The 57,671-nt window shown below is 65.1% G+C and carries 45 protein-coding genes and 1 tRNA gene (2 of these 46 running past the window's edge); 13 read left to right on the plus strand and 33 right to left on the minus strand.

What is annotated here, in order from left to right; translation table 11 throughout:
• Both IEW81_RS03025 and IEW81_RS03030 read right to left on the minus strand, forming a co-directional pair.
• A protein-coding gene (locus tag IEW81_RS03025; protein WP_097060561.1) for a metal-dependent transcriptional regulator crosses the window boundary here: on the minus strand, nt 1-561 show its 5' portion. It extends 51 nt beyond the left edge of the window; 561 of the gene's 612 nt are visible here — the first part of the coding sequence; the start codon lies at nt 559-561; its stop codon lies off the left edge, out of view.
• The gene (locus IEW81_RS03030; protein WP_373285365.1) at nt 561-1,820 is read right to left on the minus strand and encodes an Nramp family divalent metal transporter; all 1,260 of its coding nucleotides are present in this window, start codon (nt 1,818-1,820) and stop codon (nt 561-563) included. The genes IEW81_RS03025 and IEW81_RS03030 overlap by 1 nt, the downstream gene beginning before the upstream one ends.
• Before the next feature lie 67 nt (nt 1,821-1,887).
• Between IEW81_RS03030 and IEW81_RS03035 the strand changes: the two genes are divergently transcribed.
• Nucleotides 1,888-2,841 (plus strand): L-lactate dehydrogenase, encoded by a 954-nt coding sequence (locus IEW81_RS03035; protein ID WP_097060560.1) that lies wholly within the window; start codon nt 1,888-1,890, stop codon nt 2,839-2,841.
• 18 nt (nt 2,842-2,859) lie between these two features.
• Here IEW81_RS03035 and rdgB read toward each other — a convergent pair whose 3' ends face one another.
• The 4 genes from rdgB to IEW81_RS03055 are packed head-to-tail and all read right to left on the minus strand — an operon-like array spanning nt 2,860 to nt 6,523.
• Nucleotides 2,860-3,489: an RdgB/HAM1 family non-canonical purine NTP pyrophosphatase gene (gene rdgB, locus IEW81_RS03040; protein WP_097060559.1), complete on the minus strand. Its 630-nt coding sequence runs from the start codon at nt 3,487-3,489 to the stop codon at nt 2,860-2,862.
• Nucleotides 3,486-4,211 (minus strand): ribonuclease PH, encoded by a 726-nt coding sequence (rph, locus tag IEW81_RS03045; protein ID WP_097060558.1) that lies wholly within the window; start codon nt 4,209-4,211, stop codon nt 3,486-3,488. The genes rdgB and rph overlap by 4 nt, the downstream gene beginning before the upstream one ends.
• Nucleotides 4,208-5,050: a glutamate racemase gene (gene murI, locus IEW81_RS03050; protein ID WP_097060557.1), complete on the minus strand. Its 843-nt coding sequence runs from the start codon at nt 5,048-5,050 to the stop codon at nt 4,208-4,210. Before murI ends, rph begins: the two co-directional genes overlap by 4 nt.
• A 9-nt stretch (nt 5,051-5,059) precedes the next feature.
• Complete coding sequence (locus IEW81_RS03055) at nt 5,060-6,523, minus strand: cryptochrome/photolyase family protein (protein WP_097060556.1); 1,464 nt, start codon at nt 6,521-6,523, stop codon at nt 5,060-5,062.
• 22 nt (nt 6,524-6,545) lie between these two features.
• Between IEW81_RS03055 and IEW81_RS03060 the strand changes: the two genes are divergently transcribed.
• Entirely contained in the window at nt 6,546-7,850 is a 1,305-nt protein-coding gene (locus IEW81_RS03060) for a nicotinate phosphoribosyltransferase (protein ID WP_229671211.1), read from the plus strand.
• Here IEW81_RS03060 and IEW81_RS03065 read toward each other — a convergent pair.
• Genes IEW81_RS03065 through IEW81_RS14670 form a run of 3 tightly spaced genes read right to left on the minus strand, consistent with a single transcriptional unit; the run spans nt 7,843 to nt 10,984 of the window.
• Nucleotides 7,843-8,124 (minus strand): DUF3039 domain-containing protein, encoded by a 282-nt coding sequence (locus IEW81_RS03065; protein WP_229671212.1) that lies wholly within the window; start codon nt 8,122-8,124, stop codon nt 7,843-7,845. The genes IEW81_RS03060 and IEW81_RS03065 overlap by 8 nt on opposite strands.
• A gap of 44 nt (nt 8,125-8,168) precedes the next feature.
• Nucleotides 8,169-9,743: a hypothetical protein gene (locus tag IEW81_RS03070; protein WP_229671213.1), complete on the minus strand. Its 1,575-nt coding sequence runs from the start codon at nt 9,741-9,743 to the stop codon at nt 8,169-8,171.
• Nucleotides 9,719-10,984 (minus strand): ABC transporter ATP-binding protein, encoded by a 1,266-nt coding sequence (locus IEW81_RS14670; RefSeq protein WP_097060555.1) that lies wholly within the window; start codon nt 10,982-10,984, stop codon nt 9,719-9,721. Before IEW81_RS14670 ends, IEW81_RS03070 begins: the two co-directional genes overlap by 25 nt.
• Here IEW81_RS14670 and IEW81_RS03080 point away from each other — a divergent pair.
• From IEW81_RS03080 to IEW81_RS03100, 5 genes are all read left to right on the plus strand, one after another.
• A complete protein-coding gene (locus IEW81_RS03080; protein WP_097060554.1) occupies nt 10,974-11,546 on the plus strand; it encodes a hypothetical protein in 573 nt (190 codons plus the stop codon). The genes IEW81_RS14670 and IEW81_RS03080 overlap by 11 nt on opposite strands.
• A gap of 487 nt (nt 11,547-12,033) precedes the next feature.
• On the plus strand, nt 12,034-12,726 hold the full coding sequence (locus IEW81_RS03085; RefSeq protein WP_097060553.1) for a phosphocholine cytidylyltransferase family protein: 693 nt from the start codon (nt 12,034-12,036) through the stop codon (nt 12,724-12,726).
• A 129-nt stretch (nt 12,727-12,855) separates the two neighbouring features.
• A complete protein-coding gene (locus tag IEW81_RS03090; protein WP_097060552.1) occupies nt 12,856-13,656 on the plus strand; it encodes an ABC transporter permease in 801 nt (266 codons plus the stop codon).
• Nucleotides 13,656-14,402, plus strand: coding sequence for an ABC transporter ATP-binding protein (locus tag IEW81_RS03095; protein ID WP_097060551.1), 747 nt, complete (start codon nt 13,656-13,658; stop codon nt 14,400-14,402). Before IEW81_RS03090 ends, IEW81_RS03095 begins: the two co-directional genes overlap by 1 nt.
• A gap of 40 nt (nt 14,403-14,442) precedes the next feature.
• Nucleotides 14,443-15,342 (plus strand): hypothetical protein, encoded by a 900-nt coding sequence (locus IEW81_RS03100; protein ID WP_218840007.1) that lies wholly within the window; start codon nt 14,443-14,445, stop codon nt 15,340-15,342.
• 34 nt (nt 15,343-15,376) lie between these two features.
• Here IEW81_RS03100 and IEW81_RS03105 read toward each other — a convergent pair whose 3' ends face one another.
• The 7 genes from IEW81_RS03105 to IEW81_RS03135 form a co-directional block, all read right to left on the minus strand.
• Nucleotides 15,377-16,663: a CDP-glycerol glycerophosphotransferase family protein gene (locus tag IEW81_RS03105; RefSeq protein WP_097060550.1), complete on the minus strand. Its 1,287-nt coding sequence runs from the start codon at nt 16,661-16,663 to the stop codon at nt 15,377-15,379.
• 26 nt (nt 16,664-16,689) lie between these two features.
• On the minus strand, nt 16,690-17,523 hold the full coding sequence (locus tag IEW81_RS03110) for a glycosyltransferase family 2 protein (protein ID WP_097060549.1): 834 nt from the start codon (nt 17,521-17,523) through the stop codon (nt 16,690-16,692).
• A 56-nt stretch (nt 17,524-17,579) separates the two neighbouring features.
• Nucleotides 17,580-18,374, minus strand: a complete 795-nt coding sequence (locus IEW81_RS03115) for a CDP-alcohol phosphatidyltransferase family protein (protein ID WP_097060548.1) — start codon at nt 18,372-18,374, stop codon at nt 17,580-17,582.
• A gap of 2 nt (nt 18,375-18,376) precedes the next feature.
• Complete coding sequence (locus IEW81_RS03120; protein WP_097060547.1) at nt 18,377-19,399, minus strand: glycosyltransferase family 2 protein; 1,023 nt, start codon at nt 19,397-19,399, stop codon at nt 18,377-18,379.
• Nucleotides 19,400-19,503: 104 nt separating this feature from the next.
• Nucleotides 19,504-21,060 (minus strand): S1C family serine protease, encoded by a 1,557-nt coding sequence (locus IEW81_RS03125; RefSeq protein ID WP_097060546.1) that lies wholly within the window; start codon nt 21,058-21,060, stop codon nt 19,504-19,506.
• Between the two features lie 94 nt (nt 21,061-21,154).
• On the minus strand, nt 21,155-21,583 hold the full coding sequence (locus IEW81_RS03130; RefSeq protein ID WP_188732658.1) for a PKD domain-containing protein: 429 nt from the start codon (nt 21,581-21,583) through the stop codon (nt 21,155-21,157).
• A gap of 401 nt (nt 21,584-21,984) precedes the next feature.
• The gene (locus IEW81_RS03135; protein WP_143544658.1) at nt 21,985-22,536 is read right to left on the minus strand and encodes a hypothetical protein; all 552 of its coding nucleotides are present in this window, start codon (nt 22,534-22,536) and stop codon (nt 21,985-21,987) included.
• A 289-nt stretch (nt 22,537-22,825) separates the two neighbouring features.
• Here IEW81_RS03135 and IEW81_RS03140 point away from each other — a divergent pair, with 289 nt between their 5' ends.
• Complete coding sequence (locus tag IEW81_RS03140) at nt 22,826-24,025, plus strand: aminotransferase class I/II-fold pyridoxal phosphate-dependent enzyme (RefSeq protein WP_097060543.1); 1,200 nt, start codon at nt 22,826-22,828, stop codon at nt 24,023-24,025.
• A 74-nt stretch (nt 24,026-24,099) separates the two neighbouring features.
• Here the strand turns inward: IEW81_RS03140 and IEW81_RS03145 are convergent, their stop codons facing one another.
• The gene (locus tag IEW81_RS03145) at nt 24,100-24,894 is read right to left on the minus strand and encodes a carbon-nitrogen hydrolase family protein (RefSeq protein ID WP_097060924.1); all 795 of its coding nucleotides are present in this window, start codon (nt 24,892-24,894) and stop codon (nt 24,100-24,102) included.
• Nucleotides 24,891-25,718 (minus strand): NAD(+) synthase, encoded by an 828-nt coding sequence (gene nadE, locus IEW81_RS03150; RefSeq protein ID WP_097060542.1) that lies wholly within the window; start codon nt 25,716-25,718, stop codon nt 24,891-24,893. The genes IEW81_RS03145 and nadE overlap by 4 nt, the downstream gene beginning before the upstream one ends.
• 83 nt (nt 25,719-25,801) lie before the next feature.
• Here nadE and IEW81_RS03155 point away from each other — a divergent pair, with 83 nt between their 5' ends.
• Nucleotides 25,802-26,386, plus strand: a complete 585-nt coding sequence (locus IEW81_RS03155) for a 4'-phosphopantetheinyl transferase family protein (protein ID WP_097060541.1) — start codon at nt 25,802-25,804, stop codon at nt 26,384-26,386.
• Between the two features lie 40 nt (nt 26,387-26,426).
• Here the strand turns inward: IEW81_RS03155 and IEW81_RS03160 are convergent, their stop codons facing one another.
• Entirely contained in the window at nt 26,427-27,749 is a 1,323-nt protein-coding gene (locus tag IEW81_RS03160) for a M1 family metallopeptidase (RefSeq protein ID WP_097060540.1), read from the minus strand.
• Nucleotides 27,746-31,690, minus strand: a complete 3,945-nt coding sequence (locus IEW81_RS03165) for a Pls/PosA family non-ribosomal peptide synthetase (protein WP_097060539.1) — start codon at nt 31,688-31,690, stop codon at nt 27,746-27,748. The genes IEW81_RS03160 and IEW81_RS03165 overlap by 4 nt, the downstream gene beginning before the upstream one ends.
• Before the next feature lie 179 nt (nt 31,691-31,869).
• On the opposite strand from IEW81_RS03165, the gene IEW81_RS03170 reads away from it, so the two are divergent.
• On the plus strand, nt 31,870-32,367 hold the full coding sequence (locus IEW81_RS03170; protein WP_097060538.1) for a histone: 498 nt from the start codon (nt 31,870-31,872) through the stop codon (nt 32,365-32,367).
• Between the two features lies 1 nt (nt 32,368).
• Here the strand turns inward: IEW81_RS03170 and IEW81_RS03175 are convergent, their stop codons facing one another.
• The 8 genes from IEW81_RS03175 to IEW81_RS03210 all read right to left on the minus strand — a co-directional run bounded on the left by IEW81_RS03175 (nt 32,369) and on the right by IEW81_RS03210 (nt 44,117).
• Complete coding sequence (locus IEW81_RS03175) at nt 32,369-33,361, minus strand: LLM class F420-dependent oxidoreductase (RefSeq protein ID WP_097060537.1); 993 nt, start codon at nt 33,359-33,361, stop codon at nt 32,369-32,371.
• Between the two features lie 272 nt (nt 33,362-33,633).
• On the minus strand, nt 33,634-35,352 hold the full coding sequence (locus IEW81_RS03180; protein ID WP_179691828.1) for a family 14 glycosylhydrolase: 1,719 nt from the start codon (nt 35,350-35,352) through the stop codon (nt 33,634-33,636).
• Nucleotides 35,353-36,367: 1,015 nt separating this feature from the next.
• On the minus strand, nt 36,368-37,954 hold the full coding sequence (locus IEW81_RS03185; RefSeq protein WP_143544657.1) for a choice-of-anchor I family protein: 1,587 nt from the start codon (nt 37,952-37,954) through the stop codon (nt 36,368-36,370).
• 357 nt (nt 37,955-38,311) lie between these two features.
• Entirely contained in the window at nt 38,312-39,148 is an 837-nt protein-coding gene (locus tag IEW81_RS03190) for a HEPN domain-containing protein (RefSeq protein ID WP_097060533.1), read from the minus strand.
• An 18-nt stretch (nt 39,149-39,166) separates the two neighbouring features.
• The gene (locus IEW81_RS03195; protein WP_097060532.1) at nt 39,167-39,805 is read right to left on the minus strand and encodes an ApeA N-terminal domain 1-containing protein; all 639 of its coding nucleotides are present in this window, start codon (nt 39,803-39,805) and stop codon (nt 39,167-39,169) included.
• A 105-nt stretch (nt 39,806-39,910) separates the two neighbouring features.
• Nucleotides 39,911-39,984 (minus strand) — tRNA-Met (locus IEW81_RS03200).
• 56 nt (nt 39,985-40,040) lie between these two features.
• A complete protein-coding gene (locus IEW81_RS03205) occupies nt 40,041-42,926 on the minus strand; it encodes a UPF0182 family membrane protein (protein ID WP_179691827.1) in 2,886 nt (961 codons plus the stop codon).
• A gap of 81 nt (nt 42,927-43,007) precedes the next feature.
• Complete coding sequence (locus tag IEW81_RS03210; RefSeq protein WP_097060531.1) at nt 43,008-44,117, minus strand: YlbL family protein; 1,110 nt, start codon at nt 44,115-44,117, stop codon at nt 43,008-43,010.
• 117 nt (nt 44,118-44,234) lie between these two features.
• On the opposite strand from IEW81_RS03210, the gene IEW81_RS03215 reads away from it, so the two are divergent.
• Together IEW81_RS03215 and IEW81_RS03220 are read left to right on the plus strand one after the other, a co-directional pair.
• Nucleotides 44,235-45,590, plus strand: a complete 1,356-nt coding sequence (locus IEW81_RS03215) for a zinc-dependent metalloprotease (protein ID WP_097060530.1) — start codon at nt 44,235-44,237, stop codon at nt 45,588-45,590.
• Nucleotides 45,591-45,639: 49 nt separating this feature from the next.
• On the plus strand, nt 45,640-46,536 hold the full coding sequence (locus IEW81_RS03220) for a hypothetical protein (RefSeq protein ID WP_179691826.1): 897 nt from the start codon (nt 45,640-45,642) through the stop codon (nt 46,534-46,536).
• On the opposite strand, the gene IEW81_RS03225 is transcribed toward IEW81_RS03220, so the two are convergent.
• The gene (locus tag IEW81_RS03225) at nt 46,460-48,136 is read right to left on the minus strand and encodes an ATP-dependent helicase (protein WP_097060921.1); all 1,677 of its coding nucleotides are present in this window, start codon (nt 48,134-48,136) and stop codon (nt 46,460-46,462) included. The two genes, IEW81_RS03220 and IEW81_RS03225, sit on opposite strands and share 77 nt — an antisense overlap.
• Nucleotides 48,137-48,174: 38 nt before the next feature.
• Nucleotides 48,175-49,116: an NAD(+) diphosphatase gene (nudC, locus tag IEW81_RS03230; RefSeq protein WP_097060529.1), complete on the minus strand. Its 942-nt coding sequence runs from the start codon at nt 49,114-49,116 to the stop codon at nt 48,175-48,177.
• Nucleotides 49,117-49,189: 73 nt separating this feature from the next.
• Here nudC and IEW81_RS03235 point away from each other — a divergent pair, with 73 nt between their 5' ends.
• Nucleotides 49,190-50,185 carry a phosphotransferase gene (locus IEW81_RS03235; RefSeq protein WP_097060528.1) on the plus strand — a complete coding sequence of 332 codons (996 nt, stop codon included), beginning with the start codon at nt 49,190-49,192 and terminating at the stop codon, nt 50,183-50,185.
• Nucleotides 50,186-50,222: 37 nt separating this feature from the next.
• Here IEW81_RS03235 and IEW81_RS03240 read toward each other — a convergent pair whose 3' ends face one another.
• From IEW81_RS03240 to IEW81_RS03250, 3 genes are all read right to left on the minus strand, one after another.
• Nucleotides 50,223-51,560, minus strand: a complete 1,338-nt coding sequence (locus IEW81_RS03240) for an MFS transporter (protein ID WP_097060527.1) — start codon at nt 51,558-51,560, stop codon at nt 50,223-50,225.
• Between the two features lie 333 nt (nt 51,561-51,893).
• The gene (locus tag IEW81_RS03245; RefSeq protein WP_097060526.1) at nt 51,894-55,112 is read right to left on the minus strand and encodes an ATP-dependent helicase; all 3,219 of its coding nucleotides are present in this window, start codon (nt 55,110-55,112) and stop codon (nt 51,894-51,896) included.
• On the minus strand, nt 55,109-57,671 hold the 3' portion of the coding sequence (locus IEW81_RS03250; protein WP_097060525.1) for an ATP-dependent helicase. 590 nt of this gene lie beyond the right edge of the window; 2,563 of the gene's 3,153 nt are visible here — the last part of the coding sequence; its start codon lies beyond the right edge, outside the window; it ends in the stop codon at nt 55,109-55,111. Before IEW81_RS03250 ends, IEW81_RS03245 begins: the two co-directional genes overlap by 4 nt.

Consider the following 57,671-nt stretch of genomic DNA (forward strand, 5'->3'; position numbering starts at 1 on the left):
CCGTTGCCGCCCGTCGATCACGGCGCCGACCATGATGCCGTCGGATTCCAGCCTTCGTAGAAGCCCAGGGTCGCGGTCGCAGATGCGCACCACCCGGCCGCCGGCCGCAGCGTCGGCGAGCAGCAGCCCGGCAGGAACCGTGACGGTCCCGTCCGCAGCCGGGATCGGATCGCCATGCGGGTCGCTTGACGGAAACCCGAGCTGGGCATCCAGCGCCTCCAGCAGCCTGTCACTCACCGCATGCTCGAGCACCTCGGCCTCCTCATGCACCTCGTCCCAGCCATAGCCGACGTGCTGCACCAGCCACGTTTCGATGAGCCGATGACGCCTCAGCATCCGCAGGGCCAGAGCCGTGCCATCCGGTGTCAGTTCGATCGCGCCGTACGGTTCGTGCACAGCCAGCCCCTGCACCACCAGCTTCTTGACCATCTCGGTGACGGATGACGCCGCCAGCCCCAGGCGGTGCGCGAGCATCCCCGTGGTGATGAGCTCCGTCTGCCACTCGGTGTGGGCGTAGATGACCTTCACGTAGTCCTCGACAGCGGTCGGGTGTGCGACCATCACACACCCACTACGACGAGCACGACCAGCAGCACGTTCAGCAGGATGATGGCGGCGGCCGAGATCCAGCCGCTCCAGCGCAGCCACGGTCGGTTCACGAACTCCCCCATGACCTTCTTCGAACTCGCCAGCCAGACCAGTGGAATCAGGGCGAACGGGATGCCGAAACTCAACACCACCTGGCTGAGAACCAGCGCACGGGTGGGGTCGAATCCGACGGCGAGAACCACCAGCGCTGGCATCAGGGTGATGGCCCTGCGCAGCATCAGCGGAACTTTCACCTTCAGCAGCCCGCCCATAATCGCGGAACCCGCGTAGGTGCCAACACTTGTCGAGGCGAGGCCACTGGCCAACAGGCCGACCGCGAAGATGACGCCGATCGCGGGCCCGAGAGTCGCGACCACGGCGGCGTGCGCGCCCTCGATCGTGTCCGTGCCCTCGATACCCCTGAGCGCGGATGCGGCCAGCAGCAGCATCGAGATGTTCACGGTACCGGCCACGAACAGCGCGCCACCGACGTCCCAGCGAGTGGCCGTGAGCAGGCTCCGGATGCGTATCGGATCGTTCGTCACCCCGTGCCGGTCACGCGCCAGCGCGGAGTGCAGGTAGATGACGTGGGGCATGACTGTGGCACCCAGCATGGACGTTGCCAGCAGCACCGAGTCTGTGCCCTCGAAGCGAGGGACTATGCCTCCGATGGCCTCGGCGGGGTTCATCCCGCTGAAAAATAGACCGCTCACAAAGCCGACGACGATGACACCGAGGAGGGTGATGATCACCGCTTCGAAAGAACGCTGCCCGCGCTGCGATTGCAGCAGCAGCAGCCCCATCGATGCGATGCCGACAATCAGCCCACCGAGCAGTAGCGGAACGCCGAACAGCAGGTTCAGCGCGATCGCGCCACCCAGTACCTCCGCAACGTCGGTTGCACCCGCCACAAGTTCTGCCTGGATCCAGTACACCCGTCGTGGGCCGGTGCGGAGTCGCTCCCCGAGGATCTCGGGCAGGCTTCTGCCCGTAACGATCCCTACCTTCGCCGACTGGTACTGCACGAGCACCGCGATGGCGTTGGCCAGCACGAGAACCCACAGCAGCAGGTAACCGTAGCGGGCGCCGGCCGTGAGGTTCGCCGCGACGTTGCCGGGGTCGACGTACGCGATGGCCGCGACGAACGCCGGGCCCAGTGCCAGCAGTGTCGCGCGCGCCTTGCCGCGTGTTGCCATGGCCGGCGGCCCGATGTGCGGTGCAGGTTTCGGCATACCGAAACCATATACCTGAGCCTTTAGTCCCTAGCGCTGGTAGCGGCCCATCGGTCACGCTTGTTCCATGGCTGAGATAGAAAATTCCAAGCTGGCAATCATCGGCGCAGGAGCGGTCGGCACATCCATCGCCTACGCCGCCATCATCCGGGGCTCGGCGCGTGAGGTGGTGATCTCCGACGTGGATGCGGCCCGAGTCGAGGCAGAGATGCTCGACCTTGCCCACGGCACGCTTTTCACCGGATCTACCTCCATCACAGGCGGGGACGACCTCGATATCGTGATCGGCGCCCATGTCATCGTGATCACGGCGGGAGCGAAACAGCACGCCGGGCAGTCCCGCCTCGATCTGGCCAGCACCAACGTCGACATCCTGCGGGACCTGATGCCGAAGCTTGTGGCTCGCGCTCCCGACGCCGTGTACCTGCTCGTCACCAACCCCTGCGATGTGATGGTTGTGGCCGCACACGAGATCAGCGGGCTTCCGTCCGGACGCGTGTTCGGCTCCGGGACCGTGCTCGATACCTCGCGCCTGCGATGGCTGCTGGCCGAGCGAGTAGGCGTGTCAGCTTCGAGCGTTCACGCCATGATCGTGGGCGAGCACGGCGACTCGGAGTTCCCGCTCTGGTCCCAGGCCAGCGTCGGCCCTGTGCCGATTCTCGAGTGGCGCACGGAGGATGTCCCACCCCTCGATCTCGACGAGCTGGACCGTATCGCCAACGACGTCAGGAACGCCGCGTACCGAGTGATCGCGGGCAAAGGCGCCACCAACTACGCCATCGGATTATCGGTCGCGCGCATCGCTGAAGCCGTGCTGCGCGATGAGGGCGCGGTGCTGCCGCTCAGTTCGATGCTCACCGACTATCGCGGCATCTCCGGGGTCGCACTCTCCATACCGAGCGTCGTAGACGCGCGCGGAATCTCGCACGTCATCGATGCGCCCTTTTCGCCAAGTGAACTCGAGTTGCTCACGATCTCCGCCGAGGCGGTGAGAAAAACGCTGCGTCCACTCGGCTTCTAGCGCGACCGCAGCCAGCGCCTATTCCCCGAGTAATTGCGCGCGCACCGTGGGCATGATTGCCGTGAAGGCGAGAGCACGGTGGCTGACCGCGTTCTTCTCTTCGCTGCGCAGTACGGCCGAACTCACCGACATCCCCGCCGGTTTAAAGATGGGGTCATACCCGAATCCGTTCCGACCGGCCGGCTCGTGCAGTACCGAACCACGCCAGATGCCGACCTCGACGAACTCTAGGGCCCCGGCCTCGTCCGCAGGACCGTCCGGACCGATGGCTCCGACAGCAGGCGGCACCACGAGGGCAGCCGCACAGGTGAAGTGGGCGGCACGGTTCGCTTCGTCTCCGAGGTTGGCGAGCACCAGCTCGACGTTGGCGGCATCATCCCGACCACCCGCGTATCTTGCAGAGTGGATGCCCGGCGACCCGCCGAGCGCGTCGACCGAGATTCCGGAGTCGTCGGCGATCGCCGGCAACCCGGTGAACGCGGATGCAGCTCGCGCCTTGATCAGTGCATTCGCCTCGAAGCTTTCGCCGTCCTCGACCGGCTCAGGGCCGTCGTACCCGACCAGCTCGATGCCGTCGAGAGCATCCCCGAGGATGCGACGCAGTTCTTCGACCTTGTGCGGATTGTGGGTGGCAAGCACGAGTTTCATGGTGCGAGAGTAGCGACCTGGAGCGCGGTCAGGTCAACTGCTCCACCGAGCGCGAGGTCGAGCAGCGCATCCAGTTCCCGGCGATCGAACGGCGCGCCCTCGGCAGTGCCCTGCACTTCGACGAACAAGCCCCGCCCTGTCACGACGACGTTCATGTCGGTTTCAGCGCGGACATCCTCGGTGTACGCCAGGTCGAGCAACGGCTCGCCATCGATGATCCCGACGCTGACGGCGGCGACGGAGTCGATGATGGGTTTGGCGTTCTTGCCGATGAATCCCTTCGAACGACCCCACTCGATGGCGTCGGCGAGGGCGACATACGCGCCGGTGATTGCCGCGGTGCGGGTGCCGCCGTCGGCCTGCAGCACGTCACAGTCGATCACGATCGTGTTCTCGCCGAGAGCCTTGGTGTCGATGACCGCACGAAGCGAGCGACCGATGAGCCTCGAGATCTCGTGGGTGCGCCCACCGATCTTGCCCTTGACCGACTCGCGATCCATACGGTCGTTGGTGCTGCGCGGGAGCATCGAGTATTCGGCCGTCACCCAGCCCTTGCCCTTACCGTTCAGCCAGCGCGGCACACCATTGGTGAACGATGCGGTGCACAACACCTTCGTGCGGCCGAACGAGATGAGAGCGGACCCTTCGGCCTGGTCACTCCATCCGCGTTCGATGGTGACGTTTCGCAGTTCATTCGCGGCGCGGCCGTCGATCCTGGTCATGAGTATTCCGTTCTCGGTATGTGGATAGCCCCGGTGTCGTAGGTGTTCACCCTGGCGACCTCGGGGCCGAGGAAGCGTGAGGCCAGGGCGAGAAATGCAGCCTTGTCCGGCCCTGTTGCCTCGAAGGCGTAGGTCGGAGCTTCGGCAGAGTGCCGTTCCAGGTCGTGCGCGACCAGGGTGCGATACACGTCGTACGCGGTCTCCTCAGCGCTCGAGACGAGTGCCACAGAATCGCCCATGACGTACTGGATCGCGGCCGACATCAGCGGGTAGTGGGTGCACCCGAGCACGAGGGTATCGATGCCAGCAGCCTTGAGCGGTGCGAGGTACTCCTCGGCGACAGCGAACAATTCGTTGCCGCTGGTGACGCCGGCTTCAACGAATTCGACGAACCTCGGGCAGGCCTGTGTGAAAAGTTCGAGACCGGATGCCGCGGCAAAGGCATCCTCGTAGGCCTGTGACTTGACCGTCCCGACGGTGCCGATCACGCCGACACGATTGTTGCGCGTCTGGCGCACGGCTGCTCGCACCGCGGGCTGGATCACCTCCACCACCGGAATGCCGTAGCCACCGGTGAAGCGCTCCCGGGCATCCCGCAGCATGGCGGCAGACGCGGTATTGCAGGCGATGACAAGCAGTTTCACTCCGTCGGCCACGAGATCGTCCATCACCTCCAACGCATAGCCTCGCACGGCGGCGATGGGCTTCGGGCCGTAGGGCGAATGCTCCGTGTCACCGACGTAGAGGACGGATTCGCGGGGCAGTTGGTCGATGATCGCGCGTGCCACCGTGAGACCGCCGACACCGCTGTCGAAGACTCCGATCGGGGCGTTGTTCACACGCCAAACTTACAGGCCATCGCGCAGCGCCTCCTGGTGCACGACCTGCTCCCGGTCTGACAGGCGCTTCAGCCCAGCCAGCGGTTGGGCCATCCGATGGTTGCCGGCGAGCTTCGGCGCCGCGCGGTCGAGGAACGCCCAGTAGCCAGCGGTGAACGGGCAGGCCTTCGGCCCGAGCCGCACCTTCGGGTCGAAGCGACAACCGCCACAGTGGTCGCTCATCTTGTTGATATAGGCGCCTCCGGAGGTGTACGGCTTGGTCGCCACGATCCCACCATCCGCGTGCTGCGACATGCCGATGACGTTGGCGGGCATCACCCACGGGGTGCCGTCGACGAACATGTCGGTAAACCAGCGGTCGAGCTGGACAGGATCGTAGCCACGCTGCAGTGCCCAGTTTCCGATGATCATCAGCCGCTGGATGTGGTGGGCCCAGCCGTGCCGGTCCACCCCGTCGATGGCATGGTGGAGGCAGTTCGCCTCGATGGATGCCGCGTCGAGCTCGACGAATTCCCGCGGCAGGTCGACAGTCGCCCCGAGAAAGTTGTTCGAGTGGCGGTAGCCCTCACCGAGGTGCCAGTAGAGGTGCCACACGTAATCACGCCAGCCCATCACCTGCCGCACGAAACCCTCGACGCTGGCCAACGGCGCCCGACCCGCGCTGTATTCGGCGGCCACGGTGTCGACGACATGACGAGGATCCAGCACGCCGAGGTTCATCGGAACGCTGAGCAGCGAGTGGGCCATGGTCCAGTCACCCGTGAGCGTGGCATCCTCGAACGGGCCGAAATCATTGAGCCTGCTCGCCACGAAGTCGTCGAGGGCGAGCTGTGCCTCGGCACCGGTGACGGCGAACCTGCGGGGTTCATCCTGCCCAACGAGATCGACGAGACCCTCGGCCTGCCAGCGGTCGAGGTCGACCCTGACCTCGGCATCGATCTCGTCCTCGACGGGCCACCACGGCTCAGGCAGCCCGAGGGTGACGGCACCCTTCGGAGGGGACTTGCGGTTGTCGTGGTCGTAATTCCACTGCCCGCCTGCCGGTGCATCGCCCTCCATGAGCAGGCCCGTGCGAACCCTCGTGTTCCGATAGAAGTCCTCCATCAACAGCCGACCCTTACGGCCACCGGCCCACACGGCGAATTCGGCCTCGGTCGTGATGAAACCACGTGACGGCAGGATCTCGATAGGCCGGGACCTGACGAAGCTGCGCGCCTCATACGAGGTCGGGTCGATGACCTCGAGATCGGTACGTCCGTCGATGACCTCGGCGTAGGTGTCCACCTGGTGGAACTCCACCCTCGAGCCGAGCTCAGCGGCCCTGTGGCGAATAGCGGAAAGCATGACGTGGGCTTTGGCCCGGTGCATCCTGTGACGCCCGAACACCGAGCGGGCTTCGACCAGAAGCATCGGCCCGCCGTCGTCAAAGATGTCGCCAAGCTGGCCGGCGAAGATAAGGCGCGTTCGATCCATTCCACGAATATATGCTCAATTCATGGGTACAGCACTCCTGACCGACCGCTACGAGCTGACGATGCTGGATGCCGCGATCGGCAGTGGCACGCACGACCGTGAATGCGTGTTCGAGGTGTTCACGAGGCGGCTACCGAGTTCGCGTCGATACGGCGTCGTCGCTGGCACCGGACGCCTGCTCTCGCTTATCGAGGAGTTCCGTTTCGGGGATGCCGAGCTGGGCTGGCTGCGCGATAACGCCGTGGTGCGACCCGAGACCGTCGATTGGCTGGCCGACTACAGCTTCACCGGCTCCATCAGTGGATATCGCGAAGGGGAACTGTTCTTCGCGGGCTCCCCCATCCTGGTCATCGATGGATCGTTCGCCGAGGCCGTGCTGCTCGAAACCCTCACCCTCAGCGTGCTCAACTACGACTCTGCGGTGGCCTCCGCCGCGGCGAGGATGGTATCCGCCGCATCCGGAAGGCCGCTGGTCGAGATGGGATCACGCCGCACTGGCGAGCGTTCGGCGGTCGCCGCGGCGAGAGCGGCATTCATCGCCGGCTTCATCGCCACCAGCAACCTCGAGGCGGGCAGGAGCTGGGGTATTCCCACCATGGGAACCGCCGCGCACTCATTCACACTGCTGCACGACAGCGAGGAGGCTGCCTTCCAGGCGCAGGTTGACGCGCTCGGGCCTGCGACCACACTGCTTGTCGACACGAACGACATAGCGTCGGGAGTGGAACTCGCGGTCAGGGTCGCCGGCACCGCTCTCGGTGCCGTGCGCATTGACTCAGGCGACCTGCCCGTGCAGGTCGCCGCCGTACGGGCACAGCTCGACTCACTCGGGGCGACAGGCACACGCATCACCGTCACCAACGACCTCGACGAGTACACGATCGCGTCCCTCAGGGCGGCCCCGGTCGACTCGTACGGAGTCGGAACCTCACTGGTCACGGGATCCGGTCATCCCGCATCGGGCATGGTCTACAAGCTCGTCTCACACCGCGATTCGGCGGGAAACTGGGTCAACGTCGAGAAGAAGTCGGCGGGGAAGGCCACCGTGGGCGGGCGCAAGTTCCCGGTCAGGTCGCTAAGCAACGGGGTGGCGGTCGCCGAGACCATTTATGTGGATTCCGCTCCCGACGCCAACTCCAGCGAACGCACACTGCTTGCCGACCTCGTCACCGCGGGAACCGCCGACCAGCGGTACATTGGGGCCGCGGGTACCGCGCTTGCGCGCATCCATCACGCGTCGGCCATCAACGAACTGCCCGACGACGCCTTCAGGCTCAGCCGCGGCGAACCCGTCATCCCGACGGACTACCGCCGGGGCATTACTTGAGGGTTTCGTAGATCTCTTTGCAGGTCGGGCAGACGGGGAACTTTTGCGGATCGCGACCGGGCACCCAGAGCTTGCCGCACAGCGCGAGCACCGGCTTGCCCGACAGCGCGGATTCCATGATCTTGTTCTTGGGCGCGTAGTGCGAGAAACGTTCGTGATCGCCCTCTTCGACCTGCTCCTGCTGGATCAGCTCCTCGAGCTCGCGATCGAGAGTGTCGGTGCCACCGCCTGCGCCGCCCACTCCAGGATCTGACATGCGAAAAGAATCAACCATGTTCCGATTCTAGTTGCGCCACCCCGATCCCGGAGGGGAGAGGACTAGTTGCGCAGGGTGAACGCGAGCAGCTCAGGTCCACGCCTGCTCACGATATAGCCGCCCAGGAAAATTCCCACGACGAGCACAACCAGGCCGATGGCGACGCCGGAACCCAGGGCCCACAGCTGCCACTCGTTGCCGGGCTCGATGGTCGACAACACCATCAGCCACACGACGGGAGCCGCCAGCAGGATGGTCATGACGAACGACAGTGACTGGACGATAGAGCCGGCCGCACCGACGGCCTGCGGCTGCGCGAACGGGCTGTCACCCGGGTGCACTGCAGGGTACGGGAACGCTGCGGAAACGAGGCTGGAGATTCCGAGGCCCGAGAGCAGCAGGCAGGCGCTCAGTCCGATGAGTCCCGGCAGGGTGCCTTGGTCACCGGAGATGACAACGGTGACGACGCTGCCAATGACCACGAGCGGGATTCCAAGCAACAGCGCGGGGACGATGCGACCCCCACGGTCATCCACACCCCGAGTATTGGATGCGACGTGCACCCAGAATGCCGAGCTGTCGTGAGCGACGTCGTTGTGCAGGGTCCACCCGAGAAACAGGCACATCACCGGAACCGGAACCCACACGATGTATTCACCGGGCACCCCACCGACAAGCAGGGCAGCAACCAGGACGAACGGGATGATCGGAATCACGGCGAGCGAGACCCCGTAACGGGAGTCGCGCCCCCAGTAGGTGAGGCTTCTGGCAGCGATTGCTCCGGCCGGCGTTGCCGGAAGTCGAGCGAACCAACCGAGGCTGGAGCGGGGTCGCGCACCAGGGTCTCGGCCCGGTCGAACGAGCATGAAGGCGACAAGCGCGCGCCACGCAAACCACAACACCGCGAGGAAGACGGCAGAGATGAGGAGCTTGGCCGCCGCCTGCCCACCGAACCCGAGCGCGGTATCGCCCGGGGCACTGAGTGCTGAACCGAGCGGGGTCCATTCGGCGATCGATGCGATGCGGCGCATGATCGGCAGCACCTGGCTCTGCCAGTCGAAGGTCGCCAGGGTGGCGGTCGCGATGCCGCCGACGACCAGCACACCGACAGCGATGTTGCCCACACCGTCACGGGCACGACTGCTCGACAGGAACGTCGATGACAGTGCCATCGATATCCTCGACGCGAGCACACAGGTCGGAACGATCACGATCGCGCTCAGGATCGCGACGAGCACGGGAAGCGGTCCACGACTCCACGTCGCGATCTGGGTAATCGCGAGCACGACGGCCGCGAAGGTGGGCAGGCTCACGCTCGCAGCGACCGCCAGCCGGAACGCCAGCGATGTCACCGGGATCCCCAGGAGAGCGAACCGGCGAGGGTCGATGGTGTCATCGATGCTCAACGCCAGCGGAAGAGTGAGAAAACCGAGCACCACGGCCGACCCGATGACGACGACCAGCACCCTCGCAACATCCGGCGTCGCGGAACGGAGGTCGATCAGTCCCGCCGCGAGCACGATCGTCGCGGTGATTCCCCAAAGCAGAGTGAGCACCATTCCGAACCGCTGCGCAGGACCGCGCCTGAACGTATTGGCGACGATGCTCAGCTTCAGTTGGAGAAACTGTGCAACCACTGCAGCCCCTCCGAAACCTCCACGCCACCGGCCAGCTCGATGAATCGGGCTTCCAGCGACTTGCCGCCCCTGACCTCATCGATGGTCCCGTCGGCAAGGATCTGCCCGTTGACGACCACTGCGACGTGGTCGCACATGCGCTGCACCATATCCATGCTGTGGCTCGAGAGCACCACGGTTCCGCCAGCCGCGGCATAGTTCTTTAGTATCTCGGTCACCGTGGCCGCTGAGACCGGATCGACGGACTCGAACGGCTCGTCGAGCACGAGCATCCGGGGGGAATGGATCATCGCGGCGGCGAGCGCGATCTTCTTCGTCATCCCCGCCGAATAATCGGTGACGAGTCGCCCCATCGACTCCTCAAGCCCGAAGGCCTGCGCCAGGTCGGCGCTGCGTTTGCGGACCACTGCCGCGTCGAGACCACGGAGAATTCCCGAGTAGTACAGCAGCTGTGCCCCGGTGAGCCGGTCGAACAGCCGCAGACGGTCCGGCAACACACCCATATGTCGTTTGGCCGCAACCGGATCGCTCCACACATCAGTTCCGTGCACGATGACGCTGCCCGAGTCAGGGCGAAGCAGCCCGGTGATCATCGACAGCGTGGTTGTCTTGCCTGCCCCGTTCGGTCCGACGATTCCGTAGAAGTCCCCTGCCCCGACCTCGAGATCGATCGACGCGACCGCGATGGTGTCGTCGAATCGCTTGGAAAGCCCAGTGACCGACAGAACGACATCATGCTTCCGTGTGTGCGCGGATGCTTCGACCGAAGGCTCGACGGAGGTGTTTTCCGGGATCTTGACCTGGGTCCTAGTCGAGCTGTAAGCCGGGGTCTCGACATCGGGATCTTCCGAGGTCCTCGCGAGTTCCGCAATCGCCTGGGCTTCAGCGACCTTCGAAGCCCTCGTCACCCGGGCCGCTGCGAGCAATGCGCGCAATTCGGTAACGCGGGCCTGGGAAGCAGACCCCACGCGCCTCGCCCAGGCCGACGCATTGGCCAGAACCGCCTGGGTTGCGCTCGGACCCTCGTTCGTCCTGAGAGTATCTCCGATGGATTCAGCAGGCTGTTCTGAAGGCTCGTGAGCGTGTAACTCGTCGGTGCCGGTATCACGGGTGGCTGGCTCACGGGTGACAGGCTTATCGGTGACCGGCTTATCGGTGACCGGCTTATCGGTATCCGACTCGTCGATGACCGGCTCGTCGATGACCAGCACATCGGTGATCGGCTCATGGATGAGCGGCATTTCAGGGTCCGGTATTTCAGGGTCCGGTATTTCAGAGCCCGATATTTCAGGGTCCCTGTCGTCGACCACGGGAACTTCCGCGGCTGTCTCGTCGGCGATCGGCGCCGTGGGCGCCAGTGCCTCGGGCGCCAGTGCTTCGGGGGCGGACGCCTCCACAGCCGGTGCGTCGGGCGCCAGTGCCCCGGGAGCCGGCGTCGCGCTGACAGGCTTCCGGGCAGCGGGAGCCTTGCGCGGCGCGGCAGTCTTCGGCGCGGCACTCTCCGGCGCGGAAGCCTTCGGTGCGGCAGTTTTCGATGCGGCAGCCTTCGGTGCGGCAGTCTTCGATGCGGCAGCCTTCGGTGCGGCAGTCTTCGGTGCGGCCGGGCGCTTCGAGGCCGGGGTCGTCGAGCGAGGAGCGGTCGTGCGAGGTGTTGGGGGATTCTTCCCAGCAGGAGTCGCTGTCGCGTCCGCCGCGATTTTGGATACTGCAACAGATTTCGCGGACGGCTTGCGCGGCGTCGCGGGTCTCGGCGTCGCGGGTGTTGGGGTCGCGGTCGCTCGAACGGACCTGGGTGTCACCTGAGCGTCACCCGTCCCCGCGTCTGGTGCCACGCCCTCCTCGGATGCGCTCGAGGATGCCGTGGCTGAAGGCGCCCCGGACGCCGCAGTCGAGCGGGGCGCAGACGGCGTGCGCGGAGTAGACGGCTTGCGCGGCGCTGCTGGCTTCCGGGGTGCAGAAGTCCGCGGTACCGCGGGCTTTCTTGGTGACGATGCACGCGGCGAAACGGCGGGCGAGGCATCCGTTTCAGATGCCGGAATCTGCGGCGTTTCGCCCTCGTTGAATTCTGGGGCATTTTCCACCTATCGAGCGTATCAAGCCTCGTCATCGTGTGGACGCGATCACAAACGCACAACAAACCCGAACTTTTCCTGACACTTTCACTCTGCACAGGTAATGTGGAGAGAAGCACAACGGCGTGTCCTGACTGAAAATCATCGGTGAACATCGAGCAAACTCTGATTTCACTCGAAATTACTATTCTTTTGCAGAGACTACCTAGGAGCTCAACGTGACCACGCAGATCGTCATCCTGGCGGCCGGTATGGGCAGTCGACTCGGTCGATCCCTTCCGAAGCCCCTCACCGAGCTTGCCGATGGCCGCACCATCATGGGCCAGCAGTTCGACAACATCCGTCACGCATTCGGCAACGCTGCGAAGGTGACTGTGGTTGTGGGATACAAGCTCGAGCACATCATCGAAGCGTTTCCCGAGGCCTCGTTCGTCTATAACGAACAGTACGACCAGACCAATACTTCGAAAAGCCTGATGCGGGCGTTGCAGGCATCGGCACCCGGTGGGGTTCTCTGGATGAACGGGGACGTCGTGTTCGACCCCACCGCTCTCGAGCGTGCGGCACGACTGGTCGCACGCGACCAATCGTTCGTGTCAGTCAACACGGCTCGTGTCTCTGACGAGGAAGTGAAATACACGACAGACGCCGAGGGCTACATCCGGGAGCTCTCCAAGACCGTCAAGAACGGCCTGGGCGAAGCTGTCGGCATTAACTACATCTCCCGCGACGACAAGGCAGTGCTCCTGCGCCAACTCAAGCGCGTCGGCGATCAGGACTACTTCGAACGCGGCATCGAGCTTGCCATCGAGCAGGACCGCATGCTCGTCGAGCCGATCGACATCTCCGATCTGTATGCGGTCGAAATCGACTTCGCTGAAGACCTCGAGCGCGCAAACCTCTTCGTCTAGCCAGAACCGGCCAGACCCGCGGGTCGAGCGTGCCGAGCCCTCACCCGCTGTCGACGCGTGGGTGAGATCTCGGCAGGCTCGATCCGCAGGAGTCATGGTCACAGCGCGGGACACCATACGATAGAGCCCGTGTCAGCCGCAGGGGCCCCGCGTCGATCTCGCTCGTCGTTCGCCCGATACCGCCAGTCGTTGTGGTTGTTGACCGTCCGTGACCTGAGGGTGCGGTATTCCACCTCTGTGCTCGGCTATTTCTGGTCGATTCTCGACCCTCTCGTCATGGCGGGCATCTACTGGTTCGTCTTCACCCAGGTCTTCAACCGTGATGCCGGCTCGCAGCCCTACATCGTCTTCCTGCTCTGTGCGCTCCTGCCATGGATGTGGTTCAACGGTGCTGTATCAGACACGACTCGCGCCTATATCCGCGAGGCCAAGCTGATCCGTTCGACCAAGATCCCGCGCACCATCTGGGTGGCCCGACTGGTGCTGTCCAAGGGAATCGAGTTCGTCGCGAGCCTGCCCGTGCTGGTGATCTTCGGAATCGCCACCGGGGCCACGCTGCACTGGCAGGCCGTGTTCTTCATCCCTGCGATCATCCTGCAAACCATCCTCACCATGGGAGTCGGGCTGATCGTGGCCCCGCTCGTCGTGTTCTTCCGCGACCTCGAGCGCGCTACAAAACTTACGCTCCGATTTCTCTTCTACGCCAGTCCGATCATCTACGGGCTGCCCGACCTTCGGCGGTTGGGCCTCGAATTCATCGGGTCATTCAACCCGCTCGCCGGGATCTTCTCGCTGTACCGTGCGGCCTACTTCCCCGAAGAGCTCGACGGATATCCCGTGCTCATCGCCGCGCTGATGAGCCTGATCATCCTGGCCGTCGGTATCCTCGTGTTCACTCGCACCGAGCGCGCTGTGCTGAAGGAGATCTGATGCCCGAGCACGTCGAACCGGTCATCCGGGTGCAGGGCGCCGGGATCCGTTTTCGCCGCAACCGGCGCGCTCGCCGCAACTTCAAAGACCTGTTCGCCAGCAGGAAGCGCCGCGCCCGTTCGAATGAGTTCTGGGCACTACGGAACATCGACTTCGACGTGTATCCCGGCGAGGCGATCGGCGTGGTCGGTCGCAACGGCCAGGGCAAGTCCACGCTGCTCAAGCTCGTCGCCGAGGTGATCCTCGCCGATGAGGGCTCCGTCACGGTCAGGGCGGGAGTTGCGCCACTCATCGAGATCACTGGTGGGTTCGTCGATGACCTCACGGTGCGGGAAAACGTCTACCTCACGGCCGGGCTGCATGGGATGTCGCGCTCTGAAATCACGTTGCAGTTCGACGAGATCATCGCTTTCGCCGAGATCGGCGACTTCATCGACACCCCATACAAGCATCTCTCCAGCGGTCTGAAGGTCCGTATCGCCTTCGCCGTCATCTCCCGGCTCGAAGAACCAATCGTTCTCGTCGATGAGGTGCTCGCGGTGGGCGACAAGGCGTTCCGCGAGAAATGCTACAAACGCATCGAGGAGCTTCTCGCCGGCGGCCGCACACTCTTCTTCGTCTCGCATAATGAACGCGACCTCAGTCGGTTCTGCTCGCGCGGGTTGTATCTCGACAAAGGCGCCCTGGTGCTGGACGGCCCTATCGACGAAGTGCTGGCACGCTACAACGACGACCACGGAATCTGAACCCCCAGTTTCGTTTCGGCCCCCGAGGTACGGTGGGATTATGTCCAAGTCCACCGAGCTGAGCGTCTCGAGCCCCTTCGTTGTAAAGGGCATCGATCGTGTTCTCACCGTGCAGCGCCCGGTCGTGCTGGCACACATCAGGAGCATTCGCCGGGGTCGACCGGACCGTAGCCCTGAGGAGATCATCCGCATCCTCGAACGTCGCTATCTGACCGCGGTGACTACCGGTGGGGCGCTGGTCGGAGCAAGCGCGGCGATTCCAGCCATCGGCACCGGCGCATCCCTCGCGCTATCCGGCGCGGAAACGGCGGGTTTCCTGGAGGCGAGCGCACTCTTCGCCCAGTCGGTGACCGAGATCCACGGGATTGTGGTGGATGAACCTGACCGTGCCCGAGCTCTCGTCATGACGATGGTGCTCGGAACCACCGGCAGTGACCTTGTGAAGCAGCTTGCCGGGCAGGTATCGGGAAGCGGGGCGGGCAAGTCGACCTTCTGGGGCGAGATGATCACCAAGAACATGCCCAAGGCGGTCATGGGGCCGATCGCCGATCGCATCAAGGTCACGTTCATGAAGAAATTCGCTGTCGCCCAGGGCACCAACGTCATCGGACGGATGATCCCGTTCGGGATCGGGGCCGTCATCGGCGGCGGGGGAAATCACATGCTGGGGCGCCAGATCGTGCGCAGTTCCCGCGAGGCGTTCGGGCCGCCGCCAGCAGCATTTCCGAGCTGGCTCGAACCTGTCGTAAAGCTGCCGAAAGCCGCGAAGGAACCGAAGTCGGCGAAACCCGCAAGAGAGCCACGTGAGGCGCGTACGCGGCGCGAGATCAGGGCGCCGCTGCCCACCATCCGTCTTCCGCGCCGTGCGAGGCCGGAGGCCGTCAGCCCCTTCACTGCGCCGGATCCGCTCGGGACCGATCCACTCAATCCCCCGCAGTAGGCCCGCAGCGCGAACAGCGGCGCAAGCGGTGAGTTCAGTTCGACTCGGCCTGGTCTGAGGCCGGGTCGTCGAACGGATCGAACGGGTCGTCATCGTCGGCATGGATGGCGTTGTGCGTCTCCCACTCCGTCATCAGGGCGCTGATCGCAGCCCGGAACCGTCCGGTCGCGACACCGGCGGCCGTATCCCCGAAATGGCGCTCGACCCAGTAGAGAAGCCGCCTATGGGCTTCCTCGTCGACCTGCACGCGCTCGACGACGGCCACGATATCGGAGGCGTCGGCGCTGGACAGCCACTCCGCCGCACCCAGGTATCCACTCTCGTCGACATCTGCCTCGCTTGAGAGAGGTCTCGTCACGAGTAACGGCTTACCGGTGGCAAGCCTGTCGTAGACCATGGCGGAGATGTCGGTGATGGCGACGTCTGCTGCACCGAGCTGCCAGCCGAGTTGCGCACTATCGTCGTAGACATGCTGTGCGCTGGAATCACTGGCGTTAGCCTTCGCGATCGCAGCGATGATCGCGAGATTCGCCGCCTTGTACTCGGCATCGACAACGCCGCTGCGAGGGTGTGGGCGGTAGATGACACGGTGATCACCGGTCGCCAGCAGGGCAGTGACTATGTTGACGCCGTGGCTGGCGACGGAACCGTAAGCCGCGGCCGCGCGATCCCCCTCCCAGGTAGGGGCGTACAGCACGACGGTGCGATCATCCGGCGTGAAGGGCCGAATACCGGTCAAATGATCGGCCTGTGGTCGCCCGATCATGATCGCGCGCTTCTCCAGGTCGAAGTCCCACAACTTGTGACTGAGTCGCTCGAGGGCAGCCTCACCCGCGACGAAGCTGTAGTCGTAGGCCTTGAACTGGTTCGTCGACATATACATCTTGTCGCTCTCACCGTGATTGATGAACACATGCCACATGCGGCCGTAGCGGAACATCTGGAAGTTGCGCGAGTTCTGGTTCACGTAGAACACGATGCGGATCTTCTGCGTGTGTATGAACGAATCGAGGTCGGCGACGTTCCGCAGATAGTGCGCGGGCACGGGCGATTCATCCCAGAGCTTCAGCACCGTGCCCGGTGACCGCGCGATGATGGCGACGGGCCACGTGTCGGCGAGTTGCGCGAGAGGCGCGTACCACTGCCTGATCTGGTACATGTTGACGTCGGAATCGGCGAAATACACCGCGATCTCCACCGAACCAGCAGCGGGTTGCGGGTGCAGTCGCGCCAATCGCGCCAATCGCGCCCGGTCACGCCGAGAGGTCACGAGGTCACCCACCACGCGTCGAGCGAGGCGAAGGTCACGAGCAAGTGCCATTGAGACCTCCCTAGGTGTCAACACTATTAAATCAGGGGTGGGCGGCCGGCACGCACCATGCGCCACACCGTTACCCACTTGATGCGGCGACGCCCGCCCGGGTTCTCGCGCCAGCCCGCCATCCATCCACCGAACCAGGCCCGTAAACCCTGCGGCCGCTTCACCGATCTGATGAGCTGGATACCCGTCCAACTCGCGACGTAGATCGGCACGATCGGCCAGGGCAGGTTGCGCCTGGCGAGCCACACGCGGTTGCGAGCGTTGAGCCTGAAGTAGTACTCATGACGGGTCGGCTCGATGGCGGGATGATGCGCGACGAGGTCGCCAGCGTAGAACACGCGCAACCCCTGGTCCCAGACGCGCCATGCCAGTTCGATGCCTTCGTGCGCATAGAAGAATGGATCGGCCCAACCCCCGGTCGCATCGAACACCGCTCGCGGCAGGAGGGTGGCTCCCTCCCACACCGAGAAGACATCCCCGGACTCGGTCGCCAGTCCCTTCCTGATGCGTGGGATCCAGCGGCGGGGGTTCTCGACCCCCGTCGGATCTTCCACCCGCGGCTGTAGCAGCCCGATGCTCGGATCCGCCCTGAGCTTCGCGACAGCATCGGCCAGGAACGTTGGAGACGGGATGCTCGCATCGTCGTCCAGGAAGAAGATGTAATCGCCGCTGACGTGGTCGGCGCCACGGTTGCGTCCGGCCGGGATGCCCACGTTCTCAGTCAGGAATACCCCGGCAACCCCGGCTGGCAACCCCGCGGGCTGCCACGAGTTGCCGACCACGACCACGTCGAGCGTGACTCCGGTCTGGGCCGCGAGACTGGCGAGACCCCTCGCAAGGTCATCCGGGCGCCTGCCCATCGACAGGGAGACGACGCCGATGGTGGGCCGGTTGATTTTGGAGACCTCTGCCGAACTCAGAATCGCACCCGCTTCGACGCCATGATGGCGACGAAATGCCCGCCCAGCGCCAGCACCGCGAGCGGGAGGAGGATCAGCAGCAGCCACCGCTCTGCGACCAGCCCCGGCAGGAATAGCCCGATCACAGCCGTCGCGAACGCCAGCATGGTGAGCTCCACCGAGTGGTACAGCCGATGGAACGGCAGGAATCGCGCCAGCCTTCGCAGTCTCGCGATGAGTCGCTGGCTCGGCTCGGCTTCACCTTTTCGGTCGCTCAACCTGTCGAGACCGGCGTTGGCTCTTGCCACATGAACCATGTCGTTGAGCGCTTTGTTGAGCACGATCACGAGCGCGAGCGCAAACCCCGCGGTTGTCCAGGCGAAGTCGGCGGGTAACTCGAGCGGCCAGCCTGCCGCGCGGATTCCCAGAGCGATCGGGATGAGCGCCTCGGTCGAATAATGGCCGACCTTGTCGAGGAACACCCCGGCGGGTGACCTCGTGTTGCGCCACCGGGCGACCTCGCCGTCTGAACAATCAACGAGCATCTGGAGCTGGCCGAGCACGAGAGCGAGCGCGGCTCCCCCGATCCCGGGCACCAGCAGGGCGGCCGCTGTAGACCACCCGACGAGGATCATCAGACCGGTCACCCCGTTGGCGCTGATGCTGGTCTTCAGCAGCATCCAGGTCAGGTACGGAGAGACGTCGCGCAGGTACAGCGAGGCCGTCCAGTGTTCAGCATTCGCACGCAAGCGCACTTCCGGAGGTTGGGTCACCTCGCGAAGCTGCTCGATCGACGTGGGGCGGCCGTCCATGGTCACCTTCCGGTGCGCTCGGTGATCCCGGTGAGTTTCAGGAAGCCCAGCAGGAATCCGATACCCCATCCAAAGTGGATGCACGGCAAGACTATGAGATACCAGAGCCCTGTGCCGACACCGTTGCGTGCTGCCCGCACGGAGGCCGCGAGAACGACGAGCAGGTAGAGCGCCGGAACAACGAACGCGAGCGCCAGCACGGTCACCCCGGTTGCAAGACCGACGATTCCGAGGATGAGGGTTGCAACGATGCCGAGCACGGCGAGGGGAGGCACGAAGTACCGAAGCCCGTTCGCCGTCCCGAATCTGCGGGCGAGCTCTCCCCTCCACATGCCGGTCGCCACGAACTGGCGGATGAGCTTGCGGAGGCTTGAGCGCGGACGGTAGACAACCGTCAGCTCCGGGGTAAACCACACCGTGCCGCCGGTGGCGCGCAGGCGGCGGTTGAGTTCCCAATCCTGGCCCCGTTTGATGCCCTCGTCGAACAGACCAACTTCGACCAGGCGGTCCCGTTTGAAAACTCCCAGGTATGCAGTGTCGGCCGGCCCGGCCTTGCCTCCCACGTGATGCTGGGTTCCGCCGAGACCCTCGGGCGAGCCGTACGCGTGGGCCACCGCCTTCTCGAATGAGGTTTCACCGACGGCCTTCATGATGCCGCCGACGTTGTCGGCACCCGTGGCGATGAGGGTGGCCACTGCAATCCGTGTGTAGTCCGGAGGCAGCACGGAATGGGCGTCGACGCGGACGACGACGGGATGGGTGGATGCCCGGATCGCGGCGTTCAGCCCGCCGGGCGTCGACCCCAGTTCGTTCGGGATGCGCCGGATCCTCGGGTCGACTTCTGCCATCGCAGCGATCACATCATTCGTGCCATCGACGCTCGGACCGAGCGCCAGGACGACCTCGAATTGACCCTCATAGTCCTGGGCGATGAGGCTGTCGATGGCCGCTTCGATGTGCTCCACCTCATTGAGCACAGGCATCACATATGAGACGCCGGGTTGGGCGTCGGGCGGCTTCGCCATGGGGTCCAATACGTCAGTTCAGTAAGACTTTCGAGACTATCAGCGACACGCAAAAAGAGCGGGATCGCGCGCTACCCGACGATCCCGCTCTTCCTGAATGGAAGCTACTTAAGCACTCCCAGTGTGACGTCTGCCTGCGACGCCTTGCCGTCGCGAACATAGGTAACTTTCGCCGAAGCGCCGGCGGCGAGTGCACGCACCTGCGCGGTCAGGTCGGTCTTACCTGTAACGGGGATGCCGTCGAGCTTGGTGATGACGTCACCCCGCTGCAGCCCGGCCGCGGCCGCAGCTCCACCAAGCGAGATCTCCTTGACGACAGCTCCGATGACCTGGCTCTGCGTGTTGGATGTGGCCTCATCCGTCACATCGCCGACGGATGCGCCCAGCAGCCCGTGGGTGGCCGAGCCATTGGCGATGATCTCGTCTGCGACGCGCTGGGCGAGGTTGGCGGGGATCGCGAAGCCGACGCCGATGCTTCCGGCCTGGCTGCTCGCGCTGGAGCCGCCGGCGGAGGCTATGGCGACATTGACGCCGATCACTTTGCCGTCGGAGTCGAGAAGCGCGCCGCCCGAGTTGCCGGGGTTGATGGCGGCGTCCGTCTGGATGACGGAGAGCGCGATCGTCGATGACGACGACGCGTTCGGGGTCTGCCCTGGCACGTCGAAGTTGAAGAGGCCGTACGGGTCCTGCTGGGGATCCGGTGCCTGGTCGGTCATGTTCGGTGCGGCCGACGATGCGATGGTGATGCTGCGATTGAGTGCGCTCACGATGCCATTTGTCACGGTTCCGGCAAGGCCAAGCGGTGCTCCGATGGCGATCGCCGTGTCGCCGACGTTCAGGTTGGATGAGTCGGCGAACTCTGCGGGCTGCAGGTCGTCGACGCCATCGATCTTGATGACGGCGAGGTCGGAGATCGGGTCTGTGCCGACGATGGTGGCGTTCAGCAGCCGACCGTCGTTGGTGGTCACCTTAACGGTCGCGTTCCCTGCCGCGCCATCCAGGGTGACCACGTGGGTGTTGGTCAGGACATAGCCGTCTTTGCTCAGGATGATTCCTGATCCGGTTCCGCCAGAGTTGCTGGATGCCACGCTGATGGTTACGACCGACGGTGAAGCCTTCGCCGCTACGGCCGTGATCTCGTTGACGCTCTTCGTGTCGTTGACCGTGATGGTGGTGGGGCTGGCGTTTCCGACGCCGGGCGCCGAGGCGGTGTTCGAGATCGCCCACATCGTGGCTCCAGCACCGGACACGCCTCCGATGAGGGCGCCCACGGCGAGAGCCGCGACCAGTCCGACTGCAGCCTTGCGCTTGGGCGAACTGGCGGCCGGGGCGCGGAATGCCTCACCGGTGTGCGGGGGCGGCGGCGGACCCTCCTGCGAGGCGGGCGCCACTGGTGTGGCGCCCGCCTGCCGGGCAACCGGCAGAAGCGGGTCGGTTTCAGCAGTTGGGGCGGCGACGGGAGCCGATGCGGGAACGGCTGGCGGCTGCGGCGGAGCCGGAGCGAGAGGCTGCTCGGGGACCGCGGTTTCGGGAGCGGATTCCGCTGTGACGCCTCCCCCAGCGCTCGGGTTCGGCTGCTGCGTCGTATCGGGCGCTGCTGCAGGGGTCCGGTTGTCAGCAGGGGTGTGATCTTCTGCAGGCACCTGGGGGTTTTCGGTCATGGGAACTGCTCCTTTCAACGGTGCAAGCATCCACCGCTAACCTGAGCGTTGTATTTGGGCCTGCTGTGAGCGAGCCGCAGCTTACAAGAGAGTGTCAGCAGCCCGGACCACGAGGGTCCACCGTACACTCGCGCTCGACGAGCACGGTCGTGGCGCGGCCCGCGGTCGCGGTGAGCCGGTTGGTCGGTACCGCCAGCACGCCGCTGATGGAGGTCCATCCGCCGGCGCCGAAACGGTATTCGGAGGCATACAGCACCGACAGTTCGATCACATAGGTTCCCGGTGACCGATAGATGTGGCTTCCGGATGTCGCGCTGAACTCTGCGACCCCAGAGGCCGCCCAGGAGGCGCCAGGGCTGCTGAGGGTCGCCGAGGTACCGTCACCGTAGTTCCACCGCCACCCCACCGGCGTGAACCGGACGGATGCCGGCTGCCCCAGCAGCGCGCCATCGACCACCTGCTGGTTCGAATCGGCGAAGAAGTTGGTGTCGAGTCCGATGATCATCCATCCATCGGGTTCCATCCCCGCGACGTCTGCTGTCGGGCGGAAATTCGCAATGTCAGTCAGGGTGACGGACTGAACGGGAGGAACAACGGGCACCGCCGGCAAATTCTTTCCGGGGCCAAACCCCTGGCACCGGTTGCCCTGAACGGGAAACCGACACCCCTGATCAACAATGGGCTCCGAGTCGCTGCCCTCGTTGCCACCGTTGCCACCGTTGCCACCGTTGCCACCTGACGGGGACCGCGGTGAGCCGGGCTGGGTGACGTCAATGCCGAGGGTGACATCCTCGTCGCCGACGCCTGCGGAAATCTCCCCGCAAAGGCCAATTATTGCGTCAGAAGGCTGGCAACTGGAAAGAGCAGGCGATGCTTGCGCAGGAGTCCCGGTGAATGTGAAGAATATAGATGTTGCTACCGCAGCTAGCAGAAATTTACGCCGGACCATGGCTCACTCCTTGCCAGCTTCAATTCGGTGGGTACGGAGTCGTCAGCCTCAAAACCGATCTCGAGTGGCAGTCGATCTGGACGATTATCCGGTGTCACAACTGACCCGGTTTCATCAATTACGCGCACCTTTGACACGTCAAGGCAGAGATAAAGATCTATGTTCGCAAAATTCGGGCCTTGGTCGACTTGCACCAAGCTAATTGCGTCAAAGGTGGAGATTCCTTCCGCTCGAAGACCCTTTGTTTGATACACGCTGAAGGAGTCGCTGGCGCTCGCCTGCTGATCAGCCGTCACAAATAGCTCGAGCCGTTCCGGGTTTGCACCCCCGTCAGCAGCGATCAAGTCGGACATCGCGAGGTACGCGGCATACGCCTCCGTGGCGGCAGCGAGCGCCTCTTCGTCGCTGGCGAAGATGGGTGCGGCGGTAGCCTCGGGCGGTGGCGTTGCGATCGGCTGCTGCGGCAGGCATCCACTAAGCAGCAGCGCACCGATTGCCGCCGCAGCGATTGTCGTGAGTGCGCGCATGACCACACGCTAGCAAGGTGCCGCCAGCGGGATGGGAAAGTTTCCACACTGAGCGGGCTGCCCCGTCGCTTGCGCGGTGCCGCCCCGCGTCTGTCGATCAGCCTCGGTGTGCGAAATGAAGGTTCCGGCGGCCCGAAGCGACGTTCAGCCCCATGGCCACACTGTCGAGCCCCGTTGATCCTTCATTTCGCAGGGACGCACGACCCGGGTGGCCGCTTCTCATGGAGCAGGCAGGAGGCAGGGGGCAGGGGGCAGGGGGCGCCGGCAGCGTGCCACGTAAGCTCGGGGTGTGAGTGTTCATGGGTCCTGGGAGCGTGCCGCGAGGGGTGCGATGCTCCTCGGAGCGGATGGCGAGCTGCGCCAGACGATCTTCGGCGAGATGTCAGCCCTTGCGGCGAGCACCGGCGCGATCAACCTGGGCCAGGGTTTTCCTGACGAAGAGGGGCCCATCGAGGTTCTGGATGCCGCCCGCCAGGCCATCAGGGACGGCGCCAACCAATACCCGCCAGCGCTCGGCATGCCGGTGCTGCGCGAGGCGATCGCCGCCCACCAGCAGCGGTTCTACGGGCTCCGGGTGGATCCCGACAGCCAGGTGCTCGTCACCGCTGGCGCCACCGAGGCTCTCGCTGCGACCATCCTCGCGCTGACCGAGGAGGGCGACGAGGTGCTCACTCTCGAACCCTTCTATGACGCGTATGGCGCGATGATCGCATTCGGTAAAGCCACCCACGTGACTGTGCCGCTGAGGGCCCCGCACTTCCTGCCCGACCACGAAGACCTGCGTGCGGCCGTGACCGACCGAACCCGCCTCATCCTGATCAACTCGCCGCACAACCCGACCGGATCGGTACTCCCGCGCGAAACTCTCGAGCTGATCATCGAGCTGGCGTACGACCACGACGCGATCATCGTGACCGACGAGGTGTATGAGCACCTCACCTTCGAGGTCGAGCACACCCCCATCTCCAGCCTCCCCGGAGGCTTCGACCGCACGGTCACCATTTCCAGCGGCGGTAAGACATTCAGTACGACCGGCTGGAAAATCGGCTGGATCATCGCTCCCCAGCCGATCCTGCAGGCGATCCTCGCCGTGAAGCAGTACCTCACCTACGTGAACGGGGCACCGTTCCAGCCGGCGATCGCCGTGGGACTGGGGCTTCCCGACGAGTTCTTCAGCGGCGTGGCATCCACCCTGCAGCACAAATGCGAGATCCTGAGCGCTGGCCTCACCTCCGCCGGATTCACCGTCAGCACGCCCCAGGCCGGTTACTTCGTGATCGCGGATGCCGCAGCGCTCGGCGTGACCGATGCAGCCGAGTTCTGCCGCTCGCTGCCGTCACTGGCCGGGGTCGCGGCCGTGCCCGTGAGTGCCTTCGTGCATCCTGACCGGCGCGGAGGCTTCGAGACCCTCCTGCGGTTCGCGTTCTGCAAGAAGATCGACGTGCTCGAGCGCGCCGCCGCCCAGCTCGCGGAGCTCCGGCTCAACTGAAGCGGCCCGCGCGCCTCTGTCGCCGATCTTCGCGAGAGCGGCGCACGACCGGTGATTCGGGGCAGCAGACCGTTCTAGAGGGCGTGGGTCCCGAACCTGCGCAGTGCGAGGGCCGGATTGACGCGGCGCACCGCTGCCACGCGCTCCGGCGTTACCTCCGCCACCGCGATGCCTGCCTCGTCGCCGATCGTCACAAGCTCGACACCCATCGGGTCGACGACCATGCTGTTCCCGGCGCCGATCGGCGGCGCGTGATCGGCAGCGGCGATATAGACGGTGTTTTCGAGGGCACGCGCGGTGACGAGGGTGCGCCAGTGGTGCTCCTTGAGCGGTCCACGCACCCATTCGGCGGGCACCAGCAGCAGGTCGGCACCGACATCGACCAGCTGGCGCGATACCTCGGGAAAACGGATGTCGTAACACGTCTGCATACCGACGGTGAACCCCTCCCACGGAAAGGTCTGCGGCGGCGCAATATCCCCGGCGCGCACGATGTCAGACTCGCGCTGCCCGAACGCGTCGTAGAGGTGCAGCTTGCGATAGGTGGCCACCACGACCCCGGCTGGAGACACGGCCACCAGCGTATTGCTGACGTGCGTGGCATCCATGGTTTCGAGCATGCCCGCCACCAGGTGGATGCCCAGCGTCGACGCAATCTCTTTCAGCGAACTGACGAAAGGACCGTCCACAGCCTCAGCGGCGGCGAGCGATGCTGCACCGAGCTGCGGTTCGAAGAAAGACGAGTATTCCGGGAACACCACCAGCGTCGCCCCCCGACCCGCTGCGTTCTCGGAATACGACCGGATGACCGCGAGGTTCGCTGGGACATCGTTTCCCGGTGCGAACTGCGCTATCGCGACAAAACTCACTCCGACTGCCACCAGTCATCGAACGGCGACACCGGCACTGTGCGCTTGTGGCGGGTGTTGATGTAGCGGGTCTCGATGGCGACGGCGACGGCCTCCGGAACTGCCTTGCCCTCGAGGTAGTCGTCGATATCGGAGTAGCTCAGGCCGAGGTTCGCCTCATCGGTCTGGCCTGGGGTGTCGTCGAGCAGGTCGGCTGTCGGCAGCTTGAGATAGAGGCGCTCGGGCGCCTCGAGGTGCTCCAGCAGCGCGCGACCCTGGCGCTTGGTGAGGCCGGTCAGGGGCAGGATGTCGGCACCGCCGTCACCGAACTTGGTGAAGAACCCGGTGACAGCTTCAGCAGCGTGGTCGGTGCCCACGACGAGAAGGCCGGACTGGCCGGCGAGCGCGTACTGCGACACCATCCGGGAGCGCGCCTTGACATTGCCCTTGATGAAGTCGAGCATCTCGGCACCCGTCGCGTCGAGGTACTCGGCCTCGAACCCGTCGACGGCACGGTGGATGTTGAAGCGCACGTGCCTGTCCGGCGTGATGAACGAGAGGGCAAGCTGCGCGTCATCCTCGTCGGCCTGCGTGTTGTAGGGAAGGCGCACCGCGGTGAATTCGGCGGGGGTGCCCTCGGCCCGCAACTCTTCGGCCGCGAGCTGGCTGAGTCGCCCGGCGAGGGTGGAGTCCTGCCCACCGCTGATGCCGAGGACGAAACCTTTAGCGCCGCTGACGCGCAGGTATTCCTTGAGGAAGTCGATGCGCATCCGCACCTGGTCGGCCGCGATGATCGTCGGCTGCACATTCAGGTCGTAGATGATTCGTGCCTGCAGGGGTGTCATTCTAAGAATCTACCGTCCCCTCGACACGCTCGTTTAATCCCTAAGCAATCCCCCAGCAATCCCGGCACCGATACCATCGACCGATGCCCGTGCTGCCTGAGTTCATTCGCCTCAGCTGGCAGCGCCCCGGGCTCGATCCGCCCCAGCGCAGCACTGCACTGGCGATGCTCAGCCCTGCCGAACTCAGCCGTGCCGAACTCACCAGGGCAGGCAGCGTCAGCGTCATCCAGGGGAGGATGCTGCTGCGCACGCTGGCCGGAGAACTGCTGGGTCTCGACCCCCGTGCCGTGCCGCTCAGCGCAACCTGCGCCGACTGTGGCGGGCCGCACGGCCAGCCCCGGATTCCCGGACTCACCGTGAGCCTGTCGCACTGTGCCACCGCCGTGGTCGCGGTCGCCACCGCGGAGGGTCACATCGGGGTCGATGTCGAGCCGCTCGAGGGCTCAGCCGAACGTGCGGCTGCGATCGCGGAAGTGGCGGGGGCCGGAGGCATCCGACGGTGGACCAGTGTGGAGGCGGTACTGAAGTGCGACGGGCGGGGGTTGCGCGTCGACCCTCGCGAGGTGGCGGTCACGGAGGGCAGTGCGGCCCTTGGAGATGGGCAGTACCAGCTGTGGTATCCGGAGCTTGCTGACGACCTGCAGGTGACCGTCGCCTGGCGAGCGTAAACCCCCGCGTAAGTCCGTCACCTATGCAGGCGATGAGTTGCTACGGCAGCTTCGGCACGGCCGTGCCGAACAGCCATTCGTCGAAGAGGCGGTCGAGCGGCCTCGGCGAGAAGTCGGCCGCGAGCGCCCTGAAATCATCGGTGCCGACGACACCGAACCTGTTCGCCGTCGTCCACTCGCGCAGGAGATCGAAGAAGTTCTCGTCGCCGATGGTGCGCCGAAGCGCGTGAAGCGTGAGCGCGCCACGCTTGTAGACCCGGTCGTCGAACATCAGTACCGGGCCGGGGTCACCGATCGTGATGTCTGTCGACTGGCCTACGAGACCGCGGCGAAACTGGCGCGCCAAAGAATCCGCGGACTGCCCGCCCTTGTGCTCAGACCAAAGCCACTCGGCGTAGCAGGCGAAACCCTCATTGAGCCAGATGTGCTTCCATGATTCGAGACCCACGCTGTTGCCAAACCACTGGTGGGCTAGTTCGTGGGCGACGAGTCGCTCCACCAGCCCGACCCCGCCGGCGTGGTTGGAGCCGAAGATCGCCATGGCCTGGGCTTCGAGCGGAATCTCGAGCTCGTCGGGCGTGACGATCACGGTGTAGGCCGGGAACGGATAAGGGCCGAATGAGTTCTCGAAGAGCTCCATCATCGCGGGCAGTTTCGAGAAATCGGCGAGCACTCCCTCACGCAGGTTGGGCGGATAGACGAGCGCCCCCGGCACGGAGCCGAGTTCGATGGGTGTGCGCACGTAACGACCGATCTGCAGCGTCACAAGGTAGCTGGCGGTTGGCTCCGCCTGCTCGAACACCCAGTAGCCGCGGCCCGACGAGACGGTGTGCCGCTTCTGCACCCCGGCGCCGACGACGGTGTAGCCCTGTTCCGTCGCGACCCGGATGCCGTAGCTGGCCCTGTCGGCGACGTCGTCGTTGCAGGGGTACCAGCTCGGCGAACCAGACGGCTGTGAGGCGACGAGCACGCCGTCATCCAACTCCTCCCAGCCGACCGGCCCCCAGGTGCTGGGTCGCGGCACGGGCGAGCCGGAGTATTCGATGACCACGATGAACGGCGTGTTCGCTGCGATCGGGGTGGCCGGGGTGATGATCAGCTTGTTGGTCGCCTGCCGGAAGGTCGATCCGCGCTGGCCCTCGATACGCACCTTGTCGACGCGAAGGCGGGAGAGGTCGAGGCTGAACTTCTCGAGCACCTGGGTGCTGGTCGCGCGAATGATCGCCGTGCCATCCAGCCTGTTGGTGGCGACCCGGTAGCGGATGTCGAGCTCGTAGCGATCGACACCGTATCCGCCGTTCCCGTTGCCCGGGAGGTAGCTGTCGCCCGCCGTTGCCGCTCCGATACCCGGCAGCGACTTCATGAGACCTTCGCGTGATAGTCCGCAAAGCGCACCTCTCGCCACGGCCCGATGGGGTTACCGCTCCAGCGGCTGCCGACCGGCACCAGTTCGCCTCGCATCACGAGCGATGCCGGGCCGACCGTGCCATGATCGCCGATGGTCGCAGCGGGGAGGATGACGCTGTGCGGGCCGAGGGTCGCGCCATCGTGCAGCGTCACAACATCCATACTCATGATTCGATCATGGAACAGGTGGGTTTGCACAACACAGCCCCGGTTGACTGTCGCGCCGTCACCGAGGTGCGCGAGGTCGGCCTCGGGCAGCCAGTACGTCTCGCACCACACACCGCGGCCGATTGTCGCGCCAAGGCTCCGCAGCCACCAGACGAGGGCCGGGGTGCCCGTCGCCGCTTGCGCGAACCAGGGCGCGGCAACCATCTCGACGAACGTGTCTGCCACTTCGGTGCGCCAGACGAACGACGACCAGAGTGGATGCTCCGCCACCCGAATGCGCCCGACGAAGATCCACTTCGCTGCGGTGCTGGCCGCTGCGGCAACCGCCCCTGCGGCCAGCATGACGATCCCGCTCACCAGCGCCGTGACGAAGGCCCCGAACGTGACGGTCAGGGCGGCGAGGGCAAACAAGACGCTGAGGCCGAGGCCGTACGACACGATGACCGGCAGCACGCGCAACAGCTCCCACAGCGCGCGGGCGATGCGCAGCCCGGAGGGAGGGCTGAACGTGCGGCTGTCGTCGGCGGCGGCGATCGTGCGGCGCAGGCGCACGGGGGGCGAGCCGAGCCACGACGAGCCGGCCTTCGACTTGCGAGGGGCCGCCGAGAGCACGGCGACGAGGCCGTCCTTCGGCACTTTATGCCCGCCGGCCGCCATGCCGGAGTTGCCGATAAACGCCCGTTTGCCGATCTCCGCTTCACCCACGCGTACCCAGCCCCCACCGAGTTCGTAGGACGCGATCATGGTGTCGTCGGCCAGGAACGCGCCGTCACGGATGGTGGTCATCGACGGGAGCAGCAACACCGTCGAGGCTTCGACATTGCGGCCCACTTTCGCCCCGAGCATCCTGAGCCAGACGGGTGTGAAAAGACTCGCGTAGAGCGGGAACAGCAGGGTGCGCGACAGGTCGAGCAGGCGTTCGATACTCCAGACCTGCCAGCCCGTTCGGCTACGCACGCCGAAGATGCCCGGCTTCAGGCCGATGCTGAGCAGCCTGGTCAGGATGACGACGAACGCCGCGAGCACCACCGCGGAGAGGACTGTGGCGGGCGCCACGACCGCGGCGGCGCGCCAGGCGGCGTCAGCCAGGGTCGGTGCATCGCGGATCGCGGCAGCGACGACCAATCCCCCCGCGGCGAGCGAGACGATGGGGATCAGGGACAGCAGGGTCGACGACAGCCCGAAAGCGAACACCCAGCGGCGACCTCGGGCCGGACGGTGGTCGGGCCACCACGCGGTGCGTCCACCTACCCGCTGGGCCGGCGAACCCTCCCAGCGCTGCCCGGCGGGTACACGCCCGAAGACAGCGGAACCGGGAGCGATCTCGGCGTGCTTGCCCACCCGGGTTCCGGCAAGAAGCGTGCTGCGGGCCCCGATCGAACTGTGGGCGCCAATGCGAATCCCGCCGATGCGGAGGATGTCACCGTCGATCCAGTAACCGGTGAGGTCGACTTCTGGTTCGATAGAAGCCCCGTATCCGATCTCGAGCATCCCCGTGACCGGGGGGAGCGTGTGCAGGTCGACGTCGTGGTCGATCTTCGCGCCGAGAGCCCGCGCGTAGTAGGTGATCCACGGGGCGCCGGCAAGGCTCACGGCACCGACGAGGTGCGCTGCCTGCTCGGCCAGCCAAAGCCGGAGGTGCACGCTGCCGCCGCGCGGATAGTCGCCTGCCCGCACACCGGCCAGCAGAAGTCGCGCGCAGATCACCGCGATCGCCATGCGACCAAGCGGTGTGGCGAAGAGAAGCAGTGCCGGGATGAGCATGAACAGGTCAACGCGGGGAAGCGCTGCGAAGCCGGTCGTCAGGTTCAGGATCTCACTTGCACTCAACAGGTACACGAGCCAGCGCATGCCGCTCAGGGCATATAGCGGCACCCCCAGCAGGGTCTGCAGAACCTGCATGCGGCGCGGCGTCGGTGTCACCCGGTGATAGTCGTCCCTCGGTGCCTCCGGCGCTTGCGCTGCTATCGCGTCGGCCATGGCTCCCAGCGTCGGATGCGCATAAATCTCAGCGACGGTGAACTCGGTGGCGTGCTGCCTGATCCTGGCAACCAGTTGGGCCGCAGCAAGCGAACCGCCGCCAAGGTCGAAGAAGTTCGACGAGAGCTCTGTGGCGGGAACGCCGAGCACGGCCAGCCACGACTCGGAGAGGGCACGCTGGTTTTCGTCGAGACCGGCGTTGTCTGCCGCCAGATCCGGAAGCGGCCACGGCAGCGCGGCCCTGTCGATCTTGCCTGAGGTGCGGGTCGGCAACTCGTCGACAACGGCGAGTAGCGGCACGAGAGCGGCGGGCAGCTCCGCCCTGAGCCGCGCGATGGCCGCCGTGCGGTCGAAGTCGACCGATGCCGCAACCGCCAGGTATCCGACGATCACCTGGTTTCCCGCAGCGGTCTTCCGCACGGCAGCAGCAGCGGCAGACACGCCGGGAAGATCCTGAAGTGCCGCCTCGATCTCGCCCAGTTCGATGCGCCGACCGCCGACCTTCACCTGGTCGTCGGCACGCCCCTGGAACACGAGACCGGCCCGCTCGAACCGCACCAGGTCACCGCTACGGTAGGCCCGCTCCCACTGGAGCTGCTCGTGGCGTGCGTACTTCTCAGCGTCCTTCGCGGGGTCGAGGTAGCGGGCGAGACCCACGCCCCCGATCACGAGCTCCCCCACCTCACCCTCGGCCACCGGCATCCCGCGCTCGTCGACGACCGCGAGATCCCAACCGTCGAGTGGCAGGCCGATGCGCACCGGTGTACTGCCATCGAGGATGGCGGCACACGAGACCACGGTGGCTTCGGTGGGCCCATAAGTGTTCCAGACCTCGCGGCCGTCCACGGCGAGCCTCTCACCGAGTTCGGGCGGGCAGGCCTCGCCGCCGAAGATCAGCAGGCGCACGTTCTCGAGCGAATCGGCAGGCCAGAGCGCCGCGAGCGTGGGGACGGTGGAGACTACGGTGATGCCGCGAGACGTCAGCCACGGGCCGAGATCCATCCCGCTTCGCACAAGTGATCGGGGTGCGGGGACGAGACACGCTCCGCTGGCCCACGCCAGCCACATCTCTTCGCAGGATGCGTCGAACGCCACAGAGAGCCCCGCGAGCACGCGATCACCGGGGCCGAGCGGCTCGTTGGCAAGGAAAAGCCTGCGCTCAGCATCCACGAATGCTGCGGCAGAGCGGTGGCTGGCCGCGACGCCCTTCGGTGTTCCCGTGGAACCCGAGGTGAAGATGATCCACGCATCGTTGTCGATGGTGGGAGGCTCGACGATCTGCGCCATCGCCAAGCTGGGATGCGGCGGGCTGCCGTCGAACAATGCCACGGCCGTGCCGAGTTCGGTTGTCGAGGCGAATGTTCCTTTGCCCGTGATGATGCCGCAGACTCCCGCCTCGCCGAACACCAGCTCGGCGCGCTCCTGCGGGTCGTCTGCGTCGACGGGCACATATGCGGCGCCGGCCGCGAGCACGGCAAGGATCGAGACGTAGAGCTCACGAGCACCAGAGGGCATCCTGATGCCCACGCGATCGCCCCGGGCGACGCCTGCGGCATTAAGACGGGCTGCTACCTGGATGACCCGTGCCATCAGCTCGCGATAGCTGAGGCCTCCCCCACCATCGTCGAGCGCCGAGGCCTCGGGATGCGCCGCCGCCGTCTCGCGCAGGATGTCGAGCAGCGTGCGGGGCCGGGGAGCAAGGTTCGACGCCAGCATCAGGCCACTGGTCGGTTGTTCATCCTGGGGCATAGGGCCCTCAGACTATCGCTGCAGGATTTCGGTCCAGGGTGGCGCAGTGCACGTCATCACTGTTAAGCACGCGATCATCTGCCGTTAATCCGTGGGGGGTGGGAGTATTTCGTCGATTTCGCGGGACACTATGGGAGGCGAACCCGCTCCACCATCACCACCAGCACAGGGAGAGACCCATGGCATCAGGTAAAAAGGCACCGTCGAAGAAGAGCGGCCGCACCGGCGCGGAAAAGCTCACGCGGAAGACCAACAAGAAGCTCGACAAACTCGCCCTCGAGGCTGAAGCCATCGCACGGAAAGCGGCGAAGAAGCTCAAAAAGAAAGCCGCGAAGGCGAAGGCCAGCGCAAAAGCGCAGACCAAGGTCGATAAGGCGAAAGCCGCCGAGGTCGCCGAGAAGAAGGCGAAGGCCGATCGAAAGGCTGCGAAGAAGTCCAGGCCAGCTCCCGTCGCGAAGAAGGCCCCCGTCGCCAGGAAGTCGGAAGCGCCCGCCGCGAAGAGGTCGAAGGCGCCCGCCGCGCCCGCGCCGAAGACACGACCAGCCAGGCCTGCGACGACACCGAACGCCAGCTGGACCGTCGCCCAGCTCCGCGCTCACGCCCGCTCGACCGGACTCACCGGCTATTCACGCCTCGGAAAAGACGCCCTGCTCTCTGCCATTACCGCGAACAGATAGTTCAGGCGAGCGCGGGCATGACCTCGCGCTCGAACAGCTCGATGCCGCTGCGGTCGTACGCTGCCTCGGGGAAGTAGTGGATCTGGTAGCCCATCCCCCTGGCCGCCATATCGGTGAACCGCTCGACAAGTTGCTCTGGCGTGCCCACGCCCAACTCGTTGCCGCTGCGGTAGTCGGCCACGAACTCGGCCGCCTCCGCCTCACCGAGGTAGGGGATCACCCTGGCTTCGATCACATCGATCTTCGCTGAAACCTCGGCCTCGGTCGCCGCGATGATGGTGTTGTAGTTCGCTGATCGTATTATCGCGTCGAAGTCGGTTCCGGCGTCGGCACAGTGCTGGCGCAACAGCTCGCTCTTGGCGTCGAACGTCTCGGGGTCGCCCGCGAAGTTCGTATATTTCGCGTACTCCGCCGCGATGCGCAGTGTGACCTTCTCGCCCCCGCCAGCCACCCACATCGGCGGGCCACCCTGCTGCAAGGGGAGCGGCCTCACTATCGCCCCATCCACCTGGTAGTGCTCACCGTCGAGGGTGGCGGTGCCGGTCGTCCACGCCTGGCGCATGATCTCGAGGCCTTCACGAAGTCGTGCGAGCCGTTTGCCTGCGGTCGGGAAGCCGTAGCCATACGCCTTCCACTCATGCTCGTACCATCCGGCTCCGATGCCCATCTCGGCACGACCGCCGGAGATGATGTCGACCGTCGCCGCGACTTTGGCGAGGTACGCAGGATTTCGGTAGCCCATGCACGTGCACATCTGACCCAGCCGCACGCGTGACGTCGATGCCGCAAACGCCGCCATGAGCGTCCATGCCTCGTGGGTCGCCTCTTCGGTCGCCACGGGGACGGTGTGGAAGTGGTCGTACACCCAGATGGATTCCCACTGCCCCTGGTCGGCATAGACCGCGAGGTCGCTCATCGCCCGCCACTGGTCGGCTGGCTCGATGCCGACGAGGTCGTGGCGCCAGCCCTGGGGTACAAAAAGTCCGAATCTCATGGTGACCAGCTAACCATGCGGGCCGCCACAACGCAGTCTGGAGCATGAGGCTTCAACGACGAAACACAGTCCACCCTGATCGCAAGCAGATGGCGCCCGACCCGTTGCGGGTCAGGCGCCATCCGTTATCAGACCCGGCTACGGTCTCGTTGTGAAAACCGTCGCACTTCCGGGAAGCACGTAGACCGTGCTGGCCTGCCCCGCCTACTGCCGCTCCGGAGCATTCCCATTGCTGTTGTTATTCGTGAACGTGAAGGTGAACAAACTCGGCGTCACGGCGTTGCCGCGTAAGCCTTCGTCAACTCGTTGAACGTGATCGTGTAGGTCGCATTGGAGCTCACCGCGATGTCATTGCCGCCCTGCACGGCCGTCCCTGTGAGACCAGTACCACCGTAGTTGAGGCTCCAGTCACCGCGAACGTCGAACTTGAATCGTTGGCTCGCCGCCGAACCGAACGACACGTTCGACGCCGTCCACACATTGCCCGACTTCGTCATCGGTGTGCTGAGCGTCCAGTTGTTGTTCGTGCCGCGTAGATAGAGGGAGGTCCACGAAGGGCGATACTTCTGGATGAACTGCGCGTACCGGGTCGCACCCGTGCCGGAGGCGACCTCCCCTACCCGCAGGACTGTCATGCCAAGATATGGAAAGTTATCGAACGCCTGGTTCACGTTGTCCCATCCGCCGTCCGACGTGATGCCCCCGGAAAGCGCGTTCTCACCCTTGATTTTCACGTTCTGGCGGCCCGCCTCGGCTCCCACCCAACCCACGAGGGTTTTCGCTTGCGAGTACTGCGGAGCAAAGTTCTCGTCGTTGAACTCGAGGCAGGTGAAGTGCAGGATCGCTGCCCGACCCGAATCGGAGACGCGGTTCGCCAGCCCCACGATGTTGGCGTAGCCACGACCGGTATTCGCCGCGTACATGTCGACGCTGGTCTGGATGAGCCCGGCGGCGACCTCCGCTGCACGCGGCGTCGGCCCGGTCATCGACCAGTGGATACCGGGGATCTTGTAGCCGATCTCGGCTGCCGGGAACGACGTTCCCAGGGCGAGGAGCACCGTGTCGAGCATCCGCTCGCCATGGTCGACGAGGCTCTTGTTGTACCAGTCGATGAGATCCTTGCCGTAGGTGACGAGGCGATAGTCACCCGATGAGAAAAAGAAGCCCGCGTTGCTCGGCGGCTGGATCTGGGATGCCGTAGTGACGCTGGATCCCCAGGCCGCATTGACCGCCGCGATCGTTCCGTACTTGGCGATAGCCCACTGCTGGAAACTCTTGATCGCGAGCGGCGAGTACGACTGGAGGGCGCCACGGGTGGGATATCCGGTGCCCGAATCGTGGCCGTTGTACGACGGATACCGCAGTTCACCGGCCGGGCCGAGTGAGACGTTGATCTCTTGCATGCGCGTGGCGTAGGTCGTACCGTAGCGGGCGACGAACGCCTGCGTGAAGGCCTGGTATTCGTTCAGCACCAGCTGATCAGCCCAACCCTGAACCGTTTCGTTCGAGAAATTGCCCTGCTCGCTGCGGTGCTTCAGTCCATTGCCATCGAGCGTGACGCCGTTGAGCGTTACGCCGGTGTATTTGCCCGAGAGCCATGAGGGCAGAGGGATGTTGCAGGTGTCGCCAACGTTGCCGCCGCACTGGTGGAACGAGAAGATCGGCACGATGTCGAGCCCACGGCTCGTGATCGCGGTGAACACCTGGTCGTAGTAGCTCCAGTTGAACTGGTTGTCACCGGCCGCCTCGACCTTGCCCCACCAGACGTCGACCGTGACGGCGTCGACTCCGTAGTTCTTGACTGCGGCCAACTGGTTGCCGAACTGCGTGAAGTCGCTGACTTCCAACGGCGCCATCACGTTTGCGGTGAAGTCCGGATTATTGGTAGCGGTGGCTGCTGTCGCCGCAGTGGGCCCGGCCATGAGAGAGGCGAGAACAGCGAGCACAAGGCTTATGACCCCCGCTGTGGTGTGTCGTCTTCGAACGTGCATGTACATGCTCCTCAGGAGGTGGAGCGACATCGTCGTCGCTGAAGGCCACCCTCCCCACGATCATGGCGCAAAAACAGGAGTGAGTGCAAGCGCTTACATATTTTCGCCCGGCGGGTCGTCGTACACCGAAAAGAAAGGCCCCGCGAGGGCGAGACTCTTCTTCGTATTGCGGCGGGGGCGGGATGTGGCGCCCCTACGGAGACGCCGGCCTGGCTTCGCGTCCGAGTCCCTGAGACGAAAGGGAAAGTCTCCTAGACAGAGAAATAGCCCGGTCAGAGAAATAGCCCGGTCGGAAGACCGGGCCATTTCTTTCTCGTTGCGGGGACAGGATTTGAACCTGCGACCTCTGGGTTGCTTCACCAGATCCGATAACCATACGGCGAGCTGTCGTCCAAAGTCGCGTCGGACCTTGTCATCGGCGAGGACCTCTATCCGCAATCAACGTGTTGAACGGGGCAGCCAAGGTTGTCCAGAGGTCGCAATCAAATCACGCACAGCGAGACCGTGCTAAGCATCCGAGGCCACCGACCGATTCCGATGCCCTGACGCACCAGGGGTAGTTAGTTTTCCCGAGATCTGAGTCCTAGGAAGCTTCAGCGGTCCCGGCCGGCTTGGACGAGCGCTTTTCGGCAAGTTGATCCCGCTCGGCAGCCGAGGACTCCAAAGTCACCAGTAGCAGTCCTGGCGAGAGCACCTCGGCGAATGGGCTCTCCATACCCGACGTCGCGTGTATAGCTTCGGCATAGGCGCTCGCAGCACCCGCGACTTGAGCGGCAGCACGCTGCGTCTTCTTCACTGACGTCGATCCAGCGGTCGCGACGTGTGCGTGCTTAGGGAGTGCCTTCGTCTAGTCTCTTATCGCGTCATCAATCTTCTTGGACATGCGTCGATCATCCCCTTGCGATGCAAGTCCGTCCAGCTTTGGGCGGGCCCGAGATGCACCCGAGACATTGCATGCTGACCCCGAGCCTGCTCACACTCGGAAGCATGAAATCACGCGGGAGTGGCTAGTCCCCTACGGCACAAACGACCAGATCGAAACCGTGTGGGAGATCTCGTTGTTGACAATAACCAGTGGAACGCCGCTGGGTGAATCGTCGGCGCTCACGAATTCGATGACCTCGGGACCGGAGTCGTTGGTCGGGGCTTTCGCGCTGGCGGAGAAGTCACGGCTGTTCGCGTATTGAACCAGAGTAGGCGAGGTCGGGTCGGTGATATCGAACGCGATAAACCCGCCGATCCGCTCGAGGCCGACGAACGCGTAGGTGCGCGATCCAATCACGCCGATGGTGACGCCCTCCGGCTCGGGCCCCTTGTTGTCGCTACGGTCGTCCAGCGCGCTGTTCGTGTTGCTCGCATTAAAGTTCAGCGGATACGCCGCCGCGGTGGCGCGCTCGATCCTGTCACCGCTGTCCCACACAACCTCGCCCGACGTGGTCCAGATGGTCACGGAGCGCGTACCAAACGCTTCGATCCGGTCGTAGTCGCCGTCCCCATCCGTGTCACCGGATGCTTTCGAGACAGTGAGCCGACCGAGCGCTGCGTTGTTCTTGAGCGCAGCTGCGTTGGGGAATTTGGTCGGGTCAAGGCGGTAGGCGCTGCTGCCGACGCGGATCTCCTCCTCGTAGCCGGGCCAATCCTGCCGGGCGTCGCCCTCGTTCGCGGAGATGAGGTATGTTTCGCCACCTGCGGTGAACGAGGCGAGCCCGTCGGGCAGCGGCAGGCCGAACACTGGCCAGTTGGCGATGTTGATCGCCGGTCCGTTGGCCCCGTTGTCGCGATCACTTGCGTCAAGGCCGTTTCCGGGCTGGCTGTGATCCTTCGCTGCGAGGGCCCGGATGGCTGTAACTGTCGCACTGGCCAGGTCTATCTCCGCGATCGCGTTGTTCTCCTGGAGGGTGACGAACACAGTGTCGCCCTCGACGACCGCGTACTCAGGCTCGAGGTCCTGGGCCACTGACGCCCCGGGGCCGAACACCCGCACGCCGGCGGGAAGTTCGCTGTGCCGTGGCGCTCCGACATTGAACGCCGTAAAGCCGACGGTGCGTACGGCGTCCACCTTTTTGGCGAGCAACTCCTGCACACTGATGATGCTCACCGAGCCATCGGGGTCGTCCTGCGGACGGTACGAGTTCGGTTCGCCCTCGTTCGCGACCACGATGCGGTTGCCCGTCGAATCGAATGTCAGCATGTCGGGGTTCGCGCCAACCGTCGCGCTGCGGAGCACCCTTCCTGCCGGGTTGAGAAGAACAACGGCACCGTTGTCGGTCTTGTCAACAGCAGGCATCGCGACGGCAACGCGGCCTTCGGTGGCAGCGACGGACGTTATGGATGCTCCGAAGCCGGCGAGGTCGACCGTTCGAACCTTGACAGGCGCGGATGGGGTGCTGATGTCGACGATGTCCAGCGTTGCGCCCTCGCCGATGACGTAGAGCCGATCGCCCAGCGCGGCTGAGACCTCCGACCCGCCATTCGCATATCGGCCGACAAACGATAAGACCGGCGATTCGGGATCTTCAGCGGCGGCAATCGGGGCAGCGGAAAGGAGGGCGGCCGGCACGATGAGGGCAGCCGCAGCTGCAGCGAAGCGATGGGTTCTCATGACAAGAGCCTGTGAGGTCTGGGTGAACGGCCGGCTAATCGAACGGAAATGCCGAGTGAACGGAAACGGAGTCTCAAGTTTCTGTGATGCTGACTGCGCAACTGTCTCTCATGTCCGAGGGGCTGTGCACCCTTCGTCTGGCGCAACGGGGGCGACCTTTGGACCGCACGAGGATTCCATCGAGGACGAGGACGACCTCCGCGACGGTATTGACAAACTCGACGCATGCGCGGGTGCGATCCCGTTCCTCAAAGTTGTTCATCAAGTCCTCCATCTGCTGCCGGCCGTCCAGGGCTGCCCGATTCAGGATTGGTCGACAGTCGATCTCTGATTGAGAGCCTCCTGTTGGTTCTGCCGCTATGCGTCGGGTCCACCCGACGTGCCTCTCCCGTACGCCGCAAACTCCGCGAAAGTGTCGAGGTAGATCACTATGTCTGAGCGACGACCCCACCATCCTGAATCGTTTTCGATCAGAACCTTCTTAACGCCGTCCGTCTCGAATCCGAGCGCGAGCAGCATTCGCGCTTCACACAGCAGGTTCAAGATTTCCTCTGCAACCTGCAGCGGAATCACGTTGGTTGTAGGGAACTTCGCACTCGGCAGGCCATGGATCACGGCATTCCTCACAGCGGGCACGTCGCTCTTCCACTTGCCGCTGCCAAGCGCGTCTGAGACTAACTTTCCGGTCTGCCTGTCAAGCCTGCTGAGGCGATGGCTCAATGTAGGTCGAATCGACTCACGCACTGCCCGTTCGGCCGTTGATGCGTAGCTTCTCAACTGCTCGCGCGTCTTGAGGAGCTTCTCAACCTCTTTCGCGCTGCACTCGACCTCGCGGGTTAGCGGAGCATCGACGTTGAGAGAGCGATCGAGTGTCTCCACCAATTGTGCGAGCAACGTCAACCGAACCATGGGTGTCGAGGGGCGGTTGTGTATGAAGTCGAGGTACTGATCAATTGCTGCGCCGTGTGCCTGGAAGGTGTCAAACACGGTTTGCAACCGGCGCTCGAAGTCGAAATCACGAAGCCGGTGCAGATACGCGTCCCCTTGTTGCGGTGGTCTGCGCTCGGGGTTGCTCGCAATGACCTCCAGCCACGTGTCGACGAGCAGCTGCCCATCCTGATCAGACAGCCACCCCCGGTTGTGGATGCTGAGCGAGTCGATGCCTGAAGTCTGGCGAGAGCCAGAGGAGATCAAGAAAGCCAGCGGACGTGGCTAGTCCCGCATGAAGTCTTTCAGTGGGATCTCGCTATCAAACGTCAGGCGGAATACGCGCGACTGCCGCATCGTGACCTCGCGGTTACCGATGGGAAAGTACGCCCGAGGCGATTGGTCCTTCAGCGAGATTGTCGCACCGTTGACGATAGCGGTCACCGTTGGTCTAGCCATCTGAACGATGGTGACGTCCGGATCTTCTTCGGTCGTGTTTTTCACTTTCCAACTGGAACATTGTGCCCATTCATCCTGATCCCAGAACCGAACAGTCGCGTCAGTGACGCCCAGCTCATGCTCCCGCAGCAACACCGAGCCGCGGATAAGGAACCGCGGCAGGAGCACCTTCTCTGACAGCTTCGAGCCGCCCAGATTCTGCGTGGACCGTATAACCCGGCTGTCGATGGCGGTAAAGAAGCCCTCGGCCGTCTGGAGGTGGAGTAGCGGGTAGTTTTCGATCTCGTTGACCCCAGTGAAGAAGGCCTCGAGGTCAATGGAATCGCTCGGAAACACTCCAGACAGCGTGATCGTATTGGCTGGTCGCTGGTCCGAGAAGGAGAGAGTGCCGGTCACGGACTCGCCTGACGCATCGTTGCGAGAGATATTCGCTGCGATAGTGCGGTTGCCACTCGGCTCAGCCATGTTACGAACCTACTTCTGTCAACCAATGGAGACGTAGTCAGATCCGTAGTCGAAGTGGAAAGCACAAAGGCCCGATCTTCCGATCGGGCCTTTGTTTGCTTTTCGTTGCGGGGACAGGATTTGAACCTGCGACCTCTGGGTTATGAGCCCAGCGAGCTACCGAACTGCTCCACCCCGCGGCGTACTACAAGCGTAACACAGCGCGGGGTGGAAGCCTGACGGCGGTCGGAACCGGCTAGCTCGTCGCGGCGATCGCCTGGTTGATGGCTGTCACCATTCGCGCGTCAGCCTCACCCGCAGCGACCAGGTCGCCGGAAGCGTACGCTGCCTGGCGGTCAGACAGTGCAGCCTGGTAAGCAGCCAGGGCTTGGCTCAGTGCGGCATTGTCTGTCGGAGTCGTCGGCGTGGTGGGAGTCGTCGGCACCGTCGGATCGACGGGTATGGTCGGATCCGTCGGAACCACCTGGCCATCGCCGGCGCTCGCTCCCGAGTCACCTCCAAAGAGGGTGTCCAGCGCCTGGTTGAGGGTGTCTTCGAAGGCGATCTGATCACCGAACGAGACGAGCACCTTGCGCAGCAGCGGATACTGCGTTCCGCTGGTGGCCTGCACATACACAGGCTGCACGTACAGCAACCCGCCGCCGACGGGCAGCGTCAGGAGGTTACCCAGCCTGACTTCGGTCTCACCACGCTGCAGCAGCGCGAGCTGGTTGGCCACCTCGGTGTCTGTGCGGAAATTATTCTGCACCTGGCCGGGGCCGGGCTGCGTCGTCTGCTTGGGCAGGGTGAGCAGCGTCAGCTTGCCGTAGTCCGGCCCCGCGTCAGAGTTCACCGCGAGGTATCCGGTCAGCACGTTACGCGTGGAGTCTGCACTCGCCCTCGGGATGAACGTCGAGTACAGCGAGAATGCCGGAGCATCCGTGCCTGGCACCTGCATCGTGAGGTAGTACGGCGGCTGCAGGGTCTGCGCCGCGGCCGCACTCACCGGGTCATCCGGGGTGATCCACTGGTCATCGCTCGAGAAGAACGACCCTGGGTCGGTCACGTGATACGACCCGAGAATCGCGCGCTGCACCTTGAATAGGTCAGCCGGGTAGCGTACGTGCTCCAGAAGCTGGTCGCTCATGTCACTCATCGGCTTGATCGTCGTCGGGAAGATCTTCTCCCAGGTTTTGAGCACGGGGTCTTTGTCATCCCACGAGTAGAGGGTGACGGTTCCGTCGTAGGCGTCGACGGTGGCCTTGACCGAGTTGCGGATGTAGTTCACGTCATTGACGGAAAACGCAGGTCGCGGCTGGTACGTGTCTGCGATCATGTCGCTGAGGTTCTCGACACGCGAATACGGGTAGTTCGTTCCCGTGGTGTAGCCATCGACGATCCAGACGATCTTTCCATCGACTACCGCCGGGTAAGAATCATTGTCGAGGGTCAGGTACGGCGCGACCTTCTGCACCCGATCGCGCGGGTTGCGATCGTAGAGCACCTGCGAATCGTTGGTCACGGCATCCGACAGGAAGATCTGCTCAGACTGGAACTTGATCGCGTAAATGAGCTTCTTGAACACATTGTCGAGCTTCGGCCCACCATCACCGGCGAAAGTGGTTGTCGCGTTCTGGTCGCTTTCCGCGCCACCCGACGGATAGTCGAGCTCGATGGCCTTGCTGCCCTCCGGCCCGCCCACGATCGAGTATGCGGGCGACTGCTCGCCGAAGTACACACGGGGCTCGAAGTCGCCGAGTGCCCCGACGCTGGGGATTCCCGACTCGAGGAACACCGGCTCGCCGTCAGACGAACGCTGGTTGCCGTACGCCGCCACAAGGCCGTATCCATGGGTGTAGACGAAGGTGTTGCTGTAGTCGGTCTGCGAGTCACCCAGACCGGCCTGGTTGAGCTCGCGAACCGCGATCACCGTGTCCTGGGTCTTGCCGTCGATGTCGTAACGGTCGACATCCAGGTGCGGAGCGAAATCGTAGTACTGCTTGAACTGTTCGAGCTGCTTGAATGCGTTCGGGGCAATCGCGGGGTCCAGGATGCGGATGTTGGCCGTCGTCTCGGCATCCGCGCGTAGCGCGCCCGGTTCGGCGCTGGAGGTTGCGCTGTAGGGAACCTCTTCGACACCGGCGACGCCGTACGCATCGCGCGTCGCGTCAATGTTTCGTTGGATGTAGGGAGCTTCGTAGGTCTGCGCGCTCGGCTGGACCTGGAAACGCTGCACGACCCACGGGTAAAGGCTGCCGACGACCAGCCCGCTGACCAGCAGCAGTGCCGTGCCGATGACGGGGAGGCGCCAGCGGCCGATGATGGCCGTCACGATGAAGAGGATGGCGACGACCGCGGCGATGCCGGCGAGGATGGCGCGGCCCGGGATGGTCGCATTGGCCTCCGTGTAGCCAGCTCCGGTCGCCAGGAAACCCTGACCTTTCGTGAAGAGGGTCGTGTACTGGTCGAGCCAGATGCTTGCTGCCTGCAGCGCGATGAACACTGCTGCGGTGATGGAGATCTGGATGCGCGCGGAGCGGGAGATCCGCACCTCACGTCCATTGAACCTGAGTGCCCCATAGAGGTAGCTCGTGGCGAGCGCGCCGATAGCGGAAATCAGCACGACGGCTGACGCGAACCCGAGCGCACCGTGGAACAGCGGAAGGTCGTAGAAGTAGAACGACACGTCGAGGCCGAACTGCGGGTCGGTCTGGCCGAACGGGGTCTTGTTCAGCCACTGGAGCACGATCGGCCAATTGGTGGCCGTCGAGACACCTCCGAAGACACCGAGCAGCACGGGGATGCCGACCATCGCCAGGCGACGAAGCGGCTCGATCACCTGCTGGTAGCGGTCGAGCTGCGAGTTGAGCTTCGCGTACACGGGCCTTGCGCGGAACGCCACCAGGATGCTCACGTATACGGGGATCGCCATGCCGAAGAATCCGACGAGGAACATCGCCACCCCAGCGAACCACTGCGTGGTCAGGACGTTCAGGAAGCCGAGCTGGTCGTACCAGAGCACTTCGGTGTACAGGTTGGAGACCACGAAGAACGCGATTACCACTACCGCAATGATCACCGCCGTGATGGTGAGGGTGACCCTCGTTCGGTTTGCTGCGGCCGGTGCGGATTGTGTCGACACTGTGTTGTTGCTCCTGCTGTTGGGGATCGTGGTTCTATCGTAAAGGGCAAGCTGGGAAAACCCCCCGGCGCGTGCGTGAGGCTACGACACCGGGCATGCAGGCAGCGAGCTCGTCGAAGCGCCGGATTCGATCGCCATGAGCGCGTCCAGCGCCTCCTTCAGGGTGGCAACCGAAAGCACCGTCAGCCCGGCCGGGATGTGGCCCGTGACCTCGTTGCAATTCGAGGCAGGGGCGAGAAACCACGTGGCACCGGCCTTCTTGGCGCCGTACAACTTCTGCTGGATGCCACCGATCGGACCTACCTCGCCGGATCCGCTGATCGTGCCGGTGCCCGCGATGTTCTCGCCACCGTTCAACTCACCCGCCGTGAGCTTGTCGATGATGCCGAGTGCAAACATCATGCCTGCGCTCGGGCCGCCGACGTTCTCGAGCTGGATCTTCACGTCGATCGGGAAGTCGTAGTCACCGCCGGCGATGATGCCGATGATCGGCACCGAGTCTGCTCCCGCCGCCAGCGTCGGGGTGATCGACACCGTCTTCGGCTCACCATCACGCGTGATGTCGACAATTGCGGCCTTGTCGACACCGTTCGCAGCGATCTGGGCGCGCAGACCTGTGACGTCCGCGAAGCTGACTCCATTGACGCTGAGCAGCACGTCTCCCGCAGCCAGCACCCCATCCGATGGTGAGCCCGCGGATGACTCGACCACCGTGACCGTGCCCGGGAATGTGTAGCCCAGCTCCGTCAGCGCAGCCGCGACGGCCTCCTTCTGCGAGTTGGCCATGTCGACCCTGCCCTGCGTGTTGGAGTCCTCCAGCGAGACACCGGCCGGGTAGACCAGATCGACCGGAACGACGGCCTTGCTCGGGTCGAAGTAGGCCGACGCGATCTCGAGCCAGTTAGGGAGCTCCTGCCGGTTCCCCCGGATGCTCACGGTCAGCATGTCGAGTGCGCCACCGGTCGGGTAGGTCGTCTCATCCGGAATCTGGATCATCGGCACCTGCTTGCCGTCGATCGTGACATCGCCGAGGGTATTGTAGACCGGCCCCGGCTGCTCGATGACGAAGGGAGCGGGGATGAGCGCCACGGTGACGACTCCGACGAGCCCGATGCCGAGAATCGCCCAGCCGACCCGCCGGCGCCAGGGGCGCGGCTGGGAATCGGGTGAAATGTCGGTGAAGATGGCCACCGGTAGTCCTTACGCGCGAGAGTTGAGATCGGCTGTTCGCCACGGGCGCACGATCGAAGAGCCCAGCCTAGGTCAAATCCCAGCCGGTACGAGTGCCCAGCGGCTAGCGTAGTTTGCATGGCTGAAGATTCCCGGAACGACGGTGACGCAGGAAATCCTGAAGACGAATTTCGCGACATGCTCAAAGACTTCCTGGCCGGCAACACCAACATCGACCCGGCCAAGCTGGCGGGCGCCGCGGGGCTGCCCGACGATCCGGCGATGATCGCTCAATTGATCAGCCAGCTCCAGGCCGCAATGCAGGGCAGCAATGACGGCATCAACTGGGACCTGGCACTCGACCAAGCGAAGGGCATCGCCGAGCGTGGCACTGTCGTGTCGCTGCCCGCCGAACGATCTGCCCTCGAGCAGGCACTGCACGTGGCATCGCTCTGGCTCGACGAAGCCACCACCATCTCCGAACTGTCCGGAACTCCGAAGTTGATGAGCCGCCAGGAGTGGGTGACAGCGACGATGCCGATCTGGACCCAGTTGGCGGAGCCCGTCGCGAACTCCATCGCCGACTCCCTCACCGATGTTCTCAAGCAGAGCGCACCGGAAGGCGGCGAACTCGACGACATGCTCCAGGGCGCGAGCAGGATGATGCGCAACGTCGGAGGTACCCTTTTCGCGATGCAATTCGGCCAGGTCGTCGGCCAGCTCTCGAGCGAGGTCGTCTCCGGTGGCGACATCGGCATCCCCCTGCTCGACGGTGACCAGGTCGCCATCCTCCCCCAGAACGTGTCTGGATTTGGCGCGGGCCTCGACATCCCCATCGACCAGGTGCAGCTCTATCTCGCCGTGCGCGAACTCGCCCACTCACGACTGTTCCGTCACGCCAGGTGGCTCAGGCTGCAGTTGCTGACCTCGATCACCGAATTCGCGCGGGGCATCAGCATCGATACCGAGCGCATCCAGGGTCTCGCCTCGGACTTCGACGCTGAGAACCCCGAACAGCTCCGCGAAGCGCTCACCTCCGGCGCGCTGATCCCGCCCAAGACCGACGACCAGCTCGCCGCTCTCGGTCGGCTCGAGACGACCCTCGCGCTCGTCGAGGGCTGGGTCGATGTGGTCACGGCCGAAGCGACGAGGCGCCTACCGTCGAGCGCGGCCATCGCCGAGACCGTGCGCCGCAGGCGTGCATCCGGTGGACCCGCCGAGTCTGCCTTCTCCACCCTCGTCGGCCTCGAATTACGGCCGCGACGCCTGCGTGAAGCGGCAGCAATGTGGCAGAAGGTGACGGATGCGGTCGGCAGTGACAAGAGGGATGAACTCTGGTCGCATCCCGACCTGGTACCCACCGCCGCCGACCTCGACGACCCGACGGCGCTCATCGCCCGCATCACGGCCGGCCAGCCCGAACCCGACGACATCGACCAGGCCATCGAAGACCTGCTGAACGACGACACGAGCGAACGGCCACGCGAAGAATAGTTGTGGACGGTTCGCGCGAGGAATCCTGCGAGCCGGTCACACTGGGCGGATGACGCTCAGGCTCGACCCCCGGCTCCCCCTCGTGTGGCGTTCGCCGTTCGGCATGCAGGTCGGCATCGATCCAGTTGTCGTGCGCATCGATGACGTCACCGACGCGCAGCAGCGCATGCTCGCCGCCCTCGCAGTGGGCACGAGTGCTCCCGGGCTTGCGATGATGGCCGGTGGACGCGGGCCGGAGGCTGCCGCCGCCAGGGATGAGTTGCTTGAACTCGTGGCCCCGGCCCTCGAATCGGTGCCAAGGCCGGGGCTCAGCACCGTCGCGATCTCGGGAAGCGAGACGCTCGCCAACGCCATCGCCGCACTCCTCGCCAGTCGCGGGGTCGCCGTACTCGTCGCCGCCGACGCGGCCGACCTTGCGGAGTCCCAGCCCGACGTCGCGATCATCGTCGGCCACTTCGTGCTCGCGCCAGAGTTGCACGCGCTGTGGCTGCGCCGTGACATCCCGCACCTGGGCGTCGTGGTGGGAGACACCGCGACCATCATCGGGCCCATGATCGAACCCGGAACCGGCCCATGCCTTCTCTGCCTCGAACTGCACCACCGGGACGCCGACCGGGCGTGGCCCGCGATAGCCTCGCAGCTGCTGGGGCGGGTGAGCGGTGTCGAGACGGCGATCCTCGTGGCGGAGACGGCGGCGGCCGCGGCACGGATGGTCATCGACCGGCTTCAGCGCCCGGCCGGCGGCGCTGCGGAGTCCGTGCGCATCGACGGCGCCACGGGTGAGCGGCGGCGGCGGCAGTGGCAGGTGCATCCGGAATGCGGCTGCCGCGGCATCCGGGAGCTGGAAGAGATCGCGAACGACCGCTCGCTCAGGCCAGTTCTGCCAGGAATCGGCTGGGCGACCGTTGCCCCGATCGTCCCTGCTGCGGGCTCGTCGCCCAACTGAGGGCGAGAGACCGACGCGCACGCGTGACGCCGACGTAGAGCAGCCGACGCTCCTCCTCGATTGCCGTGGGATCCTTCGCGTAGCTGATCGGCACGAGGCCTTCGGCGAGGCCGACCAGGTAGACCGAATCCCACTCGAGCCCCTTGGCCGAGTGGAGGGTGGCCAGTGTCACGGCCGCCATCGTCGGCTCGTGCTGGCCGGCCTGGCGTTCGAACAGCTCGTCGACGAACTGGCGCAGACTCGTGCCGGCCGGAGCCTCCTCAGCCAGGTGCATGAGCGCGTTGAGCGAATCCCAGCGGTCACGGACGGCGCCGCGGGCCTCTGGCGGATCCTGGGACCAGCCGATGGATCGCAGCACATCGCTCATCGTCTTGAACAGGGGCTCGACAGCGGTGTTCACGGTCGCGCCCCGCAACAGCATGAGCGCCTCTTTCACCTCACGCTGGTCGAAGAACCGACTGGAACCACGCATGAGGTAGGGCACCCCGGCGTCGGCGAGCGCGGTCTCGAGAGCCTGGGACTGCGCGTTGATCCTGAACAGCACGGCGATGGATTCCGGCTTCGTGCCGGTGGCGATCTCTGCAGCGATGGCGTTCGCCACCGCCCTGGCCTCCGCGCTGTCGGAGGGGTATGCGGTGGTGACCGGAGCCGATCCCGTGCGATCGCTCACCGGATGCAGGGTGAGAGCCCCCGGCTTGTCACGCATCAGCCGGTTTGCCGTCGCGACGATGGCGGGTGTCGACCGGTAGTTCTGCTCGAGCCTGATCACGACGGCATCCTCGTGTTCTGAACCGAAGCCGAGCAGGTAATCCGGGCTCGCACCGGCGAACGAGTAGATCGTCTGGCTCACGTCACCCACGACACACACATCGTTGCGTGGCCCCAGCCAGAGCTGCAGCAGGTCGTGTTGCAGGGGCGAGACGTCCTGGTACTCGTCGACCACGAAGAAGCGGTATTGCTCGCGCACCTGTTGCGCGACTCGCGGCTCCGCCTCGATCATGCCGGCCGCTGCCAGCAGCACATCCTCGAAGTCGATCTGCCGGCGTTCGTCTTTGACGGTCTCGTACGCAGAATGCAATGCCACCATCTTGTCCGGTGTCAGCGACTGAGCAACCGGTCGGTTCTTCGCGGCGTACTCCTCGATCGACAGTCTCGAGGTCTTGCGCCACTCGATCTCGGCCGCAACGTCGCGCAGGGTCGCCGTGTCCAGCTTGAGCCGCAGCGCATCCGCGCCATGCGCGATCACCTTCGCCTTCCCCTCGAGCAGCCTCGGCATCGTGCCCCCGATCACCTGGGGCCAGAAGAAATTCAATTGCGAAAGAGCTGATGCGTGGAACGTGCGTGCCGAGACTCCCCCGGCTCCCAGCGCCCGGAGCCGGCCGCGCAGCTCACCCGCCGCGCGCGCGGTGAAGGTGAGCGCCATGACGCGGCCGGGAGGGTATACCCCTGTCGCGACGCCGTACGCGATGCGATGGGTGATCGCGCGGGTCTTACCCGTGCCGGCACCCGCCAGCAGGCAGACGGGCCCGAGCAACGCCTCCGCCGCCATCCTCTGCTGGTCATCCAGGCCATCAAGCAGCGATTCGGCCGTGCCGGTCATCGGTCGCGCACCCGTTCGCTCAGCATCACTGATGGCCGTCACTGCCCGTCAGGGATCGGGCCGCCGAACCATTCCTCGATGATCGCGCGGGCGATAGAGGTCGGCCCGGGGAGCCTGACCTCCGGCCCGTTCGCGTCATCGACGGCTGCGGCCAACTCTTCGCGGCTGAACCAGCGAAGGTCGAGGATCTCGGTGCCGTCAGGGGTGGCATCTGTACCGTGCTCAGGATCGACCTTTGCGGTGAAGCCGAGCATGAGCGACGCGGGGAACGGCCAGGGCTGGCTTCCGAGATAGACGGGATCGATCACGTGGATGCCGGACTCCTCGAGCACCTCGCGGTGCACAGCGGTCTCGAGCGACTCCCCCGGCTCCACGAAACCGGCCAGCAGCGAGAAGCGGTTGCTCTCCCACAGCGCATTCGAGCCCAGAAGCATCCGGTCGTCCGCGTCGGTGATACCGACGATGATGGCAGCATCCGTTCGCGGGAAGACCTCGGTGTCGGAGATCGGATCGCGCCGAACCCATCCACCCTTCTCCACGATCGTGGGCTCACCGGTGCGCGGCGAGAATGCATGGCTCGCGTGCCAATTCAGCACCCCGAGCGCCTCGACGAGCATGCCGGCATCCCGGTCGCTGAGCCTGTTGCCCAGTGTGCGGAGGTTGCCCCAGTCGGCCTCCGCGAGATGACCCGCATCGTCGAGCAGCACCGCGACGACGGGCGTGCCAGCGGGTTCAGGGCTCGTGGTCGACAGGGAACGGCCGAGGTAGACCCTGAGTCCACCATGGGGAATCGCGTCGACGGGGACGAGGGCGAGGCTGGTCGGCGACGACAGCAGAGCCGAACCCTCGAAGATCGGCAGGATGCGCGTGGCCGGGTCTGCCCACAGCTCCTCGAAGAGGTTCTCGCGTTCGCGGGCGAGGTTATCCCTGTCCATCTCGAAGCGGGAGAGCGGCAGTCTCGAGGAAAAAGAACGTGACATGTATGAAGGCGACCCCGTCAGAAGTGCGTGGCGTGAAGCGATTGCAGGGGGTACTCGACCTACCCTGTCTGGTATGGCCAGATCTCATCTCACTCTAGCCGCGCTCGCCACCTCGGCTGTGCCGGGTCTCGACGTCGCCGGCGTTGCCCACTTCGGCGCACGCGAGGGCAGCGACTTCGACGCGGCCCTGCTCACCGCCCGCGACGGTAAGCACTGGATCATCCGCGCTCCCCGATCCGCGCGCGCCGAGACCGAGCAGTCTGCTGACCTGGTCGCGTTGCGCGCCCTAAGCGCCGGCGTACGCACGCGCCTCCCGTTCACCGTCTCCGCTTTCGGCGGCCAGGCTCCTCTCGGCAACACGCGCGCGTTCGTGTACGAGTTCGTCTACGGCGCCAAGGTGGCTCTCGGCTCGATGCAGGCCGGGCCGGATTCGCTGGCCGCATCCGTCGGCACCGCGATCGCCGCCATCCACTCCCTGCCCACCAGCTTCGTCGCAGACGCTGGCCTGCCGGTGCTCACCGCGGGCGAGAGCCTCCGTGCTGCCGTCACCGTGATGGATCGCGCCGCCGCCACCGCACTCGTTCCCGCCGCGCTCACCGCTCGCTGGGAGAAGGCGGCCGAAGATGCGAAACTATGGCAGTTCCAGCCGACGGTGATCAACGGTGCGCTGACCGCCTCCTCGTTCCTCAGCTCGGATGACACCGTCACCGGCGTGCTCGGCTGGCAGGAACTGCGCGTGGGCGACCCCGCGCGCGACCTGCAGTGGGCGATCTCGAACAATTCCGTCGCAGACAGCGTGTTCGACGCTTACTCCCGCGCCCGTGGCGCCACCGACCGACAGGTGCGCCAGCGTGCCATGTTTTACGCCGAGCTCGAAGTGGCCAAGTGGCTGCTGCACGGCACCGAGACGCGAAACACCGAGGTGGTCGATGACGCGGTGCAGATGCTGACCGGGCTTGTCGACAACATCCGAAACGACGTCATGAACCCTATCGGCACGCAAACCATGCCGACCATGGCGGTGGATGAGGTCGAGGCCTTCCTGGCTCGCAGCGAGAAAGCCGTCTAACCGACCGCCGACCGCAGCAGCAGCAGCAGCAGCAGCACTATCCTGCGGGCCGCGTCGTCGCGCGTCGCTTCGGTACGATCGCGATCCACTTCCCGCGCTTCGCCGCGACCGCAACACGCAATTTGCCGCTGCGCGAGAGCAGGATGGCGATGGTGATCGCGGCGGTCGCTGGCACCGCACCCGAGATAACCATGGCGGTCTTGGCCCCCAGGTTCTCGGCGAACCAGCCCATGACCGGCCCGCCGATCGCTTGCCCACCGACCAGGACCATCACCCAGAAGGCCATGATCCGGCCTCGGATAGCGAGGTTCGACGACAGTTGCATCATCGTCTCGCTGGCGGTCGTGTAGAGCAGTCGTGACAGTCCGATTGCCGGGAGCAGCAGCAGGAACATCGGATAGAACGGGGCGAGCCCCGCCGTGATGAGCATGAGCCCGTAGATGATCGCGCCGATCATGATCGTGCGCAACCGCAGTGTGGCGCGACGAGCCGAAGCGAGGGCGCCGAGCAGCGCACCGATCGCGGCCAGCGAGTTGTACAGCCCGTACCCGGTGGCCCCGGTGAGGTACACCTGATCGGCCATGCCGGCGAGGAGGGCTGGCATGGGCATCCCGAAGATCGCCACGAAGGTGACCATCACGAGGGTCCAGAACAGCGTCGGCTTACTGAGGATGTACCGACCCGCCTCGCGGATCTGGCCCTTATGGGTCGGCGCGCGCGCGCCGACCAGCAGGTCCCTCGTGCGCATAAACAGCAGCAGGATCACACCGATCAGCCCGGCCACCACGTTCGCGCCGATCGCCCAGCCCGAACCGACAGCCACGATGAGCACACCGCTGAGGGCCGGCCCGATGAGCGCGCCAAGATGGAAGATCGAGGCGTTCACGCTGATGGCATTGCGGATGTGGCGTGGCCCGACCATCTCGTTGACGAATACCGCTCGCGCCGGACCGTCGAATACCTGCAGCGTTCCGACCGCGAGTACGAGAGCGTAGACCACGAGCAGATTGGCGTTGCCGGAGATCGCGATGATGGCGAGCACGAGGTTCAGGGCCGCGATGATCAGCTGGCAGAAGATGAGCACCGAGCGCTTCTTGTACCGGTCGGCGATCACGCCGGCGTACGCGCCGAGGATCAGCGTCGGCAAGAACTGGAGGGCGATCGTCAACCCGACGAGGGTGACGCTTCCGGTGATCTCGAGCACGAGCCAGTCGACCGCGATGCGCTGTGCCCAGCCCGCGGTGTTTGAGATGAACTGGGCGATGATGTACAGGCGATAGTTGTGCACTTTCAGGGCGCTGAAGGTATCGCGCCACGCCGGTCGCTGAATCGCAACGGCGATGGGCATCGTCGCAGGCACCTGATCCGGAGTCATTGTCACCATTCAACGCTACGTCAGGCGTGGTCGTACGAGTAACCGATCGACCAGGTAAGCACCACCACGTTTCGTGCCGAGAGAGGTTTCGGATGTTCGATCCGGTGATCCTCACAACCCTCGTCGCCGTGGCCGAGACTCCCGGTTCCACGCCGGCCGGGGCTTGGCTCGGGCTCGGCTCGGGCTGAGCCAGTTGACGGCGGGCCAGCACATCAGCACGCTCGAACAGGCCGCCACCGTACCCTGGCGTATCGCGTACCGCTCGCCCAGTATCACCCGCACCCACGCCCTTGGATCCCTGGAGGGCATCGGTCGAAACGCTGAGCGCCGCATTCAGGAGTCGGCCGGCGCGGTAGCCCCTCGCCAGGCCGCGAGCAGTTGCTGCTCGTCGAAGAGCCGCTCCGGCCGGATGATCGCGTCGTCGGACACGTAATAGAACACGGCATCGATCTGCGAGGGGTCGATACCCTTCCACCGCGCGTAGGCCAGACGGTACAGCGCGAGCTGGAGTTGCTTCTCTTCGAGATCCTGCGCGCCGCTCGGGGCCTTTCCGGTCTTCCAGTCGACGATCTCGAATCGCTCGTCATCGATGGCGTAGACCGCGTCGATCTTGCAGATGACGATGCGGCCGTCGAAGGGCAGGTGGATCTCGATCTCGACATCGACGGGTCGCAGTGGAGCCCAACGGGAGTTCTCGAAGACGCCCTGCAGTCGCACGAGCTCGGCGAGATCGAGGTCGTCACCCTGCTGCTCGGAGTCGAGCTCGATCGCCGAGGCATCCACCAGCTCCGCTGGCGATGACGCCCCATAGCGAGCCTCCACCCAGCCGTGGAAGCGGGTGCCGAGCCGTGTCGCGCGATACGGCTTTTCGGGCATCGGCCGCCTCAGCGCACGCGCGACACCGGCCGGATCCGTCACGAAATCCTTGAATCTGGATGCCGGGATGCGCTCCGGCAGCGGAACGACCGAGGCCGAGCGCGCGGCGGCATCCCGCTCCGCCAGCAGCAGGTCGAGATCGCGCTGCCAGATTCCGGCGGCCCGCGGATTCTCCAGTTCACCGCGCACGAGTTGGGCCGCACGCTCGACCACCCGGCGCCGGGTGCCCAGCGGGTCGATCGGCCACTGTTCGATCTCGGCCTCACCCATGAGCGGGTTCTCCTCGAACGCGCTCTCGGTGGGCAGCGCATCGATGAGCCCGCCATCGGCCAGTTCAGCGAGGAACACCGATGGCGGTCGCGGCTTGCCCTGTCCGCCCCAGAACGCTCCGGTGAGCAGCAGCGAATCCTGCGCCCTCGTGACGGCAACGTAGCCGAGCCGGCGTTCCTCGGCCTGGTGACGTTCAGACAGCTCTGACTTGAACGTCTTCAGCCCCGCGTCGAACTCGGCCTGATTCTCGACAGACTGCCATTCGAGAGCCGGGAGTTCGCGCGCATCCCCCCTGAACTCGAAGGGGAGCTGGCCGAAGCGCACCCAGCCAGTGCCTTCACGGGATGCCGCTGGCAACTCGTCGGCCGACATTCTCGGCACCGCGACGACCTCCCATTCGAGCCCCTTTGAGCCGTGGATGGTGAGCAGTTGCACGGTGCCGCGCTCGGCATCTTCACTGCGGGGGCCCATGGTGTCATTGCGTTCGGCACGCGCGAGCCAACCGAGGAACGCGCCGAGGGTCGCCTGCTCGTCACTGGCGAGGAACCCTGACAGCTCGTCCCTGAAGGCATAGAGGTTCGCTGCCCCGAGCCCCGACGACTCGTTGGCGACGACCTCGATGTCGAGCAGCAGCTCCTGCTCGACGAGTCGTACGAGGTCAGGCAGGGCGAGCCCCGCCCGCGACCTGAAGAAGGCGAGCTGGCGTGCCGCGGCTCGAAGCCGCGTGAACCCGGGTTCGCTGAATCCACTGAGCTGGCTGTGCCCTGCCTGGGCCTCCCCCACGAAGTCGAGGGCGTCCACGATCGATCGGCCGTCGTCTGCGGCGACGGATTCGCGCATCCGCTGTTTCACGTCGTCGCTCAGGGCAACCTGCGACCAGTGCCGGGAGTGGAGCCAACCGGCCACGCCCGCGAGCTCTTTGAGGTCGCGCGGGCCAATCGCCCAGCGAGCACCGGACAGCAGGCGGATGAGTTCTGACCCCGCGGTCGGATCGTGGATGACCCGCAGGGCACTCACGAGATCGACGATCACGGGGGCCGAGAGCAGCCCGCCCAGCCCGAGGATGTGGTGCGGAACCTTCAATTCTTCCAACGCTCGCGCGAACAGGCCCATGTGACGTCGCTGGCGGAACAGGATGGCGGCCGTCTTGGGCAGCCCGTCTTTCGATGGCCCGTCCAGTTCCGCCAGCAACCACTGCGCGACGGCCCTCGACTCGATGACGATGTCGTCGAAGTATGCGCCGACGAGAGTTCCCACCGGAGCCGCGGGCCGTGCTCGCAACGACTCCACGGTGACGGGGGACGCAGCGCTCAGGGGCGCGACCAACAGGTTGGCGGCGTCGAGGATCGTGCTGGCGTTACGCCAGCTGGTCGACAGCGCGTACTCGTTGGCCGACCCGAAGTCACCGGCGAACCTGGCGAGGTTGGCGGCACTCGCGCCACGCCATCCATAGATCGACTGGTGGGGATCGCCGACCGCCATGACACCGTGACCGGCGAACAGCGCCGAGAGCAGCTCGGTCTGCACGACACTCGTGTCCTGGTATTCGTCGAGCAGCACCACGCGGTAGCGGTCCCGGTAGGCCTGGACCGTTGCTGGTGAGCGCCCGCAGATCGCGAGCGCGAGCGCCACCTGGTCGCTGAATTCGAGCAACCCGCGCCGGCGTTTCTCGAGGGCGTACTGCTCGGCGAGCCCCAGCAGCGGGCCGAGCGCCGCGATATCCGCGACCGCTTTCGTGACGCTCGCGTACGGAGTCGCCTTCGCTTTTCCACTCGTGTACGGCAGGTCGGCGATACCCGTGAAGCGTTCGGCATATATCCCGACCGCCGATGCGTCCGCAACGTTGTCACTGAGCTGGTGGCTGAGTTCGAGCACCCTCTCGGTGATCGCGTCCACGCTGCTGCCGAACGCCACCAGCCGATCGTCGGTGCTCTGGGTGACGACCTGCCTCGCGAGCTGCCACGATGACGCATCATTCAACAGTGCGGATTCCGGTTCGCGACCGATCAGCAGCGCGTTGTCGCGGAACAACGCACTCGCGAAAGAGTTGTACGTCGACACCGTCGGCTGGTCGAACTCGGCACGCTCAGGGTCACGGTCAGGTGCGGCCAGCAGGTCGGGTCCCTGTGACTGGATGAGCCGCAGTTGCGTGATGCGCCGGGCCACCCGGTCGGCCAGCCCCCCGGCGGCCTTCCTGGTGAACGTCAGCCCGAGCACCTGGTCTGGGGACACGAGATTGTTGGCCAGCAGCCAGACGACCCGGTTCGCCATGGTCTCGGTTTTACCGCTGCCGGCTCCCGCGACCACGAGGGCTGGCGCCAGCGGCGCCTCGATGACGGCCTGTTGCTGGGTGGTGGGCTCCGGCAGGTTGAGGAGACCGGCCAGCTCCAGCGACGACACGGTCATGAACTCACCGCCTGCACGACATGGATCTTGCAGCGACCGAAGCTCCACGGGTCGAGGCAGTGCGAGCCGAGTTGGGCCACGAACACGGCACCGGCCATCCCCTCGGCGTCGTCACTCACACGGGCCCGGAACTGCTCGAGCTGCTCGGCCGTGAATGCCTTCTGATGGGGAGCCGCGTATTCGGTGCCCCGAGTGCCCTTCGAAACGATCACGAGCTTCGCTCCCCCGTTCTCGAGCCCCTCTGGCACCCCGTCGATCGCCGCTGACACGAAGGCGAGCTGGTAGGCCCCGAGCTGGGCATGGTCGGCGACCGCGTCGTCGGTGGTCGGGTCGTTCCGGCCGGTCTTGAGGTCAACGATCACGGCTGTGCCATCCGGAAAGCTCTCGACCCTGTCGATCTTTCCTCTCAGGGTGGCCCGGCCGACCTGCAGTTCGAACGAACCCTCCTTGCTGGCCACAGTGCCGCCGGCGGCATCGAAATCGCGCAGGTAGGCCGAGAGACGGGAAGTGAGTTCACGAGCCCGCACCTTCTCGACCTCCGAATGCCAGCTCGCCTCGAAGCTCAGCTCGCCCCAGCGTTCGGTCACCGCAGCGAAGAGCGCATCCGGAGAGGTATCTGTCGCGGTCTCTGCGACGGAATGAATGAGCGTGCCGAGGTTCGCCGCCACACTCGACGAACCGCCGCCCACCTCGTCGATCAGCCAGTGCAGTGCGCAGGTCTCGAACGCCTCCATGCGCGAGGGCGACACCCGCACCGAAGTCTCCGGATCGTCGAGGTCGACGAGCGGCGCCGTCGTGCTCGGCTCGGCAAGGCCGTACCACTGGTCCGGGTCGGCACCGGGCACGCCCTCTGCTGCAAGCCTGGCGATTCCGGATGCCGCGTCAGCCGACCCCGTCGAGGTGAGTTCGCGACGCATTCGTCCGACCATCCCGCGCAGGCTGAGCGGATGCCGCGGCAGGCCAACCACGGTGCCCTCGGGTATGAGCCGCAGGAACGGGGACGGCAGGTTATCGTCGCCGGCAACCGCAGTCACGACCACCTCGGCGCTGGCACGGGAGACGGCCTGGGCGAACATCCGCAGCTCGTCGTGCATCACATCGAGCCGTTTGTCGACTGATGACGGGTCGCCGCCGGATACCACGAGCGGCAGGTCCTGGGAGCCCAGCAGCGAACCTCGAATTCGCAGGTTCGGCCACACGTTCTCCTGCATACCGGCGACCACGACAACCTCGAACTCGCGTCCGACCATTGCCGGCGGTGTTCCCACGGTCACCGAATCGAGCGTCGCCCGGGGGGCGAGAGTGTCTTCGGCGACATCGGCCGAGCGCCAGGAATCGACGAATACGGCCGCCGGGGCATCCGGTGTTCGCTCGACGAATCGTTTGGCTGCTGAGAACAGCGCCACCACCGCATCGAGGTGCCGGTTCGCTTCTTCGGCGACGATGCCGGAGCCGAGCGCCTGGTCGAACCAGGGCTTCTCGAGCCCGCTGCGCTGCCACACGCCCCAGAGCAGCTCTTCGATGCTCTCGCCTGCGAGCGCGGCGGCGGCCGTGGCGTGCAGGTTCTTCGCGACCGATTGAGCGCTCCTGCCGACCCTGGTGTCTATGGTCACGAGACCGGCGGGATGCAGCAGCGCTTCCGTCAGCAGGTCGTCGGCTCCACGATCACCGCCGCCCGCGAGCTCTTCGTGGCGCAGCGCGGATTTCAGTCGGCGAAGTGACACGGCGTCCAGCCTGCCCATCCCACCGCCGAGCAGTTCGAGTGCCGCCTCGGGGTCGAGCACTCGACCGGCCGGCATCCCGGCGAGGCCGAGCGCCAGCTCGAGCAGCAGGATCAGCCCCTCGACCGCGTACTCGTCGCGCACCGCGGCCCGGGCACTCGACACGCTCGTGGCGACCTCGAGGGCACGCAGTTCGCGAGCGAGCGACGGCACGAGGCTGCCCGACCGCACGACGACGGCCATCTGCGACCACGGGATGCCGTCGAGCAGGTGCCGTTCGCGCAGGCGGCGGGCTATGAACGCGACCTCCTCTGCCGGAGAACCGAGCCTGAAGGCGGCGACCCGCCCGGACCCGGCACCGGAGTCGGCACCAACCCCGGAGTCGACTGCAGAGTCAGCATCGGCGACGGCTGCTGCCTGCCGCTGCTGGCCCGCCCCAGCCGAGCCGATGCGACCGGCGATGCCGGACACCACCTGTCGCACCGAGTCACCGTGCCGGTGCACGTGACCGAGGTAGAGGGACTGCACCGGACAGCCGATAGCCGCGGAGAGGCGCCCGAGCAGGTCAGGTCTGGCTCCTCGAAAACCTCCGGTCGTGACATCCGGATCGCCGAAGGCCATCACTGCAACGCCTCGCCTCACGAGGGCTCGAAGCAGGGTCACGGTCGATTCCGTCGACTCCTGGGCGTCATCCACGATCACGAGTCGAAGACCATCGATGCTCAGCGGAGCGCCATCGGCAAGGATCAGCGCGGCCTCACAGATCAACTCGGTCGAGTCGAAATGTCGCTGACGATAGCTGGACTTGACCGCGTCATAGACGGTGATGAAGCTGGAT

This window comes from Salinibacterium xinjiangense (genome assembly GCF_014645015.1).
Lineage (GTDB): Bacteria > Actinomycetota > Actinomycetes > Actinomycetales > Microbacteriaceae > Rhodoglobus > Rhodoglobus xinjiangensis.

Excerpts from the sequence above, each read along its gene's own strand:
- IEW81_RS03245 (WP_097060526.1), bottom strand. The coding sequence starts at position 55,112 with ATGACCGTGTCGTCGCTGGAGCTGGCCGGTCTCCTCAACCTGCCGGAG.
- IEW81_RS03185 (WP_143544657.1), bottom strand. The coding sequence starts at position 37,954 with ATGAGAACCCATCGCTTCGCTGCAGCTGCGGCTGCCCTCATCGTGCCG.
- IEW81_RS03100 (WP_218840007.1), top strand. The coding sequence starts at position 14,443 with ATGTCCAAGTCCACCGAGCTGAGCGTCTCGAGCCCCTTCGTTGTAAAG.
- IEW81_RS03060 (WP_229671211.1), top strand. The coding sequence starts at position 6,546 with ATGGGTACAGCACTCCTGACCGACCGCTACGAGCTGACGATGCTGGAT.
- IEW81_RS03220 (WP_179691826.1), top strand. The coding sequence starts at position 45,640 with ATGACGCTCAGGCTCGACCCCCGGCTCCCCCTCGTGTGGCGTTCGCCG.
- IEW81_RS03165 (WP_097060539.1), bottom strand. The coding sequence starts at position 31,690 with ATGCCCCAGGATGAACAACCGACCAGTGGCCTGATGCTGGCGTCGAAC.
- IEW81_RS03030 (WP_373285365.1), bottom strand. The coding sequence starts at position 1,820 with ATGCCGAAACCTGCACCGCACATCGGGCCGCCGGCCATGGCAACACGC.
- IEW81_RS03175 (WP_097060537.1), bottom strand. The coding sequence starts at position 33,361 with ATGAGATTCGGACTTTTTGTACCCCAGGGCTGGCGCCACGACCTCGTC.
- IEW81_RS03120 (WP_097060547.1), bottom strand. The coding sequence starts at position 19,399 with ATGGCGAAGCCGCCCGACGCCCAACCCGGCGTCTCATATGTGATGCCT.
- IEW81_RS03170 (WP_097060538.1), top strand. The coding sequence starts at position 31,870 with ATGGCATCAGGTAAAAAGGCACCGTCGAAGAAGAGCGGCCGCACCGGC.
- IEW81_RS03065 (WP_229671212.1), bottom strand. The coding sequence starts at position 8,124 with ATGGTTGATTCTTTTCGCATGTCAGATCCTGGAGTGGGCGGCGCAGGC.
- IEW81_RS03125 (WP_097060546.1), bottom strand. The coding sequence starts at position 21,060 with ATGACCGAAAACCCCCAGGTGCCTGCAGAAGATCACACCCCTGCTGAC.
- IEW81_RS03105 (WP_097060550.1), bottom strand. The coding sequence starts at position 16,663 with ATGGCACTTGCTCGTGACCTTCGCCTCGCTCGACGCGTGGTGGGTGAC.
- IEW81_RS03180 (WP_179691828.1), bottom strand. The coding sequence starts at position 35,352 with ATGCACGTTCGAAGACGACACACCACAGCGGGGGTCATAAGCCTTGTG.
- IEW81_RS14670 (WP_097060555.1), bottom strand. The coding sequence starts at position 10,984 with ATGCCGCTCATCCATGAGCCGATCACCGATGTGCTGGTCATCGACGAG.
- IEW81_RS03215 (WP_097060530.1), top strand. The coding sequence starts at position 44,235 with ATGGCTGAAGATTCCCGGAACGACGGTGACGCAGGAAATCCTGAAGAC.
- IEW81_RS03195 (WP_097060532.1), bottom strand. The coding sequence starts at position 39,805 with ATGGCTGAGCCGAGTGGCAACCGCACTATCGCAGCGAATATCTCTCGC.
- nadE (WP_097060542.1), bottom strand. The coding sequence starts at position 25,718 with ATGACACCCCTGCAGGCACGAATCATCTACGACCTGAATGTGCAGCCG.
- rdgB (WP_097060559.1), bottom strand. The coding sequence starts at position 3,489 with ATGAAACTCGTGCTTGCCACCCACAATCCGCACAAGGTCGAAGAACTG.
- rph (WP_097060558.1), bottom strand. The coding sequence starts at position 4,211 with ATGACCAGGATCGACGGCCGCGCCGCGAATGAACTGCGAAACGTCACC.
- IEW81_RS03235 (WP_097060528.1), top strand. The coding sequence starts at position 49,190 with ATGGCCAGATCTCATCTCACTCTAGCCGCGCTCGCCACCTCGGCTGTG.
- IEW81_RS03035 (WP_097060560.1), top strand. The coding sequence starts at position 1,888 with ATGGCTGAGATAGAAAATTCCAAGCTGGCAATCATCGGCGCAGGAGCG.
- IEW81_RS03080 (WP_097060554.1), top strand. The coding sequence starts at position 10,974 with ATGAGCGGCATTTCAGGGTCCGGTATTTCAGGGTCCGGTATTTCAGAG.
- IEW81_RS03225 (WP_097060921.1), bottom strand. The coding sequence starts at position 48,136 with ATGACCGGCACGGCCGAATCGCTGCTTGATGGCCTGGATGACCAGCAG.
- IEW81_RS03130 (WP_188732658.1), bottom strand. The coding sequence starts at position 21,583 with ATGGAACCCGATGGATGGATGATCATCGGACTCGACACCAACTTCTTC.
- IEW81_RS03240 (WP_097060527.1), bottom strand. The coding sequence starts at position 51,560 with ATGACTCCGGATCAGGTGCCTGCGACGATGCCCATCGCCGTTGCGATT.
- IEW81_RS03055 (WP_097060556.1), bottom strand. The coding sequence starts at position 6,523 with ATGGATCGAACGCGCCTTATCTTCGCCGGCCAGCTTGGCGACATCTTT.
- IEW81_RS03110 (WP_097060549.1), bottom strand. The coding sequence starts at position 17,523 with ATGGGCAGGCGCCCGGATGACCTTGCGAGGGGTCTCGCCAGTCTCGCG.
- nudC (WP_097060529.1), bottom strand. The coding sequence starts at position 49,116 with ATGTCACGTTCTTTTTCCTCGAGACTGCCGCTCTCCCGCTTCGAGATG.
- IEW81_RS03155 (WP_097060541.1), top strand. The coding sequence starts at position 25,802 with ATGCCCGTGCTGCCTGAGTTCATTCGCCTCAGCTGGCAGCGCCCCGGG.
- IEW81_RS03160 (WP_097060540.1), bottom strand. The coding sequence starts at position 27,749 with ATGAAGTCGCTGCCGGGTATCGGAGCGGCAACGGCGGGCGACAGCTAC.
- IEW81_RS03135 (WP_143544658.1), bottom strand. The coding sequence starts at position 22,536 with ATGCGCGCACTCACGACAATCGCTGCGGCGGCAATCGGTGCGCTGCTG.
- IEW81_RS03095 (WP_097060551.1), top strand. The coding sequence starts at position 13,656 with ATGCCCGAGCACGTCGAACCGGTCATCCGGGTGCAGGGCGCCGGGATC.
- IEW81_RS03115 (WP_097060548.1), bottom strand. The coding sequence starts at position 18,374 with ATGGACGGCCGCCCCACGTCGATCGAGCAGCTTCGCGAGGTGACCCAA.